General features: G+C 71.8%; 49 protein-coding genes and 3 pseudogenes (1 of these 52 only partly in view). 18 read left to right on the top strand and 34 right to left on the bottom strand.

Annotated elements, in window-relative coordinates; translation table 11 throughout:
* The 9 genes from AB0937_RS06150 to AB0937_RS06110 form a co-directional block, all read right to left on the bottom strand.
* Positions 1-262 carry the beginning of a lysyl oxidase family protein gene (locus tag AB0937_RS06150; RefSeq protein WP_366709799.1) on the bottom strand. It extends 1,505 nt beyond the left edge of the window, so the window shows 262 of its 1,767 coding nt (coding positions 1-262); the start codon lies at positions 260-262; the stop codon falls past the left edge of the window.
* Positions 263-896: 634 nt separating this feature from the next.
* On the bottom strand, positions 897-2,318 hold the full coding sequence (locus AB0937_RS06145) for an NADH-quinone oxidoreductase subunit N (RefSeq protein WP_366710221.1): 1,422 nt from the start codon (positions 2,316-2,318) through the stop codon (positions 897-899).
* Positions 2,319-2,323: 5 nt separating this feature from the next.
* Positions 2,324-3,832, bottom strand: coding sequence for an NADH-quinone oxidoreductase subunit M (locus AB0937_RS06140; RefSeq protein WP_366709798.1), 1,509 nt, complete (start codon positions 3,830-3,832; stop codon positions 2,324-2,326).
* A 5-nt stretch (positions 3,833-3,837) separates the two neighbouring features.
* Positions 3,838-5,688: a proton-conducting transporter membrane subunit gene (locus AB0937_RS06135; protein WP_366709797.1), complete on the bottom strand. Its 1,851-nt coding sequence runs from the start codon at positions 5,686-5,688 to the stop codon at positions 3,838-3,840.
* Entirely contained in the window at positions 5,685-5,990 is a 306-nt protein-coding gene (nuoK, locus tag AB0937_RS06130; RefSeq protein WP_366709796.1) for an NADH-quinone oxidoreductase subunit NuoK, read from the bottom strand. Before nuoK ends, AB0937_RS06135 begins: the two co-directional genes overlap by 4 nt.
* On the bottom strand, positions 5,987-6,550 hold the full coding sequence (locus AB0937_RS06125) for an NADH-quinone oxidoreductase subunit J (RefSeq protein WP_366709794.1): 564 nt from the start codon (positions 6,548-6,550) through the stop codon (positions 5,987-5,989). Before AB0937_RS06125 ends, nuoK begins: the two co-directional genes overlap by 4 nt.
* 18 nt (positions 6,551-6,568) lie before the next feature.
* A complete protein-coding gene (locus AB0937_RS06120; protein ID WP_366709792.1) occupies positions 6,569-7,513 on the bottom strand; it encodes a complex I subunit 1 family protein in 945 nt (314 codons plus the stop codon).
* Complete coding sequence (locus tag AB0937_RS06115) at positions 7,506-8,894, bottom strand: hypothetical protein (RefSeq protein WP_366709790.1); 1,389 nt, start codon at positions 8,892-8,894, stop codon at positions 7,506-7,508. The genes AB0937_RS06120 and AB0937_RS06115 overlap by 8 nt, the downstream gene beginning before the upstream one ends.
* Before the next feature lie 23 nt (positions 8,895-8,917).
* The gene (locus tag AB0937_RS06110; protein WP_366709788.1) at positions 8,918-9,268 is read right to left on the bottom strand and encodes an NADH-quinone oxidoreductase subunit A; all 351 of its coding nucleotides are present in this window, start codon (positions 9,266-9,268) and stop codon (positions 8,918-8,920) included.
* A gap of 80 nt (positions 9,269-9,348) precedes the next feature.
* Here AB0937_RS06110 and AB0937_RS06105 point away from each other — a divergent pair, with 80 nt between their 5' ends.
* Positions 9,349-9,966: a hypothetical protein gene (locus tag AB0937_RS06105; protein WP_366709787.1), complete on the top strand. Its 618-nt coding sequence runs from the start codon at positions 9,349-9,351 to the stop codon at positions 9,964-9,966.
* Positions 9,967-10,108: 142 nt separating this feature from the next.
* On the opposite strand, the gene AB0937_RS06100 is transcribed toward AB0937_RS06105, so the two are convergent.
* On the bottom strand, positions 10,109-10,495 hold the full coding sequence (locus AB0937_RS06100; protein WP_366709786.1) for a hypothetical protein: 387 nt from the start codon (positions 10,493-10,495) through the stop codon (positions 10,109-10,111).
* A gap of 74 nt (positions 10,496-10,569) precedes the next feature.
* Here AB0937_RS06100 and AB0937_RS06095 point away from each other — a divergent pair.
* Positions 10,570-11,082, top strand: a pseudogene (locus tag AB0937_RS06095) (IS5 family transposase); the annotation flags it as partial.
* Positions 11,083-11,104: 22 nt separating this feature from the next.
* On the opposite strand, the gene AB0937_RS06090 reads toward AB0937_RS06095, so the two are convergent.
* The 3 genes from AB0937_RS06090 to AB0937_RS06080 all read right to left on the bottom strand — a co-directional run bounded on the left by AB0937_RS06090 (position 11,105) and on the right by AB0937_RS06080 (position 14,791).
* Positions 11,105-11,374: a hypothetical protein gene (locus AB0937_RS06090; protein ID WP_366709785.1), complete on the bottom strand. Its 270-nt coding sequence runs from the start codon at positions 11,372-11,374 to the stop codon at positions 11,105-11,107.
* Positions 11,375-11,864: 490 nt separating this feature from the next.
* A complete protein-coding gene (locus AB0937_RS06085) occupies positions 11,865-13,301 on the bottom strand; it encodes an MFS transporter (RefSeq protein WP_366709784.1) in 1,437 nt (478 codons plus the stop codon).
* The gene (locus AB0937_RS06080; protein ID WP_366709783.1) at positions 13,298-14,791 is read right to left on the bottom strand and encodes a DHA2 family efflux MFS transporter permease subunit; all 1,494 of its coding nucleotides are present in this window, start codon (positions 14,789-14,791) and stop codon (positions 13,298-13,300) included. Before AB0937_RS06080 ends, AB0937_RS06085 begins: the two co-directional genes overlap by 4 nt.
* 194 nt (positions 14,792-14,985) lie before the next feature.
* Here AB0937_RS06080 and AB0937_RS06075 point away from each other — a divergent pair, with 194 nt between their 5' ends.
* On the top strand, positions 14,986-15,633 hold the full coding sequence (locus AB0937_RS06075) for a TetR/AcrR family transcriptional regulator (RefSeq protein ID WP_366709782.1): 648 nt from the start codon (positions 14,986-14,988) through the stop codon (positions 15,631-15,633).
* Positions 15,634-15,665: 32 nt separating this feature from the next.
* Here the strand turns inward: AB0937_RS06075 and AB0937_RS06070 are convergent, their stop codons facing one another.
* From AB0937_RS06070 to AB0937_RS06050, 5 genes and pseudogenes are all read right to left on the bottom strand, one after another.
* Positions 15,666-16,886 (bottom strand): DUF1015 domain-containing protein, encoded by a 1,221-nt coding sequence (locus AB0937_RS06070; protein ID WP_366709780.1) that lies wholly within the window; start codon positions 16,884-16,886, stop codon positions 15,666-15,668.
* An 84-nt stretch (positions 16,887-16,970) separates the two neighbouring features.
* The gene (locus tag AB0937_RS06065; RefSeq protein WP_366709779.1) at positions 16,971-18,272 is read right to left on the bottom strand and encodes an MFS transporter; all 1,302 of its coding nucleotides are present in this window, start codon (positions 18,270-18,272) and stop codon (positions 16,971-16,973) included.
* A complete protein-coding gene (locus tag AB0937_RS06060) occupies positions 18,269-19,396 on the bottom strand; it encodes a PLP-dependent cysteine synthase family protein (RefSeq protein WP_366709778.1) in 1,128 nt (375 codons plus the stop codon). Before AB0937_RS06060 ends, AB0937_RS06065 begins: the two co-directional genes overlap by 4 nt.
* Positions 19,397-20,762: 1,366 nt before the next feature.
* Positions 20,763-21,225, bottom strand: a pseudogene (locus AB0937_RS06055) (hypothetical protein); the annotation flags it as partial.
* Between the two features lie 339 nt (positions 21,226-21,564).
* Positions 21,565-23,009, bottom strand: a pseudogene (locus tag AB0937_RS06050) (MFS transporter).
* A 566-nt stretch (positions 23,010-23,575) separates the two neighbouring features.
* On the opposite strand from AB0937_RS06050, the gene AB0937_RS06045 reads away from it, so the two are divergent.
* Positions 23,576-24,964, top strand: a complete 1,389-nt coding sequence (locus AB0937_RS06045; RefSeq protein WP_366709776.1) for an MFS transporter — start codon at positions 23,576-23,578, stop codon at positions 24,962-24,964.
* A 72-nt stretch (positions 24,965-25,036) separates the two neighbouring features.
* Here AB0937_RS06045 and AB0937_RS06040 read toward each other — a convergent pair whose 3' ends face one another.
* From AB0937_RS06040 to lnt, 4 genes are all read right to left on the bottom strand, one after another.
* Positions 25,037-26,941, bottom strand: a complete 1,905-nt coding sequence (locus AB0937_RS06040; protein ID WP_366709774.1) for a GAF domain-containing protein — start codon at positions 26,939-26,941, stop codon at positions 25,037-25,039.
* Positions 26,942-27,016: 75 nt separating this feature from the next.
* Positions 27,017-27,817: a 3-hydroxybutyrate dehydrogenase gene (locus AB0937_RS06035; RefSeq protein WP_366709773.1), complete on the bottom strand. Its 801-nt coding sequence runs from the start codon at positions 27,815-27,817 to the stop codon at positions 27,017-27,019.
* Between the two features lie 54 nt (positions 27,818-27,871).
* On the bottom strand, positions 27,872-28,351 hold the full coding sequence (locus tag AB0937_RS06030; protein ID WP_366709771.1) for an NUDIX domain-containing protein: 480 nt from the start codon (positions 28,349-28,351) through the stop codon (positions 27,872-27,874).
* Between the two features lie 68 nt (positions 28,352-28,419).
* Positions 28,420-30,036, bottom strand: coding sequence for an apolipoprotein N-acyltransferase (lnt, locus tag AB0937_RS06025; protein WP_366709769.1), 1,617 nt, complete (start codon positions 30,034-30,036; stop codon positions 28,420-28,422).
* A 214-nt stretch (positions 30,037-30,250) separates the two neighbouring features.
* Here lnt and AB0937_RS06020 point away from each other — a divergent pair, with 214 nt between their 5' ends.
* Positions 30,251-31,324, top strand: coding sequence for an O-antigen ligase family protein (locus AB0937_RS06020; RefSeq protein ID WP_366709767.1), 1,074 nt, complete (start codon positions 30,251-30,253; stop codon positions 31,322-31,324).
* A gap of 71 nt (positions 31,325-31,395) precedes the next feature.
* Here the strand turns inward: AB0937_RS06020 and AB0937_RS06015 are convergent, their stop codons facing one another.
* Complete coding sequence (locus AB0937_RS06015; protein ID WP_366709766.1) at positions 31,396-31,950, bottom strand: hypothetical protein; 555 nt, start codon at positions 31,948-31,950, stop codon at positions 31,396-31,398.
* 115 nt (positions 31,951-32,065) lie between these two features.
* Positions 32,066-32,851: an aspartate/glutamate racemase family protein gene (locus tag AB0937_RS06010; RefSeq protein ID WP_366709765.1), complete on the bottom strand. Its 786-nt coding sequence runs from the start codon at positions 32,849-32,851 to the stop codon at positions 32,066-32,068.
* Positions 32,852-32,890: 39 nt separating this feature from the next.
* On the opposite strand from AB0937_RS06010, the gene AB0937_RS06005 reads away from it, so the two are divergent.
* On the top strand, positions 32,891-34,081 hold the full coding sequence (locus tag AB0937_RS06005; protein WP_366709764.1) for a glycosyltransferase: 1,191 nt from the start codon (positions 32,891-32,893) through the stop codon (positions 34,079-34,081).
* A gap of 16 nt (positions 34,082-34,097) precedes the next feature.
* On the opposite strand, the gene AB0937_RS06000 is transcribed toward AB0937_RS06005, so the two are convergent.
* Positions 34,098-35,429, bottom strand: a complete 1,332-nt coding sequence (locus tag AB0937_RS06000; protein WP_366710218.1) for a TerD family protein — start codon at positions 35,427-35,429, stop codon at positions 34,098-34,100.
* A gap of 298 nt (positions 35,430-35,727) precedes the next feature.
* Here AB0937_RS06000 and AB0937_RS05995 point away from each other — a divergent pair, with 298 nt between their 5' ends.
* The 4 genes from AB0937_RS05995 to AB0937_RS05980 all read left to right on the top strand — a co-directional run bounded on the left by AB0937_RS05995 (position 35,728) and on the right by AB0937_RS05980 (position 40,460).
* Positions 35,728-36,153: a DUF6643 family protein gene (locus tag AB0937_RS05995; RefSeq protein ID WP_366709762.1), complete on the top strand. Its 426-nt coding sequence runs from the start codon at positions 35,728-35,730 to the stop codon at positions 36,151-36,153.
* Positions 36,154-36,198: 45 nt separating this feature from the next.
* The gene (locus AB0937_RS05990; RefSeq protein ID WP_366709761.1) at positions 36,199-37,026 is read left to right on the top strand and encodes an MOSC N-terminal beta barrel domain-containing protein; all 828 of its coding nucleotides are present in this window, start codon (positions 36,199-36,201) and stop codon (positions 37,024-37,026) included.
* Positions 37,027-37,189: 163 nt separating this feature from the next.
* A complete protein-coding gene (locus AB0937_RS05985; protein ID WP_366709760.1) occupies positions 37,190-37,795 on the top strand; it encodes a hypothetical protein in 606 nt (201 codons plus the stop codon).
* 229 nt (positions 37,796-38,024) lie between these two features.
* Positions 38,025-40,460 carry a right-handed parallel beta-helix repeat-containing protein gene (locus tag AB0937_RS05980; protein ID WP_366709758.1) on the top strand — a complete coding sequence of 812 codons (2,436 nt, stop codon included), beginning with the start codon at positions 38,025-38,027 and terminating at the stop codon, positions 40,458-40,460.
* A 12-nt stretch (positions 40,461-40,472) separates the two neighbouring features.
* On the opposite strand, the gene AB0937_RS05975 is transcribed toward AB0937_RS05980, so the two are convergent.
* A complete protein-coding gene (locus tag AB0937_RS05975) occupies positions 40,473-42,734 on the bottom strand; it encodes a hypothetical protein (RefSeq protein WP_366710216.1) in 2,262 nt (753 codons plus the stop codon).
* Positions 42,735-43,159: 425 nt separating this feature from the next.
* Here AB0937_RS05975 and AB0937_RS05970 point away from each other — a divergent pair, with 425 nt between their 5' ends.
* Positions 43,160-43,990: a DeoR/GlpR family DNA-binding transcription regulator gene (locus AB0937_RS05970; RefSeq protein WP_366709757.1), complete on the top strand. Its 831-nt coding sequence runs from the start codon at positions 43,160-43,162 to the stop codon at positions 43,988-43,990.
* Between the two features lie 38 nt (positions 43,991-44,028).
* Here the strand turns inward: AB0937_RS05970 and AB0937_RS05965 are convergent, their stop codons facing one another.
* A complete protein-coding gene (locus AB0937_RS05965) occupies positions 44,029-45,153 on the bottom strand; it encodes a PLP-dependent cysteine synthase family protein (RefSeq protein ID WP_366709756.1) in 1,125 nt (374 codons plus the stop codon).
* A gap of 522 nt (positions 45,154-45,675) precedes the next feature.
* Here AB0937_RS05965 and AB0937_RS05960 point away from each other — a divergent pair.
* On the top strand, positions 45,676-45,999 hold the full coding sequence (locus tag AB0937_RS05960) for a hypothetical protein (protein WP_366709755.1): 324 nt from the start codon (positions 45,676-45,678) through the stop codon (positions 45,997-45,999).
* A 183-nt stretch (positions 46,000-46,182) separates the two neighbouring features.
* Positions 46,183-46,716 carry an ATP-binding protein gene (locus AB0937_RS05955; protein ID WP_366709754.1) on the top strand — a complete coding sequence of 178 codons (534 nt, stop codon included), beginning with the start codon at positions 46,183-46,185 and terminating at the stop codon, positions 46,714-46,716.
* Between the two features lie 163 nt (positions 46,717-46,879).
* On the opposite strand, the gene AB0937_RS05950 is transcribed toward AB0937_RS05955, so the two are convergent.
* Complete coding sequence (locus AB0937_RS05950) at positions 46,880-47,164, bottom strand: SHOCT domain-containing protein (protein ID WP_366710215.1); 285 nt, start codon at positions 47,162-47,164, stop codon at positions 46,880-46,882.
* 163 nt (positions 47,165-47,327) lie between these two features.
* Here AB0937_RS05950 and AB0937_RS05945 point away from each other — a divergent pair, with 163 nt between their 5' ends.
* The 3 genes from AB0937_RS05945 to AB0937_RS05935 are packed head-to-tail and all read left to right on the top strand — an operon-like array spanning position 47,328 to position 49,400.
* A complete protein-coding gene (locus AB0937_RS05945) occupies positions 47,328-47,906 on the top strand; it encodes a TetR/AcrR family transcriptional regulator (protein ID WP_366709753.1) in 579 nt (192 codons plus the stop codon).
* Between the two features lie 10 nt (positions 47,907-47,916).
* On the top strand, positions 47,917-48,495 hold the full coding sequence (locus AB0937_RS05940; RefSeq protein ID WP_366709752.1) for a DUF4865 family protein: 579 nt from the start codon (positions 47,917-47,919) through the stop codon (positions 48,493-48,495).
* Positions 48,492-49,400 (top strand): phosphotriesterase, encoded by a 909-nt coding sequence (locus AB0937_RS05935; protein WP_366709751.1) that lies wholly within the window; start codon positions 48,492-48,494, stop codon positions 49,398-49,400. Before AB0937_RS05940 ends, AB0937_RS05935 begins: the two co-directional genes overlap by 4 nt.
* A gap of 18 nt (positions 49,401-49,418) precedes the next feature.
* Here AB0937_RS05935 and AB0937_RS05930 read toward each other — a convergent pair whose 3' ends face one another.
* The 4 genes from AB0937_RS05930 to AB0937_RS05915 all read right to left on the bottom strand — a co-directional run bounded on the left by AB0937_RS05930 (position 49,419) and on the right by AB0937_RS05915 (position 52,863).
* Positions 49,419-49,841, bottom strand: coding sequence for a PPOX class F420-dependent oxidoreductase (locus AB0937_RS05930; protein WP_366709750.1), 423 nt, complete (start codon positions 49,839-49,841; stop codon positions 49,419-49,421).
* Positions 49,842-49,852: 11 nt separating this feature from the next.
* Positions 49,853-50,743 (bottom strand): NAD(P)-dependent oxidoreductase, encoded by an 891-nt coding sequence (locus AB0937_RS05925; RefSeq protein ID WP_366709749.1) that lies wholly within the window; start codon positions 50,741-50,743, stop codon positions 49,853-49,855.
* 141 nt (positions 50,744-50,884) lie between these two features.
* Positions 50,885-52,132, bottom strand: a complete 1,248-nt coding sequence (locus tag AB0937_RS05920; RefSeq protein WP_366709747.1) for an ROK family protein — start codon at positions 52,130-52,132, stop codon at positions 50,885-50,887.
* Entirely contained in the window at positions 52,129-52,863 is a 735-nt protein-coding gene (locus AB0937_RS05915) for an alpha-ketoglutarate-dependent dioxygenase AlkB (protein ID WP_366709746.1), read from the bottom strand. The genes AB0937_RS05920 and AB0937_RS05915 overlap by 4 nt, the downstream gene beginning before the upstream one ends.
* Before the next feature lie 67 nt (positions 52,864-52,930).
* On the opposite strand from AB0937_RS05915, the gene AB0937_RS05910 reads away from it, so the two are divergent.
* Entirely contained in the window at positions 52,931-54,061 is a 1,131-nt protein-coding gene (locus tag AB0937_RS05910; RefSeq protein WP_366710213.1) for a methyltransferase, read from the top strand.
* Here AB0937_RS05910 and AB0937_RS05905 read toward each other — a convergent pair.
* Complete coding sequence (locus AB0937_RS05905; protein WP_366709745.1) at positions 54,051-54,911, bottom strand: class II fructose-bisphosphate aldolase; 861 nt, start codon at positions 54,909-54,911, stop codon at positions 54,051-54,053. The two genes, AB0937_RS05910 and AB0937_RS05905, sit on opposite strands and share 11 nt — an antisense overlap.
* 13 nt (positions 54,912-54,924) lie before the next feature.
* Positions 54,925-55,806: an SIS domain-containing protein gene (locus AB0937_RS05900; RefSeq protein ID WP_366709743.1), complete on the bottom strand. Its 882-nt coding sequence runs from the start codon at positions 55,804-55,806 to the stop codon at positions 54,925-54,927.
* Between the two features lie 134 nt (positions 55,807-55,940).
* Between AB0937_RS05900 and AB0937_RS05895 the strand changes: the two genes are divergently transcribed.
* Positions 55,941-56,720, top strand: a complete 780-nt coding sequence (locus AB0937_RS05895) for a DeoR/GlpR family DNA-binding transcription regulator (RefSeq protein ID WP_366709741.1) — start codon at positions 55,941-55,943, stop codon at positions 56,718-56,720.
* Positions 56,721-57,219: the final 499 nt, after the last annotated feature.

Raw genomic sequence — 57,219 nt, 5'->3', positions numbered from 1 at the left:
ACTTCCGGGTCACCTTGAGCTCCAGCGGCGTCCCCTCGGCGATGAGGTAGGTGCCGAGGTCCAGGTACACGCCCGGCTCCTCCTTCCAGGAGGTGAGCGTCACCGAGTTGGTCGCCGCGACGATGCTCAACTCGGGGCCCTTCGCGGCCTTCGCGGGCTCCTGCGCCGCGGCCACGATGCCGGCCGTGACGGCCGTCACGGCGACGGCCGTGGTGCCGGCGAGCAGCGTACGCCGCAGCCGAACGGTGCGTCTTCTGGTCATGGTTGGCTCGTCCTCCGGTGCTGTGAGAAGGAAGCAGGCGGCACCGCGCGTCCGCGGGATACGGGCCGGGGCCGTCATGTGCGAGGCGTCTTGCTCCACCCGCGCTGTGAGAGGAACGGACCGGTCGCGCGGTTGTCCGGAGGCGGAAAGGGCACGGAGTGTTGGCCGAAATGCGTCGTAGTGGCCAGATCCTGCACGGCCCGACCTGCCACCGTGCAAGGCCTCGAGACGGCCCACGCACCACCCGCATAGGGGCTACACGCACACCCCGCCCCGAACTATGTAGTCTCACCACATTGACTTCGTAGAGCTAGGTCGCCTCGCCGTCGTGGAGGAGAAAGTCATGCCCGAGCCGGTCGTGGGCTGCGCGCCGGCCAGACTATGCATCCGCAGGCCTGACTTCCACGAATCCTCGGGGTCGACGCCTACTAAGCCGATCCCTGGAACGGCGTCCTGCCGATCACGCATCCGCCCCACACCGGCCCTCGCAGGCAGGAGGGCGCCTCAGGGGCCTCATGCTCGTCGGCCGTCTCTCCTGGGCGCGGTCTCCGTGCCTCGGTGATCCCACCCTCGACTGGTGCTCGGCGGCGCCGGCACGGCCATGCATCGGTAGGCCGACAGGCCACCTGATCCGTCACCGCGCGAGTGGTCCGCCCAGCACGTCCAGGACGGTCCCACCGAGTAGCCCGACTACGACAGATCCGATGGCTGTCCCGTAGGCGACAACGGCAGCTGATCTTGACATCACAACCGGATCACCCACGAGTCCGCGCGAGAGAAACGCCGGGGCGATCCAGCGCAGGTAGTAGAAGAGGGAAGCCACCGTGTTGACGGCCGCGACGACCGCTAGCCAAGCGTAGCCGCCGTCGAAGGCAGCGCTGAAGGCTTCCAGCTTGCCGAGGAAAACGGCGGTCGGGGGCGTGCCCACCAGGCCCAGCAGGCAGACGACAAGTGAGGCCAGCAGGGCCGGGTGCGCCCGTGCCAGGCCGCGATAGTCGTCGATGGTGTCGGCGCCGGGGAGTGCGCAGACGACGGCGAAGGCGCCGAGGTTCGTCAGCGCGTACCCGGCCAGGTAGTACAGCAGCGCCTCCTGGTCAAGGCCGGTGCGCCCGGCGACGGCCACTGGAAGCAGGAGATAGCCGACCTGGCTGATGGTGGAGTACGCGAGCAGCCGCTTGACGTCCTGCTGGAAGAAGGCCGCAAGGTTGCCCAACGTCATCGAGGCGACCGAGAGCACCGCCACCAGGTCGGCCCACGACAGGTCGGCGTCCACGAGGGGTACGGCGGCGAGGCGATAGAACGCCGCCAGCGCGCCGATCTTGGGGATCGTGGTGAGGAAGGCGGCGACTGGCGCCGAGCTGCCCTGAACCGCGTCCGGTACCCAGAAGTGGCCGGGAACGGCTCCGGCCTTGAACAGGACACCGGCGAGCAAGGCGAGCGTGCCGGTCGCGACCAGTCCCGGCGGTGCCTCGGTGAGTCCGGTGCGCAGCATCGGGTACGACGTGGCGCGCCCGGCGGCGAGGAGGACCGTGATGCCGGCGAGCATCACGACGCCGAGAAGGGCACCCACGACGTAGAACTTCAAGGCCGCCTCGGTGCCGGGGCCGTCCTTGCGGAACCCTGCGAGCGCGTAGGCGGGCACGCTGGCCAGCAGGTAACCGGCGGCGAGGAGGAGCAGGTCCTGGGCTCCAGCCATCATCAGGGCGCCTGCGGAGGCGAGCTGGAGCAGGACGAAGAACTCCGTCTCGCGCGGGTCGGCGTACAGGCGCGGCATGGCGAGCGCGAGGACCAGCAGCGTGGCGCCGAGGATGACGATCCGGCTGGTGGCAGTGAGCGTGTCCAGGGCGAAGGACTCGCCGAAAGCCGTCTCCACGGGACCGGCTGCGGCGATCCCGGCGGCCACGATCCCCACAGTGCAGGCCGCTACCGCCAGCGCGCCGGTCAGCCACTGCCGGCGGCGCGGAAGCCAGGCTCCGAGCAGGAGACCGAGCACGGCTGAGGCGGCGAGCAGGACCTCGGGCAGGAGGTCGAGGGGATTCTCGTTCATCCCGGTCATCTCGTTCATCGCGCCAGCAGCTCCAGCACGGTGCGCGAGGCGGGCTCGATGACGTCCAGGACGAACCGGGGAGCGAGGCCGAGAACGACGCCCAGAACCAGCAGCGGGACGATCGCGATCCCTTCGTGGAGCCGGATGTCCGGGAACGGCCGGTCGGTGCCGGGCGCGGCAACCGGTAGCCGCAGTGGCCCGAGGAAGACCTGCTGCAGGGCGCGGAGGAATAGGCCCGCGGTGAGCAGGATCCCGAGCACGGCCATGCCGGTGGCGACCGGCTCCGGCCCCAGGCTCCCGGTGAGGATCTGGAACTCGGCGATGAAGCCGGAGAAGCCCGGCAGCCCCAGCGAGGCGAAGGCGGCGACGCCGGTCAGCGCGGCGAAGACGGGCGCCCGCCCGGCCACGCCGGAGTATGCGGACATCTCGTACGTACGCCCCCGCTCGTACAGCACGCCGGACAACAGGAACAGCGCGCCGGTCAGCAGCCCGTGACTGACCATCTGGAAGACCGAGCCGGTGACGGCCAGACGCCGGGCCTCCTCCTGATTCACGCCGACGGCCCCAGCCGCGCCGATCGCCAGGATGATGTAGCCCATGTGGTTGACCGAGGTGTACGCGACCATCCGCTTGAAGTCGGTCTGAGCGAGGGCGACCAGAGCGCCGTAGAGCACGGAGACCACACCGACGACCACGAAGACAAGGGCGTACTCGCGCCAGGCGTCGGGCAGGACGGGCATGGCGATGCGCAGGAAGCCGTACGTCCCCATCTTCAGCAACACCCCGGCGAGGATCGCCGATCCGGCGGCCGGGGCGTCGGTGTGGGCGGGGGGCAGCCAGGTGTGGAAGGGCACGGTCGGGGTTTTCACCGCCAGTCCGACGGCGATGGCGAGGAGGACGAGGGTGCCGTACGTCGCGCGTCCGGCCAGTGAGTTGGCTGCGGTCAGTTCGACGATGTCGAAGGTGTGCGGGTCGGCTGCCAGGTAGAGGCCGATGAAGCCGAGCAGCAGGGCGAGGGAGCCGATGAAGGTGTAGAGGAAGAACTTCAGGGCAGCGCGGGCTGCGCCCTGGTGACCCCACCCGGCGATGATGAAGTACATCGCCACGATGGACAGGTCGAAGAAGACGAAGAACAGGATCAGGTCCAGGGCGACGAACAGGCCGAGGCACGTCGTCTGGAGGAAGAGGAACAGGGCCGCGAACTCCCGGGGCCGTCGGGTCTCGCGCCACGCGTACGCAGTGCAGGCGAGGAACAGCACGCAGGTGACGGCCACCAGAGGAAGGGACAGGCCGTCGACTCCGACGTGGTAGCTGATGCCGGCGCTGGGAATCCATCGGGCCTGCGTCTCGTACTGCATGCCGCCGTCGGCCTGGTACCCCGCCCAGACGATCACCGTCAGGAGCAGCTCCACGGCGGTGGTCACCGCCCAGGCCGTGAGGAACAGAGTGCGGGATGCGCTGCGCGGCACGCACAGCAGGAGGGCCGCCATGGCGGTCGGGAGCAGGACGATTGCCGTGAGCACGGCGGTCACCTCACGAGGACGAGGACGACGGCGAGGACGGTGAAGGCGGCGACCGCCTGGGCGAGGTACTGGTGCAGTTGCCCGGTCTGCGGCCGGCGCGCCAGGCGGCCGAGCGTGCGGGCACCGCCAGCCACGGCCTCCACAGCGCCGTCGACGAGCCGCTCCGCCTGAGCGTTGGTCCACTGGGCCAGCCGCACCGATCCGCGGGCGGTGTCCTCGACGGCGCGGTCCAGCACCCGGTCGTCGAAGGCCGCCAGTGCGTCGGCGAGGCGCAGCACCGGACGTACGAGGAGCGTGCGCGCGGCGGTCTCCAGACGAAACCATTCCAACGCCTGCACGGTGATCCGGCTGGGGAGGGTGAGGAGTTGAGGACCACGAAGCCAGATCACGGCCGAGACGGCAACCGCGAGCGCGCCGGACAGAGCGAACTCCCATGCATATGGGGTCGGTTGCTCCTCGCTGCCGAGCACCCGCTCCACCGCGTCGCGTACAGGCGGGAAGGACGTGACCGTCAGGGCGGCGCAGGCGACGGCCAGGGCCACCAGCGGCAGCCGGGTCACGTACGGCAGTGGCTCCTCATGGCCGTCCGCGACGGGAACGGGTTGCCAGACGAACCAGAGGGCCTTGGCGCTGTAGATGGCGGAGATCACCGCGCCGGCGAGCCCGACAAGGTACAGCGTCACGTTGTCCTCGAGGGCGCCGGCGAGGAGTACGTCCTTCGCCGCCCACAGCGCCAAGGGCGGGACGCCGGCCAGAGCCAGGGCCGCGACGCTGAAGGTGATCCCGGCCGTACGGTGCCGCCGGGCCGCGCCCCGCAGGGCGGGCAGCGCCTTGGTGCCGAGGGTGGTCAGCCAGGCGCCCGCGACGAGGAAAGCGAGGCTCTTCGCGGCGGCGTGCGCGATGAGTTGCAGGGTTCCGCCGGTGACCGCACCGGACCCGGCGGCGAGCACCATGAAGCCGATCTGTGCGCAGGTCGAGGCGGCGAGCAGCTGTTTGAGGTCGGTCTGCGCGACGGCGACCAGGCCGAGCGCCACCGCCGTCACCGCACCCGTCCACGCCACCACGGGCCCGCCCCATCCGGACTGCGCGAGCAGCGGCTCCAGCCGCAGCAGCAGATACGCGCCGGCCACCACCATGGTCGCCGAGTGCAGCAGCGCGGAGACCGGACTCGGGCCCTGCATGGCCCGAGACAGCCAGAAGCTGAACGGCAGTTGGGCCGACTTGCCGAACGTGGCCGCGATGACGCCGGCGGTGATGACCGCCGACCACGCGCCGGTCTCGTCCGGGAGCTCGTCAAGTGCGAGTGAGCCGACCTGCCCGCTCGCCAGCGCCGCCCCGGCGGCGAGGTAAAGGCCGAGGTCGGCGGCGCGGGTGGTGAGGAAGGCCGTGCTGGCGGCATCGGCGCGCTCGGGGTCGCGCCACCAGTAGCCGATCAGGGCCCAGGAGGTGGCGCCCATCACCTCCCACGCCATCAGCAGAACCGTCAGTGTGGTCGCGGTCACCGTCGTCAGCATCGCGCCGCTGAACAGCAGCATCAGCCCGAAGAAGCGGGCACGAGCCTCGCCCGGCCCGATGTCCGCGACGCTGAACAGAAGGACGGCCGCGGTCACCGCCGTGACGGTCACGACCATGAGGCCCGACAGCCCGTCGACCGCGAGTCCGGCGGGAAGCCCTTCGAGCAGCGGCGCCTCGACCCGAGGGTGCTCGAACGCCACCGTGACGGCGAGGCCGAGGGCGGCGGTCGTCGTGCCGACGGCGACAGCGGGAGCGTACCGGTCCGCCGGGCGGCCGAGGACCGCGAGCAGCGTCCCCGTGGTCAGCGGCAGGGCGACGAGCGCCCACAGCAGCGCGCTCACTCCTTCAACTCCGCCGCCATGTCGGTCATGTCGACCTCACGGGATCGGAACAGCGCGGTCACCACGGCGAACCCGATGGCCATCTCCACCGCCATGACCGTGACCGCCAGGACGACCAGGACCTGCCCGTCGGCGGCGGCCGGGGCGATGTAGTGCCAGACGGCCGCAGCGCCGACGATGATGCCGCCCAGCATCAGTTCCAGCCCCATCATCAGCATCACGATCGACTGCTGGGTGAGCGCGCCGAACAGGCCGATGCTGAACAGCGCAGCAGCAAGCAACAGGAACAGCTCAAGGCTCATCGGCCCACCCCTCCCCGTACCGCGTCGTCGGCGGTCCGCGCCTTCAGGTCGTCGCCGAAGCGGTCGTAGCGACCCCGACGAGTGGCCAGGACGACGGTCGCCACGATCGTGGCGAACAGGGCGAGGCCCAGAGTCATCATGGTGAGCATCTGAGGACCCATCAGCGACAGGCCGAGGTCCATGGTCGGATCGGGCGACGGTTTGCCGCGCCGGGACGGCCACGGGGCGAGCAGGATCCCGGCGACGAGGACGGTGAAGACGGCCGCGCAGATCGCGGCCGCGCCCTTCTTGTTGTGGACCATGGTCATCGGCATGAGTCCGGCCGGGTTCATCATGTACATCACCATGAACACGGCCATGATGGCCATCTCGATGGTCATCATCAGCACGATCACGACGCCGAGGTAGTCGAGCCCGAGCAACAGCACCTCGCCGCCTGCGCAGAGCAGCGAGGTCAGCAGCGCGTACGTCGCCCGGGCCATGGAGTCGAACCGGAACACCATGCCTCCGGCGGCCACGGCCAGCAGAGCCAGCACCCAGAAGATCACGTCATCGAGCATCGGCGGCGCAGCTCCCTCTCATCGGTTCAGTACGACGACAGCCACGAACAGCGCCTGAAGCAGCGTCAGCGGTACCAGCACCATCCAGGCCACCTCCATGTACCGCTCCATCCGCAGCACGGGCAGTGCCCGACGCCCGGCCACCAGCAGCGCCAGGACTGCGGCGGTCTTGATCAGCGTCCACGCCCAGCCGGGCAGCGACGGGCCGTGTCCGCCGCCGAGGAACAGCGGCACGCTGAATCCGGCGGTCACCACCAACAGCAGCCACCGTCCGCCCAGCAACACCAGCCGGTCCACGCCCGCGAGTTCGGCGGCCGCACCACCGGCCGCATCCCGCGACACCGGGTACTCGAACGGCCCCCAGAAGGCCATCGCGAGCGCACTCAGCAGATAGACGACGAACGCGGCCGGCATCCATACTGCGAACCACAGGCCGTCTTGTGCCGCGACCACGTCACCCACCCGCAGGGACTCAGCCCCAAGGGCCGCCGTGGTGATCGCGAACATGTGCGGCAGTTCGTACGCCAGGCCCTGGGCCAGGAACCGGTACCCACCGATCAGCGACAGCGCCGAGTTCGGTCCCCAGCCCGCCATCCACACCGCCGCCCAGGCCAGCGCCTCCATCGCGTTGAACCACACGATGCCGACGGACGGATCGCTCACGGCCCGGAAGCCCCAGGGCAATACGGCACCCGCGAGCACGGCCGCCACTGGGACGAAAAGCACGCCCAACCTTCCGAGCAGCCGGTCCGCGGCCGTCGTACGACGAGGCTGCTGGACGAGCAACCGCAGGGCTTCGCGTAAGGGGGCCAGCGCCCGCAGCCCGGCCTCCCGGACGCTCCCGACAGGCCCGCGTTCGGCTGACCCGGACAGGACCGCGTCGAAACCGGCCGCGACCGCGGCCGCCACGGCCAAAGCGACGGGAAGGACGACGGTCGCCCAGAGGGGCGCTGCATCAGGCACGGGCCGCTCCGGACACGGGCGCGAGGGAGAGTTCGTCGAGGTCGGGGTCCAGGCTGGCCACGATGATCCGAGCGCAGGCGAGCTCGGCGCCGGTCAGCAGTTCGGGGAGGACGTCGAGCAGCGCCCGCGACGGCGGCTGCGGCCTGTCCAGCCGGCCACGCGGGCCGGACCGGTCATCCGGCGTCAACGGCCGCGCGTCGTCAAGCTCTTCGAAGCCGCGCTCGATCTCGCTCAGCCACATCAGCAGACGGTCGTACGCGTCCCCGTCCGCAGCGAGCGCGGGTCCGGTCACTCCGGCCGCCCGCGCCCTGTCCGCCGGCAACTCCCCCAGTCCGGCGATCGACCAGCGCAGCGGCCGGGACCGCCCGATTCTGCGAACCGTACGGCGCAGATCGCCATCAATCCCCTCACGCGACGCCCCCGACAGCACCTCGTCCCGCATCCGACGGCACCGCGCCGCAACGTCGTCCCAGCCGACGACGGCAAGGAGCCGTCCCGCGCTGTCCAGATGCGCGGCACAGCGCCGCCGGGCCGCACTTCCCCGTGTGACCTCCTCACGCTGTGCTGCCCGCAACCACGGCTCGCCCCAGAAGGGCAGCCGATGGCCGGGCGGTAGTGGGAGGTGGTCCACCTCGACTACCTGCACGACGTCTCCCTGCAGGGTGAGACGGAGAATGAGCCCCGTCGGCCAGTCGCTCAGCGCGGGACCGATCGGTACATGCAGCTGGTCGAGCCTCAGCTCATCTCGGTCGTCGCCCCTCAAGGCCATCGGAAGACCTGCCACCTCGCCCATGGCGTGCATGTCGTGACCCATGTGATCCATATGGTCGCCATGGCCTTCGTGACCCATGTGATCCATATGGTCCATGCGCGCCCCGTGGTCAGCGGGTTGGTGGTGCCCATGCTCCTCGTGGCCGGGCTGAGCGGCATGGTCACTCCGGCCGTGGTCCATGCGGGGGTGGTCATGACTTTGATCGTCGGATGCTTCAGGCGGCCAGCTGTCGTGGTGCGTGCCGCGGCCGTGCCCGTCACCGTGGCCCTTTCGACCGCCGTGCCCACGAGCACCAGGCTCGTTCACCACGTCGGCCTCGCGTCGAGTCGCCGTCCTGACCATCAGGTCTTTCCGAGCCACGTCGAGCGCGGCGCCGATCCGCCCACGCTCACCTGCCACGAAGCGCTGGGCGGGCTCCGGCATCGACCGTTCGATGCCGTCCAACCACTCCGCATCCTCGGGCGCCGGGACGCCGCAGACGAGCAGCAGATTCGCGGCTGCGGGAGCATCTACGACGGGCCATCCCCGCCGACGTACCTCCGCCTCGGCCTCCAGCCGGAGCTCTGTCGCTCCGGGCAACGTCACCGCCAGCACCGCGGGGCGGTTCATCGCCGTACGCCGAAGAGCGCCTCTCAGGTCCACCTCAGAGCCCCCTCGCGCCAGGCGTATGCCACCGCCGCGAACAGGATGCCGAGAAAGAGGAACATCTCCACGACCGCCGGGGTGCCTACCTCCGAGACGACCTTTGACCACGGGTACATGAAGAGCATCTCCATGTCGAAGGCCAGGAAGATCATGGTGACGGGGTACCAGCGCACATGGAACCGCGACGCGGCGTGCTCCCCCGGCTTGAGACCCCCGGTGAAGGGACCGGTTTCGAGAGGAGCCCGCGCCGCCGCCAGCCAGAGGCTCAGCCCGTAGAGGGCAGCCAGACCGGCCCCGACCACGCCAAGAAGCACCAGCATCGGTTGCCATGCGTCCATCGCGCCCGACCTCCGTCCTCGTCTCCTCGCTATGGTGCGCGACCGGCTGGTTCCGGCCCGGGAGGCGGCGCCTAGAGTTCGTGGGGGCGGGTCTGATCAGCGGCGCCGTGGTCCACCATCCGCTCGACCCCGACCGGTACACGACAATCGCCCTGATCGGTGCCGGCGTCTTCCTTTTCGCGACCGTGCTGAACGAGTTCGTGCTCAAGCGGCAGCGGCCCAGCGCTTCGAAAGTGGTCGCGATCGTCCTGTCCTCGTTGGCGCTTTCCTTCGGTATCGGCATGCTGAGCGGCGGGCTGCAGCACTTCGAGGACTTCCCCGAACGGGCGGCGATGCTCATTCCGTTCGGATTGGCACTGTCCTTCGTGGCGTACGTGCTGCGTCACGACAGCACGCGCTGGCGCAGCATCGTCGGACCGACCGGGCTACTGGTGCTGGTCACCGCAGCGATGGCGTTCTTCGGGCTGCGAGGTACCGCCTCCGACATGGCCGCGGAGTCCGTGGGCGGCGGCCACAGTCACGGCGAGGAGAGCAGCAGCGAGCCGGAGACGGCGAAGACGGAGGAGAACCACACCGAAGAAGGCCACAGCGGGGGCGCCGGCACGAAGGCTCCCGATGCCTCACCCGGCATTCAAGGCACCGGAAGTGGAGCAGGAGGGGAGGAAGACAGTCACGCGGAAGACGGGCACACCCACTGAGTCGGAATTCTGTGGACGGGTGCCGTCTCGCACTGAGCCGTGGCGGCTCCCGGCACACCGAGGACCGTCCAGGGCTGGTCGCTCTTGTCGCGATCAGCCCCGGACAGCGCACATGCCGGCTAGTGGTTGTGATGGGCGTGGCTCAGGGTCGTATGAAGAGCGGCGGAGTCCCAAGCGCCTGGCGCAGTTCGTGGAGCTGCTGCGCCATGAGCAGGCCGTCGCCCACCGGCTGGAGGGTGTCGTACTGCGCCGGGTTGACGATGCTGGGGTGCCGGTAGTCCTTGATCAGCCGCTCACTCTCCGGTCGCACCCAGGGGCGCGTCCTCCCCGAGCCGTCCCAGGGCTGGAGCCTGCGCACGTACCACTCAGGGTTGCCGGGATCGTCCCCATATACCGTGGCGGGGTTGAGCCGGGCGGCCGGATCCTCGTACTGCCACATGACGAAGAGACGGTCCACGTTCGAGCGGATCAGGTAGACGAACGGGTCGCGGAAGGGGGTGTGGGGGTTGCCGATCCGAGACGCTCTCACCTCGGAAGGGATCGGCATCCGGGTCGTAGAAGCCGGCGCTCCGCCACGGCTCGCCCTCTTCCACTCCCTCACCAGGCGACCTCGACTGGTCCCGGTGCGCGATCGACTCGGTGAACATGCGGGCGATGAAAGGGGGGGCACTGACCGGTCCGAATCCCGTAGATCGCGGCAAGAAAGGGTCAAAGATCCACTTGATCACCGAGCGGTCCGGACTGCCCCTCTCCATTGGGATCTCCGCGGCGAATACCCACGACGGTCTGGGACTTGAGCCTCTGGTCCGATGCATACCGCCGATCCGATCCCGCCGCGGACCCCGGCGGCGCCGGCCCGCCAAGCTCCACGCCGACAAGGGCTACGACTACCTGCGGAAATGGCTTCGCACCCGCAACATCACACCCCGCATCGCCCGCCGGGGCATCGACTCCTCCTCCCGCCTGGGGCGGCACCGCTGGACTGTCGAGCGCACGGTGAGCTGGCTGGGCAGCTTTCGCCGCCTGCATCGCCGCTACGAGCGCAAGCCCGAGCACTTCCTCGCTTTCGCCGGCATCGCCGCAGCCCTCATCTGCTGCCGCCGACTCGCCAGGTAGCCGCACCGGCCGACGTTCCAGGTCAGCGCCACTCGGGCGGAATGTTGGCGAGCTGCTTCAGCAGATCCCAGCCGTCCGGCCGGAACTTCGGGTCATGCCACAGGGTCCCACTGGCGACCCAGTATCCGCGCAGCTCGCGGACCTGCGTCACGTTGTCGTCACCGATGCCGGACTCGTTGTAGCAACAAGGACAGATGACGTACTCCGGGACGCCGTACTCGTTGAACACTGCCTCGCCGTCGTCGTACCCGCAGATCCGGCAGGCGGTCTCGGTCTTGTCTTCCCCGCTCATCTCGGCTGCAGCCTACCGGCCAACACCAAATGCAACGATGTCCAAATGGCCGCTTGAAGCGTCTCAGGTCCGAGAATCTTGCTGCTCATCCTGGATTTGCAAGCCGTTGCAAGGAATCACGCGAGCACGACTCCTTGCGGCGGCACTCAGGCTCGGCGGCAAGGAAGGAGCGTTATCTTCGGCACCGATCCGCCATAGTCGGCACCCTAGGACTTGGTGACGCTTCAACAGACGTAGGACCTGTTTACTCAAGAAGGATCGATCCCATGCTCGCGTCGTCATATCTGCGGTAATACTGCAAAATTGAAGAAGTGACCTGCCGTCTTGCGTGACGTCCGGCAACGCCTTTCCGACCTACAGAGGAAAGAGTCTCAAGCATGCCCACTGAGTCGGAAGTCTGTGCCGGGAGCCGTCTCGCAGCTGGGCCGTGATGGCTCCCGGCACAACGAGGACCTTCAGCGCTGGTTGCTCTTGTCACGACCAGCTCTGGTCAGTGCACATGCGGGCCGCCGGTCGACTGCGGTTTGCCTGGCGGGACGAGCCCCAGGGACACGACGGCGCCGATCGCGGCCGCCACGGCGCACACCGTGAACGCGTCGCCGAAGCCTTCCACCGAGCCACGCTCGAAGCCCGAGGCTGCCACGGTCGAGACGACGGCGACGCCGACCGAGCCACCCACCTCGTGGAAGGTGTTGACGACTCCCGAGGCGAGCCCTGCCTCCCGGTGCCCGACCATGGCCAGAGCGGTCGTGGTGGCGGTGACGAAGACCGCGCCGAGGCCGAGGGAGGCGATGACGAAGCCTGGCAGAAGCCCGCCGTACACACCGCCGGCCTCGGACAGCCGGGTCAGTGGGATGGTGCCGACGGCCGCGACGGCCATCCCGGCGACGGCCGTCGGACGGCTGCCGACCCGGCCCACGAGCCGGGAGGCGAGGTGGGCGCCGATACCGGTGGCCACCGCGACGGGCAGGAAGGCCACGCCGGTCTTCAGTGCACTGAAGCCGCGGATGTGCTGGAGATAGATCGACCCGAGGAAGAAGTACGCGATCAGCAGGCCCGTGGCGATCAACATCAAGAACGCTCCCGCCAGCACCGGCCGCCGAGCAAACATCCGCAGGTCCATCAGAGGGGCGCGACTGGTCCGTTCGACCCCCGCGAAGGCCACGTATGCGACCGCCGCACCTGCCAGCGGCAGCAGGGTCGAGGCGTCCGCCCAGCCGGCGTCCCCCGCTTTCACCAGGCCGAAGATCAGGGCGGCCGTACCCGTGGTGACGAGGAGCGCACCAGGTACGTCGAGCCGCGCGTGCTGAGGGGCCCGGGCCGGCACGAGGGCGGGCAGGGCGACCAACAGGGCCAGTCCGACCGGCACATTGACGAAGAAGGCCCACTGCCAGCCGGGACCGTCGGCCAAAGCCCCGCCGAGGAGCACGCCGGCTGCCGAACCGGTGCCGCCGATCGCCGCCCAGACACCGAGGGCCTTGTTGCGTTCCGCACCGTGGAAAGTCGTGGTGACGATGGACAGCGCGGCCGGGGACAGCAAGGCCGCGCCGACGCCCTGGCCGATCCTGCCACCGAGCAGTGCCGGGGCGCTCTGGGCCAGACCAGTGGCCAGTGAGGCGGCGGTGAAGAGAGCGAGGCCGACGAGCAGGGTCCGGCGGGCGCCGAGAGCGTCGGCGAGTCGGCCGCCGAACAGCATCAACCCGCCGAAGCAGAGGGTGTAGGCGGTGACCACCCAGGTCAGCGTCTCCCGGCCGAGGCCGAGGTCGGCCGCCATGTCGGGCAGGGCGACGTTCACGACGGTGACGTCGAGGATCAGCATGAACTGGGCGAGGCAGATCAGTGCGAGGGCTGCCCAGCGGCGCGGGTCGGCGGGCGGAGGAGTGTCGTGTTCGGCCGTGTGCGGGGCACCGGCTGCGGAGTGGGTCATGACGAGTCCTTCTGGTGCGTTGTTCCGGTCGTGTCCGCGCCTCGGGACGGCGCGAGGAGAAGGGCAAGGAGCACACCTGCCGCCGTGACGCCGGCTCCGGCGAACATCGCTGGTCCCATGCCGTCGACGAAGGCACGACGGGCAGCTTCGGCGAACGAGGCTCCGGCCTCGCCGGGCAGGCGTTCGGTGAGTGCGAGCGCGGTGCCGAGGGAGTCCTTGGCGGATTCGAGGAGTTCCTCGGGAACAGGGACAGGGGTGGCTTCGAGTCCGCTGCGGTAGCGGTCGGAGAGCAGGCTGCCCATGACCGCGACTCCGGTCGCCGCTCCGAGTTGCAGGGCGGCGCTGTTGGTGGCCGAGCCCACGCCAAGGTCGGTTTCCGGCAGCGAACCGACAATGGCGTCGCTGGTGGCAGTGATGACGAACCCGGCGCCCGCTCCCAGCAGGAGCATCGCCACAAGCGCCCGGTCGTAGCCGTCCGTTGCCTCGATGGTGGCGAGCACCGCGGCGGAGGCGGAGAGCAGGGCGAGCCCTGCGGCCGACACCGTGCGCATGCCGAGGCGCGGCGCGAGGACACCCGCCAGCGGGCCGGCGGCCAGCAGGGCGAGCGCGGCGGGGCCGAGCCGCACCCCCGTCTGCCCGGCGCTGTACCCGAGTACGAACTGGAAGTGCTGTACGGCCACGAAGAGCGTGCCGATCAGCGTGAACGCTCCCAGCAGGACCAGCAAGTCACCAGCCGGGAGCGCATGGTGCCGGAAGATCCGAGGCGGCAGCATCGGAGAGGCGGACTTGCGCTGCCAGGCGACGAAGGCGGCCAGCAGGAGGGCGCCCGCCGCGAAGGCGGCCTGCACTGCGGTGCTCGTCCAGCCGCGGTCGGGCCCCTCGATGACTGCCCACAGCACACTCGCCACGGCCACGACGGACAGCAGGGCCCCGGCCGGGTCCAGCCGTCCGCTCTCGGGGGCGCGAGAGTCGGGCACCACGAGGGCGGCGGCGATCAGACCCGCGATACCTATGGGGAGGTTGATCAGGAACACCGAGCCCCACCAGTAGTGGCTCAGCAGCCAGCCACCCACCATCGGCCCGATCACCGTCCCGACACCGACGGCCGCCGACCAAATGCCGATCGCCTTGGTGCGGTCGGCGCCGCGCGGGAATACGTTCCCGATGACGGCGAGCGTGGCCGGCATGATCAATGCCTCGCCGACACCCATGGCTCCACGCGCTAGCACGAGGGTGGTGACCGAGCCGGCATAAGCGGCAACCACGGACGCCACCGTGAACAGCGCCAGCCCCGACATGAAGATCCACTTGCGGCCGAGCCGGTCCGCCAGACTGCCGCAGAACAGCACCAGGCTGCCGGACATCAGCGCATAGCTATCGACAATCCACTGCAGCTGGCTGGTGGAGGCGCCGAGCTCACCTACGAGGGTCGGCAGGGCGACGTTCAGCACGGTGGTGTCGAGCCCGACGACCAGCAGACTCACGCTCACGACGGCGAGGGTGAGCCATCGCCGGACCGGCGGGTCGCCAGTCTGTGGTGAAGCGGTCACCGGATGAGTCACAGAAGGCACGGGCTCCCCTTTCGCGCGCACGGCCTTGCTCGACCGGCGCTCCCAGCTGAACCGTACCGTTCAGTTCATATGAACTCAACAGTTCAGTTCAGCTGAGTGCTAGGGTCGAGGTCATGAGCGTGGACAGCGTCAAACGGCCCCCCAGCGGGCCCCGCGCAGAGCTCAAGCGGCAGGCCATCCTGCGGGCCGCCCGCGAGCTGTTCCTGCGGGAGGGCTTCGGCGTGGGTATGGACAGCATCGCCACCGAGGCAGGTGTCTCGAAGGTGACCGTCTACAACCACTTCGGCAGCAAGGAAGCCCTGTTCACCGCGGTGATCACGACCGCGCTCGACGAGCCGCTCGCCGGAGAGTCGTCGGCCGCGCTGGAGGGCCTGGCCGAAGCCGGGGACCTGCGGGCCGCCCTCGTCGAGGCGGCCCGCACCTGGGTCCACGCCGTCCGCACCAACCACGAGGTCACCGCCCTGCGCAACCTCGTCGCCGCCGAGCTCCACCGCTTCCCCGAGCTGGGCGAGGCCTGGAGACACCGCGGCACGGAAAGCCACCACCCCGCAGTCGCAGGCGCCCTGCGCACCCTTGCGGATCAAGGTCGACTCGTGATCCCCGACCTACAGGTGGCGATCATCCAGTTCTACGGGCTTCTGGTCTTTCCCCACATGGTCTTCAGCTCCTACGGCACACATATCGACGAGGACCTGACCGACCGTCTCATCACCAGCGGCGTCGACATGTTCCTGGGCCACTACAGCCCACAGAGCACATAGCGGCAGACCCCGTCGAGACCACCGAGACGGCGCTACGACAGGCCCAGCACGCGCATCGCCAGACCAGCCGTCGGCTTGGGCCCGAACGAGGTGGACTTCCGGGGCAACAGCACGCCGGCGCCGGCCAGTTCCCACACCGTGTCCTGACTGATCACGGGCAATAGGAGCGCGCTGCCACTGCCCGGAGCGGACACGGCAGCCGTGGCCTGGTGGATGTCGTGGAGGTACGTCACAGCACCGGGCAGGTCGGGCACCGACCAGGCGTGGCGGAGCAGCAGGTGGTCGCTTACGGCGGCGGGGAGGTGCGCCCACTGGCTGGGGTGATCCGCCAGGGCTTCTTGCAGAGCCCGGGGGTCAGGATTTGTGATGCTCCAGGCCTCTCCGCCGCCGGTCAGTATGAGTTCACCGGGCTCGGGTGGACGCGGCCCTTGCGGCATCGGGAGCACCCGAGCCACTTCGGCCGCGTTGCGTGCGGCCTTCTCCGGTTCCAGTGCCGGCAGAAGTCGATGGATCGCGGAGAACCGCAGGGGAAACGTCACGATATCGACCAAGAGAGCGAGACTGCTGGTCCACGGGCCTGCCGCGTCTCTGCTCAGCTGGAGGCAGGCGGCGTGGCGGTGGTGGCCATCAGCGATGAGCACCTGCCCGACGGACAGACCAGTGGCCAGACGGGCGAGTTCCGCAGGGTCGTCGCAAGCCCACAATGTGTGGGTGATCTGTCCGGTCCTGGCAACGGCGACCGGCGTACGGCGGGTGGCGCGGTCCACGAGCTGTGTGGTCGTCGACTCCGAGCCTCGGTGGGCCAGCAGCAGTGGCTCCAATTGGGCGCGTAGCCCTGACATATGGGCGGCGCGCTGCCTGACCACATGAGCCGACACGTCTTCGTGCGGCAGCAGTTGTCCCGCCTGGCGTGGCAGCAACAGGTCGCCGATAAGGCCGCGTTGGAGGATCCGAGCGCCACACTGTTGCTGGTAGACGTACAGTGCGGGCCGCTCGTCCCGGCGGAGTACGCCGCGTCGCAGCCAGCGCCCCAGTTCGCGGGCGGCGCCCTGCGGCGCGTCCGAGTACAGCAGTCGCGCCAGGTGGTGCGGGTGGCGTCGGAGCGCGCGGACCTGGGCTGGGTGAAGGTCGTCGTAGGGCGAGGCGAGGAGCTCAGACGGGTCGCCGACACGGTCCGCGTCGTAGCGCACTGCCCGGAAGGGGCGGAGCTGCAACGGGGTCGGCTCGGGGAAGGACACCGCAGGAGTGGGCATGAAGGGACTCCCTGGAAGAGGGCAGGGCCCAGTAGGGGCGGGGCACCGTGCGGTGCCCCGCCCCTGGGCCGGAGGGCCGGTGGGTCAGACGGTCGCGGCGAGCGGCTCGGAGGCCGGCGGTGCCGCCAGTCGGCCGGTGCGGTGCAGGCCGTACAGGGCGGCCGCGCAGGCCAGGCCGAGCGCGCACAACGTGATCCAGGGCAGTGCGGGCATCCCGGCCGCGCGAGCGGCGTCGAGCGCGGCGCCCGTGCCGAGGTTCCCGACGGTGATGCCGATGCCGCAGATCGTGTTGTACAGCCCGTAGTGGGTGCCGACGAGGCGGTCACCGGAGAGGCGGACGATGGTGTCCATCTCGAACGGGTAGGCGATCATCGTGCCGATGGCCAGCAGCAGCGCGGTGAGCGTCGGCGGAACCGCCGCGAGCAGCCACAGCCCGATCCCGGACTCCGGTACCGGCACGGCGGTGGCGGAGAGCAGGGGCACGAAGGCCAGCCCCATCGCTGCCAGGCCGCGCACAAGTGCCTGCCCTGGCTCGTACCGCGTCTTGCACCACGCCGTCACTCGCGTCTGCCCGAGGATCGTGGTCAGCCCGGAGACGGCGAAGAGCACCGCCACCGCCGCCGTGCCGAACTCCCCGTCGCCGCCGAGCCGGCGCACCTCCAGCGGCAGCGCCAGGTAGACCTGGAAGGACAGGACGTACGAACCGATCATGGCGATGGAGAAGAGCAGGAACGGCCGGTTGGCGAGGATGCCGCGCCACTGGGCGAGCACCCCTTGGGCGGCGTCGCCGTCCTGCTGCTTGACGTCCTGTGACCTCCTGGCGGGCAGCGCGCGGATCTGTACGACGCTCAGCAGGGCGAAGATCCCGGCGGAGACCAGGCAGGTGATGCGGAAGTCCACGCCGGTCAGCACCATGCCGGCCAATGGGCCGAGCAGGATGCCTGCCTGGTAGAACACGTTGAACAGGGCGAACGCCTCGACCCTGCGCTCCCCCGCATCGGCCGCGAGGTAAGCCCGCACGGCCGGGTTGAACAGCGCCCCGGCCAGCCCGGTGGCCGCCGAGGCGGCGAGCAGGGCAGGCAGGGAATCGACCAGTCCGAGCGTCGCGAAGCCGAGGGTGCGCAGCACGCATCCGGCGATGATCAGCGGCTTGTAGCCGAGCCGGTCGGCGAGTGTGCCCCCGACCAGGAACATGCCCTGCTGGCTGAAGTTGCGTACGCCGAGGACGAGTCCGACGATCCAGCCGGCCAGCCCGAGCGTTCCGGAGAGGTGGGCGGCCAGATAGGGCATCAGCATGTAGAAGCCGAGGTTGATGGTGAACTGGTTGACCATCAACAGCTGGACGCTGCCTTCGTACGACCGGACCTGGGTGTACAGCCCCTTCACCGGTCCTCCTCCGAAGCGTCGGACTCGACGTCCGATGCGCCCTGAGCGTCTTGCAGGGTGAGGGGATCGACGACGGTGGTGCACCGGGTCCAGCGGGTGACCTCCTTCTCGTCCAGGCGGCCGAGCAGCTCCGGTTCGGGTGCCGGTGGCGATTCCAGCAGGCCGTGGGCGGCGCAGTAGTCGTCGTCGTAGACCGTCCCCAGGTATCGCTGCGGACCGTCGGGGAAGATCGCGACGATCCGTGCGTCCGCCGGCATCGTGCGGGCCAGCCAACCGGCCACCAGCGCGACCGCGCCGACGCTCCAGCCGCCGGTGGCGTAGTGGGACGATGCCAGTTGGCGGCAGGTCCACACGGCCTCGTGCGGGGCGACCCAGTGCACCTCGGAGAAGTTCTCGTAGGCGACGTTGCGGGGGTAGATGCTGGAGCCGAGGCCGCGCATCAGGCGGGGCCGGGCGGGCTGGCCGAAGATCGTGGAGCCGGTGGTGTCCACTCCGACGACGGTCAGTTCGGGGTAGAGCTGGCGCAGGACGCGGGAGACGCCGGCGGAGTGGCCGCCGGTGCCGACGCTGCACACCAGCACGTCGATGTGGCCCATCTCGGAAGCGAGTTCGAGGGCCAGCGGGGTGTAGGCGGCGACGTTGTCGGGGTTGCTGTACTGGTCCGGGCACCAGGAGCCGGGGTGCTGCTCCAGCAGCCGCTGCACGCGGTCGCGGCGGGCCTGCTGCCAGCCTCCGGTGGGGTGCGGCTCGGAGACGACGTTGACCTGGGCGCCGTAGGCGGTCAGCAGCCGGGTCATGGACAACTCCAGCCCCGGATCGGTGACCAGGGTGACCGGATGGCCGTACACCATTCCGGCGAGGGCCAGCCCCAGTCCCAGGGTCCCGCTGGTGGACTCGATGATCCGCCCGCCGGGCCGCAGGTCGCCCCGGGCACGGGCCCGCTCAACCATGTGCAGCCCCGGACGGTCCTTGATGCCGCCGGGGTTGAAGCCTTCGAGCTTCGCCCAAAAGCCACGCCCGGTCGGGGTCAGCGGCTCCGACACCCGCAGCAGCGGGGTGTTGCCCACCAGCCCGGACAGGGCGGACTGGCCGGAGGGCGTCGCGGCCTTGGTCAATGACTGCATGTCTTTGTGTTCACTCTCGCTCGATGAAATCCGGTGCGGTTCATCTCGCGCGTCCTGGTCATGGGCGGACGATGCGTCCGCGCTCAGGCCATGGGCACGCGGCAGCCGTGAAGTCGGTCGGCTGCGAGCGAGTGGTCTAGATCCGCCACCGCGACGTACGAGCGAGCGCCAGGCGGCCGGTGCGTGCGCTGCGACGTCTACGGCGGTCACGTCGCAGGAGAGGCCTCCCGGCCACCACGGACACGGCAAGAAGTACGACGGCCATCGCGCCGAGGGCAAGTTCCTCGGCGGGCTGGGCCGCGGTACGCACGATCACGTCCGCTGCACACTCCTCGGCCCCGTGTGGAGCGTGGGGCCCATGAGGGTCCTTGTCCGCTGCCGTCACCGAGAAGGCTGCAGGCACGGACACCGGCTCGTGCGTCTCCTCTGGCACACCGTGCAGGACGGCGCAGAGCACGAGCACCATCATGAGTGCGCCGCGGATCACCGGGACGAATCGGCGGGACAGCGGTGAGCCGCATGGGAACCATAGGGGGTGCGCGGGCATAGGGGAGTGGGTCGACACAGGTCCTCCGAGCTGCTGCCACGTCTCCGGCAAGGACGGAGTGAGGCGCAGACATGGGTGGGGGCAGGACGGCTTCGACGAACGTGACGCCCCATCATGAGCACGGGAAAGGACGCTCGTCGCGCGGTACCAGCCGAACCGGTGACATCCGGCGGGCCGGTTGGAGGAACTGCGTACCTCTAGACCTGCTGCACCACGGAGGCTGCTCTGAGAGCCACCGGAGATTCAACGTCCGTGGGGTCACCAGCGGTCGGCCCTCGGACGGTTGAGGCGTCGTAGGAACTGATCGATTCGCGAACCGACGCTGCAAAGCAGGGCGATGCCAGGGCAGAAGCCTGCTGAGGCTGTCCGGATGCGCAGTGCTCGCCAGGATGTGACGGCCCATGGCTCCCATGGTGATCATCGGTATCCGCGGCGGACAGTGTCGGCTCGGCGCCTGCATGGCGAACGCCGCCGTCCGACGGTGCGGTGAAGGCCGTTGCGCTGGTGGAGAGATGTCCCTGGACGCTTTCCACGTGCACGCCGTGCGTCACGAGGACGCCGAACAGGAGCACGGCCATGGCCAGCACGCGCAGCAGCGGACCCGCACCAGAGCGGGTCCTGACGATGCGCCAGGACGACCAAGCCGTAACCATGCCGTGATCCTAGCGGCTCTCTGGAAGTGATCGACCACCAGTGCCGAAACACTGGGTCAACTCGTCAGATGAATGGCTTGTTTGCTGCGGCGAGCGCTCAGGCGACCTGATCCGGTCGCCGCATTCGGGAGCGGCCCGCACCGGAACTGGGTGAGGGCTGCGCGCCTCAGTGTGTGTGCCCCGGCCTTTTCTCGGCCGACTCTGCCTGTGCGGGCTGCTCGGACTCGGCCACCACGCCGCCCGCATGCACCGTGAAGGCTGCCGTACGGACCTTGCCCTCGCGCCGGAAGTCCAGGAACAGGCGGTACGCGCCGGCGCTGGGCACCGTCGCCGTGCAGGAGACCTCGGGGCCGGACTCGGTATTGCCGTCGCCGGGCTCGCCGTTCGGGTGGACGTGCAGGGAGGCGAGGCCGCCGGACCGCAGGGCGACGAGGTGGCCGAATGCACCCAGGTAGGGCTGAAGGTTGCGGACCGGCTTGCCGTCCTTCGTCACCGTCAGCGTCAGGTCACTGGCCCTGCCCGGGATCAGGCCGCCGTCGAGTGTCACCTCGTACTCGTCAATCCTCGCCATCGTGTTTGCGCCCGGGTAGTGCGGCGGGCTGGTAGGACCCGGACGTCGCAGGATCCGCTACACAAGCACGATCACCACTCTGGACCTGGACGGAGCCGGCGCCCGGCTTCCGCAGAAGTGAGCCGTGGCTGCCGTGATCACCACGCGGGCCGGAGGTGCTGATCCTGGCGGGCATCGCCTACGACATCACTCGCAGCAAATGACTTGGCTTCGGCGGCGCACGTGGACCAGAACATCTTGACGAAGCAGGAACGGGCAAGTGCCCCAAAAGGAGAAGCCGTCCGATACCGGTCCCCCGGCATCGGACGGCCCTTCGATGGCTCTCTGGCCCTGTTGTTCAGGTGGTCTGCGACCTACACAGCCATACATCCGCTTGCTTCAGCAGGGTCCGTCGACGTCAGACGCCGGCCCGCTCGCCCCGCGTGTCCGGAGCGGCGGCCCGCTGCGCGGCGGCCGCGGCCGCCTTGTCGCTTCGCATCACCAGCAGGGTGACCAGCCCGCCCACCGCAGCGATCGCGGCGGCCCAGATGAACGCGGCGCTGAAGCCGTCCGTCATCGCGGACAGGTTGCCCAGCCGGCCCGCTCCCTGCGAGGTGGCCACCGCGGTCAGCGCCGCGAGACCCAGCGCGGAGCCCACCTGGTAGGTGGTGTTGACGATGCCGGACGCCAGGCCCGCCTGCTCCTGCGGAGCGCCCGACATGGCGGCCATCCTGGCCGGGATGTAGGCGAGCGACATGCCGAACGCGGCGACCAGGGAGGCGGGCAGAACGTCGACCACGAAGGTGCCGGTGGGCTCGACGGCGGACAGCCACAGCAGACCGGCCGCGAGGATCAGCAGACCACCGCCGATCAGTGGCTTGGCACCGAACCTCGCCAACAGCCTGGCGGTGATCGCCGTCATGAAGATCATCAACAGGCCGGTCATGGGCAGCAATACGGCACCCGACGCGAACGCCCTGTAGCCGAGCACATGCTGGAGGTACAGGTTGAGGAAGTACCACATCGGGATCCATGCGGCACCGAGCAGCGCCATGGCCAGGTTGGCCGAGCCGAGCCGCGGGACGCGCCAGATGCCGAGCGGCATCAGCGGCTCACGCACTGTCTTCTGGATCACGAAGAAGAGCACGAGCAGGGCGGCGGCGCCCACCAGCTGGAGCACGGTGCCGGTGGAGGTCCAGCCGACCTCCGGCGCACGGACGATGGCAAAGACGGCGAGCGCCAGACCAGCGGTGACCGCGGACGCTCCGAGCACGTCGACGGAGCCACGACGGCTGCCGACAGCGGGCAGCAGCTTGGTGGCCGCCAGGGTGGCGAAGCCGATCGGGATGTAGATGATGAAGATCCACGGCCAGCTCAGCCACTCGGTGAACACCCCGCCGAGGAACACACCGGCCGTGCCGCCCGCCGGAGCGGCGGCGCCGTAGAGCGCCATGGCCTTGCCGAGCTCCTTCGGGTCGTGCGCGAAGAGCATCATCAGCAGCGTCATCGCCGCGGGAGCGATCAGCGCACCGCCCACGCCCTGAACGGCACGGCCGAGGACCTCCACCCAGGCCGTCTGTGCGGCGGCCGCGACGACCGAGCCGGCGATCAGCACGACCCAGCCGGTGTTGAAGATCTTGCGCGCACCGAGCAGGTCGGACAGGCGTCCGCCGAGCAGCAACAGCCCACAAAGGCGATGACGTATGCGTTGAAGACCCACTGCAACTCACCCTGTGAGAAGCCGAGGTCTCTCTGCATCTCGGGGAGCGCCACCCCGATGATCGACGTGTCCATGATGACCATGAACTGGGCGGCAGCGAGTACGACCAGCGCCCACCAGCGCCGGGGATTGACGACAGGCATGGGTTCACCCCCTGCGACCGCCTCCCCATCCCGCACGGCGGGCAAGCTGATGTCTTCCGCGCGACCCACAAGCCGACCGGGGTAACAGTTGCCCTGAAACAACTGCGAGGCAGGCCTCCCGCTGAGCGGCAGATCGCGCGAATGCGCCGTGAAATCGTGGTCGGCCACCACCTCGATGGTCACCCGCACGCCATGCCCGTGCTGGACGCCGACCCGAACCACAGATGGTTCGTCATGCCCTACGCCGAGACCACAGCAGAGCACTGCCGTCCGGAACTCTCCGAACTTCCCGCTCTGCGTGCCTTGCTGGATGCGCTTTGCTCAGCACCAAACCAGCACGGGAGTCAGCACGGCATCTCCAAATCGTGTCCGAACAGGGCAAGTCAGACAGCGTCCTTGGCGGCCTCATTGCGGCCATCAACGACACCCCGTAAGCGCCTCCATGGTGTGCACGGGCACTCCAACGCTCAGAACTATGGTGCCTCACCACATACGCCTCTGACCTGCACGTTCCTAAGGTATGGCGACACACAAACGTCCCCGCCGAACAGCAGGAAGTGGTGCCGATGTCTTCCCCCGCGACCGCTCCCCCACCCCCCGCCAGCCTCAAGCGCATCGTCGCCGCCAGCCTCATCGGCACCACCATCGAGTGGTACGACTTCTTCCTCTACGGGTCCGCCGCGGCCCTCGTGTTCAACAAGCTGTTCTTCCCGGACTCCGACCCGCTCGTCGGCACCCTGCTGTCGTTCCTGACGTACGCGGTCGGGTTCGCCGCCCGGCCTCTGGGCGCGCTGGTGTTCGGGCACTACGGGGACCGGCTCGGGCGCAAGAAGCTGCTGGTGCTGAGTCTGCTGCTGATGGGCGGGGCGACCTTCGCGATCGGGCTGCTGCCGACGCACGCCTCCATCGGGACGGCGGCGCCGGTGCTGCTCACCGTGCTCCGGCTGGTCCAGGGATTCGCACTGGGCGGCGAGTGGGGCGGGGCCGTCCTGCTGGTGTCGGAGCACGGCGACGCGCGGCGCCGCGGTTTCTGGGCGTCGTGGCCGCAGACCGGCGCGCCGGCGGGGCAGCTCCTCGCCACCGGTGTGCTGTCCCTGCTCACGGCCCTGCTGTCGGACGCCGCGTTCGGCAGCTGGGGCTGGCGGGTGCCGTTCCTGCTCTCCGGGGTGCTGGTGATCGTCGGTTTGTGGATTCGTCTGTCTGTCGATGAATCACCCGTTTTCCAGCAGGCGCTGGCGCAGGCCGAGGCCCGCAAGGCGGACGTGGCGGCGGACGCCGAGAAACTGCCGCTCGTCTCGGTGCTGCGGCACCACTGGCGTGACGTCCTGGTCGCGATGGGGGCGCGGATGGCGGAGAACATCAGCTACTACGTGATCACGGCGTTCATCCTCGTCTACGCCACCACCTCGGCCGGCGTCTCCAAGCAGACCGCGCTGAACGCGGTGCTGATCGCCTCGGCCGTGCACTTCGCCGTCATCCCGGCGTGGGGCGCCCTGTCCGACCGGATCGGCCGGCGGCCCGTGTATCTGGTGGGCGCGGCCGGTGTCGGGCTGTGGATGTTCCCGTTCTTCTCGCTGATCGACACCGGGGGCTTCGGCAACCTGCTCCTCGCCGTCACCGTCGGCCTGGTCCTGCACGGGGCGATGTACGCGCCCCAGGCCGCGTTCTTCTCCGAGATGTTCGCGACGCGGATGCGCTACTCCGGCGCGTCGATCGGCGCCCAGTTCGCCTCTGTCGCGGCGGGCGCGCCCGCGCCGCTGATCGCCACCGCGCTGCTGTCCGACTACGGCAGCTCCACACCGATCGCCCTGTACGTGATCGCGGCCGCCGTGCTCACGGTCATCGCGGTGGCGGCGGCCGAGGAGACCCGCCACCGCGACCTGGCCGACGTCGCTGTTCCCGCCGGGCAGGAGGCGGGCCGGGCGGCGGCCGTGGAGGACGCCCGGACCGTCTGAGCCACCAGGAATCCACGGCCGCGCCGCGGCCGGCGACCCCCGTGCGTCCCGCGTGCGGGGGTCCGTGGGGGGTCAGTGCCGCGTCGGCGCCGACAACCGGTGCAGGCGCAGAGCGAGTTGGATCTCCAGGGCCCGGGCCGGGTTCTGCCAGTCGTCGCCGAGGAGGCGCCCGATGCGCTCCAGGCGCTGGGCGACCGTGTTCACATGGACGTGCAGTTCGTCCTTGGTGCGCACCGGGCTCATGCCGCAGGTGAAGTAGGCGTCGAGGGTGCGCAGCAGTTCCGTGCCGCGTCGCCGGTCGTAGGCGACGACCTCTCCGATGGTGCGGTCGACGAAGCCCGGGATGTCCCGGTCACCGGCCAGGAGCAGTCCCAGGAACCCGAAGTCCTCGGCGGCCGCCCCGTCCCCGCGGCGGCCGAGGACGCGCAGGGCTTCGAGGCAGCGGCGGGCCTCCGCGTAGGCCGTGGCCACGGCCCCGGGGCGGGTGGCGAGGTCCTCGGCGGGTGCGGAGGCGCCGACCGTGACCGTTGCGTGGACCGCTGTGCCCAGGTCCCGGGCCGCGCGGCGGGCCAGATCGGTCGGCGTGTCGCCGGGGCCGAGCGGCAGCAGCAGGACGGTGCCCCCGTCGCGGGCTGCGGCCAGGCCGTGCCGGGTCGCGGCCAGGTGGGACGCCGCCGCTGCCAGACGCCTGCGGGCGTCCGCCTCCTGGTCGGCATCGGTGGGCTCGCCCTCCAGTCGCGCGGCCAGCACCACGTGGAGGGCGTCGAGGTCGGCGTGGAGCCGGGCCGCGCGCTCCCTCAGCAGACGCGTGTCACGGGCCCGGGCGTCGAGCAGGTCGTCCAGCAGCTCACCGCGCACGCGCTGTTCGGCCTCTGCGGCGGATCTGCGGGCCAGGAGCAGCAGGGAGGTGACCATGGCGGCACGCTCCAGAGTGCGCTGGTCGACGGGGTCGAGCCCCGGGTGCCCGCGCAGCACCAGTGCGCCGAGCAGTTCGCCGCCGGCGGCGACGGCGGCGATCCAGTCGTCCTCGTGGAGCACGGCGTGTCCCTGCGCGCCGGACTTCTCCAGGGCCGCGGAGGGTGCGGCGGCGGCCTCGGCGAACTCGACGGTCCCGTCGAGGATCTCGGAGACGGCCGCGGCCACGTCGTGCACTCCGCCGCCGCGCAGGACGAGTTCGGCGAGCCGGTCGTGCACGTCGGAGGCGCGCTCGATGACGCCGCTGCGGTCCCGGATGATCTCGTTCGCCCGCTCCAGGCCCGCGAGCGCCGAGCGGGTCTCGGCGAGCAGGTTGGCGGTGTCGATGGCGGCCGCGGCGAGGGCGGCGAACGATCCGAGCAGGGCGATCTGCTCCCGCTCGAAGACGCGGGCACGCCGGTCGGCGGCGAACAGCACGCCGATGACGTGGTGCCCGAGCGTCAGCGGCACGCCGAGGATGGCCACCAGTCCCTCGTCCCGCACGCCCGCGTCGATGGTGAGGGTGTGCTGGAAGCGGTCGTCCTTGAAGTAGTCGTCGGTGACGTAGGGGCGGGCCGTCTGTGCGACCAGACCGCCGAGACCCTCCCCCATGCCGAGCCGCAGCTGCTGGAACCGGGCCGCGACCGAGCCCTCGGTGACCCGCATGTAGGTGTCGCCGCGCTCCGTGTCGTTCAGGCTGAGGTAGGCGACGTCCGTGCCCAGCAGCGAGCGGGCGCGCTGCACGATCGCCTGGAGCACCGCGTCGAGGTCGCGCAGCCCGGCGAGGTCGTGCGCGGTCTCGAACAGTGCGGACAGCTCGGCCTCGCGCCGGCGCCGCCCCTCCAGCTCGGCGCGGACGCGCAGGGCGAGCGGCTTGGCCTGCCGGAGCAGGGCGACCCACTCCGCCGGGCGCCCTTCGGCCCGCGCGAGCAGTTCCGGCTGCTCATAGGCGTCGGCCGATGCGCCCCTGGCCAGCAGCTCGAGGAACGGCACTTCGGCGGACTGCACGTGATCGCTGGACATGCTCACAGGATTCCCCATGACCGGGCCGGCCCGTCAGCCCTGTGGACAACTCCGCGGGCCGACGGGAGCGGCCGCTCAGTGGGCGGTCCAGCCACCGTCGAGCACGAGCGAGGCGCCGGTCACGAAGGACGCCTGCGGACTGCAGAGATACGCCACGGCCTCGGCGACCTCCTCCGGTTCGATGAGCCGTTTGACGGCGCTGTCCTGCAGCAGCACCTCGGACAGGACGCGTTCCTCGGGGATGCCGTGCGCCTGTGCCTGGTCGGCGAGCTGCTTCTCCACCAGTGGGGTGCGCACATAGGCGGGGTTCACACAGTTCGAGGTGACACCGTGGGGCGCGCCTTCGAGGGCGGTGGTCTTGGACAGGCCCTCCAGCCCGTGTTTGGCCGCCACATAGGCCGACTTGTAGGCCGAGGCGCGCAGCCCGTGCACGGAGGACACGTTCACCACACGGCCCCACCCCTGCCCGTACATGTGGGGCAGGGCGCCGCGGATGAGCCGGAACGGTGCCTCCAGCATCACGGTGAGCACCGTGTGGAAGACCTCGGGCGGGAACTCCTCGATGGGGCGGACCAGTTGGAGCCCGGCGTTGTTGACGAGGACGTCGGTGCCCGCGGCGGCGAGCTCGGCGGCGTCCAGGTCGGTGAGGTCGAGGACGTGCGGCTCCACCGTTCCAGCGAGGCCGTGGGCCTGGCCGGCCAGGGCCTCCAGACCCGCCGCGTCCCGGTCGACGGCTCTCACCTTGGCCCCGGCCGCCGCGAGCCGCAGCGCGCAGGCACGGCCGATGCCGCCGGCGGCGCCGGTGACGAGCGCGGTGCGGCCACCCAGGTCGAGCGGGGAGGCGTGGGGGGCGGGGAGGGCACGGTGCGCGGTCATGGTTCGACCCTAGGCAGCGCCCGCGCCCCACCCCATGTGGTCATGCCCCATAGTTCAGCTGGAGGCAGTGGGGTCGAACCATGTGGGGGCACCCGACAGGGCTTGCTTGATCCGGTGCAGGCCGAACTCGTTCAGTTCGGGCAGCGCGTCGATGTCGAACCAGGCCACGTCCAGCGACTCGTCGTCGTTGACCCGTGCCTCTCCGCCGACGGCCCGGCAGCGGAAGGTGATGTCCATGTACTGGCAGATGTCGCCGTTCTCGTAGGTGACGGGGGCCAGGGCCTGGACGACGACGACCCGTTCGGCGACGCAGCGTACGGCCGTCTCCTCGTAGACCTCACGCACCGCGCAGGCGGCGGGCTGCTCCCCCGGGTCGGGGATGCCACCGAGCACGGACCACTTGCCGGTGTCGGCACGGCGGTTGAGCAGCACTCTCCCCTTGTCGTCGAAGACGAGGGCGGTGACTCCGGGGAGCCAGAGCAACTGCTGACCGGCCGAGGCGCGGAGGGTGCGGATGAAGTCGGGAGTAGCCATGCCGTCGACCCTAACGGGCCGCTCACGGCGTCCTGGCGCGCTTCAAACGGCGTGCGACGGGCGTACGGCTACACGCCACCGGCGCGTCGCCCGCGCAGCCCGGCGCCGACGGCCCATCCGAGGCCGCCGGCCGCGACCAGGACGAGGGCGATCTCCGGCAGGGTGCCGAGCCGCGTGGCGGGGGTCTGGGACGACCGCAGCGGCACCTTCTGCACCAGGGAGTCGGCCACGAACATGCCGGTCCTCTGCGTGATGTTGCCGTCCGGCATGATGATCGCGCTGACACCGCTGGTCACGGGCACCGTCACGGTGCGGCTGTGCTCGACCGCGCGGACCCGGGACATGGCGAGTTGCTGGTAGGTCATCTCGCTGCGGTCGAAGGTGGCGTTGTTGCTGGGCACGGAGATCATCTGGGCGCCGTCGGTGACCTCGGAGCGCACGGTCCAGTCGAAGGCCGCTTCGTAGCAGGTGACGAGGCCGACCTTGGCGCCGTCCATGGTGAAGACGCCCGGCTCGGTGCCCCGGCTGAAGTCCTGGCGGACCATCGACGCCCAGTTCTTGTTGACGGCGCCGATGAGCGAACGCAGCGGCAGGTACTCGCCGAAGGGCTGGATCTGGCGCTTGTCGTAGGTGTTCACGGGCCCCTTGGCCGGGTCCCAGAGGATCTGCTCGTTGTAGAGCCTGCCGTCCCGCTCGACGACGCCGCCGACCGAGACGGGCACGCCGATGGACTTGGCGGCCCTGTCGATGACGGCGCGGGCGTCGGGGTTGGCGAAGGGGTCGATGTCGGAGGAATTCTCCGGCCAGAGCACGAAGTCGGGTCGCGCGACCTTGCCCGCCTCGACCTCGGCGGCCAGCCGTTCGGTCTCGCGCGCGTGGTAGTCGAGTACGGCCCGCCGCTGGGAGTTGAAGTCGAGGCCGGCGCGCGGCACGTTGCCCTGGATCACGGCGACGGTGGCAGTGCCGTCCTCGGCCGTGTCGCTGACGAGCGGCCGGGCCGCGACGGCGCCCACCACGGGGACGGCCAGGCTCAGCAGGCCCACGGCCGCCGCGCCACGCCGCACCGCACCGGTCCTCCGCCATCGCACGGCCAGCCGGACCACGTCGTACAGCCCGAAGCCGCACAGGACGACGGCAAAGCCCAGCACGGGGGTGCCGCCCACCGCGGCGAGCGGCAGGAACACGCCGTCGGCCTGGCCGAAGGCGATCTTCCCCCAGGGGAAGCCGTTGAAGGGCGCACGCGCGCGTGCCGCCTCGCCGGCGATCCACACGGCCGCCGCCCACACCGGCCAGCCGGGCAGCTTCGAGACGGCCGCGATCCCGGCGCCGACCGCGGCGACGAAGAGCGCCTCGATCGCCACCAGGGCGAGCCAGGGGCCCGGGCCCACCTCCACTCCGGTCCACACCAGCAGCGGCAGCAGGAAGCCGAGGCCGAAGAGGTAGCCGAGGCCGAGTGCCGCCTTCCAGCCGCGGCCGCGCAGCAGCCAGCCGAGGACGCCGAAGGCCGGCAGGGCCAGCCACCACAGCGTGCGGGGAGGGAAGGAGACGTAGAGGAGCAGGCCGGAGAGCGCGGCTGCGGCGGCCGGGACGAGACGCACGAGCCGCTGGGCCCACGTCCGCGCCCCGGGCGTGGTGCGCGGCTCCAGCTGGTCCGACTCGCCGACGGAGGTTGCGGTGACGGTCACTCCCGGAGTCTAAGGCGCGTGACCTGGGAGCCGACAGCGCGGTACGCGCGACGGACTTCCTGTTCAGTTCGTCACGACACATCCCCAAACCGTCCACCAGCCGTTACGGTGTGCCAAGCCTCGCTCGTACGGCCCTACGGCCGGTGCGACCGGGGTCTTCACGAGTCGGGGGCGACGGTGCGCCGGGGGGGCGGGCGGGGTGGGTTCCAGCGGGATGACGTCCGCGTCCGGACCGGACGCGGACGGTGACAGACGAATCGTTTCCGACGCGGCGGGCGTCGCGGTGCTGGGCGCCTGTGCCGCCTGGTCCTTGATCACGGCGGCCGTGCACGACGGCAGGCCCGAGGGGGTGCTCCTGGCGGTGCTCGCCGTGGCCGCCGGGTACGCCGCCGGGCGGATCAGCGGGGCGCTGCTCCCGGTCGGTGCGCCCTTCGCCGGAGCACTGGCCGGCATGGCGCTGACGGTGGCCGTTCCCCATCTCGCCCCGGGCCCGCAGATCGCGGCGCCCCTGGGGCACGCGGGGGCCACCGCCGCCGTACTGACCCTGTCGGCCGGTGCCGCGTGCTGCGCGGCCTGGGCCTCGCCGGTTCCGGCCGTTCGGTTCACCCTGCGGCTGCTGGCCGCCGGGACCGTGGTGCTGGCCGTCGTGCTCGGCTCCACCAGCGGCTCGGTGACCTGTCTCGCGGTGCTGCTGTGCTCGCTGGCCGCCGGCCGTACGCGTCACCGGGGCGCCGGGATGGCCGTGCTGGCCGCGGTCGCCGTCCTGGTGACCGGTCTGGTCTGGGCGATTGCCGCGCGGGCCGTACCGGGCGGCTTCGTGGCGGCCGCGGAGGGACGGCTGACGCCGCACCGCGTGCGGCTGTGGCAGGACGCGTGGCATCTGCTGGGGGACGACGCCCTGGCCGGGGCCGGCCCGGGCCGCTTCGGGGAACTGAGCACGGCGACCGCGCAGTCCTTGCTGTCCGACGACAAGCCGCACTCGGCGCCCCTGCAGCAGGCCGCGGAACAGGGGATCGTCGGGGCGGCCCTGCTCGCGGCGGTGTTCGGCTGGGTGCTGTACGCCCTGTGGCGCGGCCCGCGCCCGACCCCGGTGGCGCTCACCGCGGGCGCCGCCCTGACGGCGCTCGCCGCGATCGCCGCCCTCGGCAACGCCCTGAGCTTCACGGCGGTGTCCGTCGGTGCGGGCCTGCTGGCGGGCATGGCCACGGCGCGGCCCCTCGCCGACGAGTCGTCGAGCCGTACGGCGGGAATCCCGGCGCGCGGAGCGGGACGCACCCCCGCGCGGTGATGGGCGGACACCTGGCGTCCGGCACCGCGGGCCGGTGATCACAGCCGTGACCGTCCCCTCGGGCCGGCGGCTCAGTGCGCGGGAGCGCCCGGCTTGCCGGGCCGCAGCCGAGCCTCGATCACCCGTACGGCCGCCTCCGCGTCGTCGACGGTGATCGTGAAGGTGTGCCCGTCCCACAGCTCCAGTTCGACGCCCTCACCGCGTCGTACGACCACCGCGGTGCCCTTCTCGGGCCGCCACCGGTAACCCCAGCCGCCCCAGTGGCGGGGGGTGACATGGGAGATGTACGTGGCGCCGACCACGCTGGAGAGCGGGATACGGCGACGGGGGACGCCGATGTGGCCGCAGCGCACCTCGAGGTTTTCCTGGTCGACCCGCAGGGCGACGTGCACGAAGGCGAGCGTTCCGAAGAGGACCAGCAGCCCGGCGGCGATGCACCCGACGACGGCCATCACCAGCGGGGCGACGCCGGACGTCCACGCCGAGTCGACGGCCAGCTCGATGCCGAGTGCCATGCAGGCGGCGCCCACGAGCGCCAGCAGCCACTGCACCCGGTTGGTGGCACGGCCGGTCCAGACGTCCGTGTGCGGCTGGGGAGCGTTCTCGCCGTGGCGGTGGTCCCTCATGCTTTGAGGGTACTCAGGTTTCGCTCCGCTGGTACCTCGTGGCGGAGCGTGACTGCGCCGGGTGGGCGCCGCGCGGTACGGGTCGGCCGGTGACCGCCGGCGACCGCGGCTCCGGTCAGCCGGCGGGCGTGACCGCCTGCAGCAGACGCCCCTCCGCGTACGCCAGCGCCGGGGCGGGCAGGGTGCCCTCGCGTCCGCTGAGCAGCACGGTGAGAGTGCCGTGGGGGGCGGCTCCGGGCGCGGGCTGCCGGCCGAGGCGGCGCAGGGCCTGGGCGGCCACGGCCCCGGCGGAGCCGTGGAGCACGAGAGGCGGGCGGCCGGGGCGCTGGACGGCGGCCCGGATGCGCTCGGCCACCAGCTCGTAGTGGGTGCAGCCGAGGACGACGGTGGTCACCTCGGCCGGGGTGAGGGCGGCGGCCGCGGCCACGGCCGCGTCGATCGCCTCCTCGTCCGCGTGCTCCACCGCCTCGGCGAGGCCCCAGCAGGGCACCTCGGTGACGGGCACGCCGCCGGCGAAGTCCTCGATCAGGTTCTGCTGGTACGGACTGCCCGTGGTGGCCGGGGTGGCCCAGATGGCGAGGTGCCCGCCGCCTGCCGCGGCCGGCTTGATGGCCGGGACGGTGCCGATGACCGGGAGCTCCGGCTCGAGCCGGGCGCGCAGGGCGGTGAGCGCGTGCACGGTCGCGGTGTTGCAGCCGACGATCAGGGCCTCGGGGCCGCGTGCCGCGGCGGCCTCCGCGACGGCCAGGGCACGCTCGGTCAGGTCCTCGGGCGTGCGCGGCCCCCAGGGCATGCCGTCGGGGTCCAGGGAGAGCACGAGATCGGCGTCGGGGCGCAGCCGCCGTACCGCGGCGGTGGCCGCCAGCAGACCGATTCCGGAGTCCATGAGCGCGATCTTCACCCGATCACGATAGACGATGAGCGGTACGGGACAGGTCCGGTGGGGCAGACTGCGGCCGTGAGCGCCGTTGTGTGGACCGCCGCCGGATCACTCCTCGCCTGGTTGTGGCTGCTGCTCGGCCAGGGCTTCTTCTGGCGCACCGATGTGCGCCTGCCGTCGCGTGCGGAGCCGGACGCGTGGCCGTCGGTGTGCGTCGTCGTCCCCGCCCGCGACGAGGCGGCCGTGCTGCCCGCCGCGCTGCCGTCGTTGCTCTCGCAGGACTATCCGGGGCGGGCGGAGATCTTCCTCGTCGACGACGGCAGCTCGGACGGCACCGGAGAGCTGGCGCGTGAGCTGGCGCGCCGGCACGGCGGGCTGCCGCTGACGGTGGGCTCGCCGGGCGAGCCCCCGGCGGGCTGGACCGGCAAGCTGTGGGCGGTGCGCCACGGCATCGGGCTGGCACGCGCGCGTGATCCCGAGTACCTGCTGCTGACGGACGCCGACATCGCGCACGCTCCGGACAGTCTGCGGGAGCTGGTCGCGGCGGCCCGTTCCGGTGGGTTCGACGTCGTCTCGCAGATGGCCCGGCTCCGGGTGGAGAGCGTGTGGGAACGGCTCGTGGTGCCGGCGTTCGTCTATTTCTTCGCACAGCTCTACCCCTTCCGCCGGATCGCCGCGGCGGGCCGGACCGCGGCCGCCGCCGGGGGCTGCGTCCTGCTGCGGGCGAGGACCGCGGAGCGGGCACGGATCCCGGACGCGATCCGGCACGCCGTGATCGACGACGTGGCGCTCGCGCGGGCCGTCAAGCGCGGCGGCGGCCGCGTCTGGCTGGGGCTCGCCGAGCGGGTGGACAGCGTGCGTCCGTATCCGCGGCTGCACGACCTGTGGCGCATGGTCTCGCGCAGCGCGTACGCCCAGCTGCGGCACGACCCGCTGCTGCTCGCCGGGACGGTCGCCGGGCTGGCGCTGGTGTATCTGGTGCCGCCGGTGGCGGTCCTGGCAGGTCTCGCCGCCGGCCGTACGGCGGCGCCGGTCCTCGGAGGTCTCGCGTGGCTGGTCATGGCGGGGACGTACGTCCCCATGCTCCGCTACTACCGTCAGCCGCTGTGGCTCGCCCCCCTGCTGCCGTTCACGGCGTTCCTCTATCTCCTCATGACCGTCGACTCGGCGGTGCAGCACTACCGGGGGCGGGGCGCGGCCTGGAAGGGCCGCACCTACGCGCGCCCGGACGCCGTGCCCGAGGAGGGGTGACGGCCCGGCGCAGGGGTCACTTGCGGCCGGGGGTCCAGTTCATGCCCCACCCGTAGGCGTGGTCGACGGTCCGCTGCGGGCTCACCCCGCGCTCGGGGACCAGGTAACGCGCCTCCCGCTGGACGACCAGGTCGCCGCCGGTGTTGGTGATCAGGGCGAGCGCGCACACGAGTGAGGGGACCGTGCACTCGTCGAGGGAGAACTCGATCGGCGCTCCGTGCTCGGGCCTGAGCGTGACCGAGGCGTGCAGATCGGCGAAGGAGCGGGCGCCTTCGTAGATGGTGACGAAGACGAGGATGCGCCGGAAGGCGTTCTTGTGGTCGAGATTGACGGTGAGGTTCTCACCCGTGGACACGGCCCCGGTGCGGTCGTCGCCGTCGAGGTGGATGTAGGGCGGCCGGTGCAGCGCTCCGAAGGCGTTGCCGAGGGCCTGTACGACGCCCTTGCTGCCGTCGTCGAGTTCGTAGAGCGCGCACAGGTCGAGGTCGAGGTCGGAGTGCATCGCCGTCGGGCGCCCGAACTTGCTGCTCCAGCCCGAGAACTGCTTGCGCACTTCCCAGTTGAGGTTGACGTGCAGCGCTCCGGAGGTGCCGCCCTGCTTGGTGAGGGAGACGGAAGGGGCCGCCTTGGTGAGTGTCACCTTGGTGAGGCGCACGGGCGTGGGAGGCGCGGCGGGCGGGGGCGGAGCGGTGGGCCGCGCCGTCGGCGGGGGCGGGTACGCGGCGGGCGGCGTGGCGGCGGGAGGCGCAGGCGCCATGGCCGGTGCCGGTGCCGGTGCCGGTGCCGGTGCCGGTGCCATGGCCGGTGCCGGTGCCGGTGCCGCATGCTGCGGCTCGTCCACCGTGATGCCGTAGTCCGTGGCGAGCCCTTCGAGTCCGCTGCTGTAGCCCTGGCCGACGGCACGGAACTTCCAGGCGCCCTGGCGACGGTAGAACTCGCCCAGCACGAAAGCGGTTTCAGTGGTGGCACCGGGGTTGTCGAAGCGGGCCACCAGGTTTCCCTGAGCGGCGTCCTGGACCTCGATGTACAGGCCGGGGACCTGCCCGAAGGCGCCGCCGTCGGCGGAGGCGGCGAGAACGACCGTCTCGATCGCGGGCTCCACGCGCGCGAGGTCGACGAGGAGCGTGTCGGTCACCCGCCCGTCGGTGGTGCGCTTGCCCTCGTGCCGGATCGCCCCGGACGAGTGCCGGGGCTGGTTGTAGAAGACGAAGTCCGCGTCCGAGCGGACCCTGCCGCTTGCCAGCAGCAAAGCGGACGCGTCGGCGTCGGGCACGCCCGCTCCGGCCCGCCACCCCAATTCCACCCGCAACGCGGCGGTCGGCACCGGAGTATTTGAACCTTTCAGCATTTGCATGTCCGCCCCCATTGCGTCGCACCGCGCCGGGCCCGTCCCGGCCGTCCGTCGAGTTCCGTGCGCACAACCTATTCCTTGGCGCGGCGAAGTCCCATGCGTGAGCACCCGGAAGAGCCGTCGGCCAACCGCCGGTAACCCGCCCGGAACTCGGCCTATACACGATCAGGACCCCGCTGTGCGCCCCTTTTTGGCGAGTTCGCTCGCATTGGGGGTCCCGGGTCACCGTGGACACGGAAAACAACCCTCTTATCGGTCTCCCCAATCAGCACATCGTTGGCTTAACTTATGTGCCATGACCTCCCCCCGCTCCACCTATGGCGGCGGCTACTACTCCGCCTCCTTCCCGGACACCCCGATCTACGACAAGCTCGTCGCCGAGCGGGGCACCCCGCAGATCGCGCCGATCCGGGTCCCCGCCCAGTACGACATGCCGGGCAGCAGCCTGCCCGCGCTCCCGTCGGCGCTGCCCGCTCTTCCGGCAGCCCCCTCCCAGTCCGCCTACGGCTATCCGCAGGCGCAGCAGCCCTCCCCGCTGCAGCAGGCGCCCGCGGCGTACATCCCGCAGCAGGCCACCGCTCCGCGCGGCTACCCCGGCCCGCAGCAACAGCCGCGTCCGGCGGCGCCCGCGGGCTACGAGGCGATGCGCCCCGCGGCTCCCCGGCCGGCCCCGGCTCCCTACCAGGACCCGTACAACAGCCAGCAGTACCGCGGGTACTGAGCCGCCCTACCGGGGGCCGTCGGCGCCGGCTGGCACGATGGCCCCATGGGGAACGCTCACCTGCACTCGATCCACGTCCATCCGGTCAAGGCGGTCCGGGGCCTGGCGCCCCGGGAGGCCGTCGTGGAGCCCTGGGGGCTGGCCGGAGACCGGCGCTGGGTGCTGATCGACCACGGGGGAAGGGTCGTCACACAGCGCCGTCATCCGCGACTCACGCGCGCCGCCGCCGGGCTTCTGCCCGGTGGTGGCGTCCGGCTGTCCGCGCCCGGCATGCCGGCGTTGTCGGTGCCCGTTCCCCGGTGCTCCGCCGCCGTGCCGGTGGAGATCTTCCGCGACAAGGTCGAGGCGATCCCCGCCGAGGGCGACGCCGCGCACGACTGGTGCAGTTCCTACCTGGGCGTCGACGCACGCCTGGTGTACCTGGACGAACCGGCCACGCGCCGCCCTCTCGACCCTGAGTACGCGCACCCCGGCGAGACCGTCTCCTTCGCCGACGCCTTCCCCCTGCTGCTCACCACGACGGCTTCGCTCGACGCCCTCAACTCCCTGATCGCACAAGGCGAGTACGCCGCCGAGGGCCCGCTGCCCATGAACCGCTTCCGGCCGAGCGTGGTCGTGGCCGGCACCCCCGCGTGGGCCGAGGACGACTGGTCGCGCATCGCCATCGGGGACGTGGTGTTCCGTGTCGCCGGGCCGTGCGGCCGGTGCGTGGTGACCACCACCGACCAGGGCACCGGCGAGCGGGGCCACGAGCCCCTGTTCAGTCTGGGACGGCACCGCCGGCTCGACGGCAAGCTGATCTTCGGACAGAACCTGGTACCGCTGTCGGGCGGCACGATCCGGCTCGGCGACCCGCTCAGGATCCTCGAGTAGCTCTTCGAGCGGAGCGGGAACCGTGACGCCGGACCGGGCGTTGAGCTTGTGTGAGAAATTCATGAGAGACCCTGGGGAGAGGTGACTTCGCTCTCTCTTCGACGGGTCCGTGCGTGGACGGCTCCGCCGGGGAGTATCACGGAGCGGGAAGGGGGTGCAGGCGGTGCGAGCGATCAGCGGACTCTGGCGCTGGCGGCGCAATCCGCTCTGCCGCGCGACCGACCTGGCCGAGGCCTGGGTGGCACTGGCCGCCCTGCTGCTGATCCTGCTGGCGGCGCCGGTCGTCGGCTCACTCGTCGGGGAATCGACTCAGGACGCGCTGCAGCGCTCCGTGCGGGCGCAGCACGAGGCGCGGCATCTGGTGACCGCCACCGTGGTCCGCAAGCTGGACCGCTCCCCGCTGGACGCCGATCCGGAGACCTCCTCGGGCCGGGATCTGCGCACCCGCGTCCTCGCCGACTGGACCGCGCCGGACGGCACGGCGCACCAGGGACCGGTGCTGTCGAGCCTCAAGGACCCGCAACAGGGCGATGTGTTCCGGATATGGACCGACCGGCACGGCCGGATGGTTCCCCGCCCGCTCGACTCCGCGACCGCCTCCACGCACGCGGTCCTCGCGGGCTTCGGCGCGGCCCTGGCGGCGGGCGGTCTCGTCGAAGGCGGCAGACGGCTGATCGTCTGGCGCATGGTCCGCCGCCGGTACGCCCATTGGGACCAGGCATGGGACAAGGCGGGCCCGGACTGGGGCAGGACGGGCGCCGGCAGCTGACAGCCTTCCGGCTCTGGTCAACCCACCAGCCGCGCGCACGCTACGGTGGTCCGGCCGAACCGTTCGGCAACAACCCGCGCGCGAGCGAGCCTCGAGGACGCGCCGGTGTCGATGCCGCGTGCGCGCCCAGGCCCCGAGGTCCGGGCTCGGTCGCGGTCGCGACCCCGGCCGAAGCGCCCCGCAGGCGGACGAGCCATCCGTACGACCGAGGTGGGGGCACAGCTACACCATGGCACAGGGCACGGTCCAGGTGACGCACACCGGCACGTCGCGGTGGCGGCGCCGCACGGGTGAGTACGCATCGCTCGCAGCCGCCCTGGAGGCCGCGACCGACGGCGACGTCCTCACCGTCGCGCCCGGCACCTACCGGGAGAACCTCGTCCTGCAGCGCGCGGTGACCCTGCGCGGCCCCGACGGCTCTCCCGGCTCGGTGCGGATCGCGCCCGTGGACGGCGTGCCGCTGACCGTGCGCGCTTCGGCGGTGGTGCAGGACCTGCACGTGGAGGGCCAGGACGCGGCCGCCCCGGCCGTGCTCGTGGAGGAAGGCACCCCGGAGCTGCGGGACGTGCGGGTCGTGACGCGGTCGGCGGCCGGCATCGAGGTGCGCGGCAGCGCCCGGCCCACGGTGCGGCGTTGTGCCGTCGACAATCCGGCGGGCGTCGGCATCGCCGTACTCGACGGCGCGGGCGGGGTGTTCGAGGAATGCGAGGTCGTCGCGGCCGGCCAGGCGGGGGTGGCGGTGAGCGGCGGGGCCCACCCGCGACTGGAGCGCTGCCGGGTGCACCACACCGCGGGCTCGGGCCTGTCGGCGACCGGGGAGAACTCGGCGCTGGAAGCCGTGGGCTGCGAGGTGTACGAAGTCCGGGGCAGCGGTGTGCAGATCACCGGCCGGGCCACCGCACACCTCACCGACTGCGATGTGCACCGCACGACCTCCGACGGCGTCACGCTCGACACGGACGCGGTGCTGACGCTCGCCGACTGCCGCATCCACGACGTCCCGGAGAACGCCGTCGACCTGCGCTCCCGTTCCGTTCTCACACTGACCCGCACCACCGTGCGGCAGTTCGGGCGCAACGGCCTGTCGGTGTGGGACCCGGGCACGCGGGTGGACGCCAACCAGTGCGAGATCTTCGACAGCACGGGCGACTACCCGGCGGTGTGGGTCAGCGACGGCGCCACCGCCGTACTGGACTCCTGCCGGGTGCACGACGTGCCGGACGCACTGTTCGTCCTCGACCGCGGCTCGCGCGCGGACGTCGTCGACACCGACCTGTCGCAGGTGCGCAACACGGCCGTGTCGGTGAGCGACGGGGCGACGGCGCAGCTCGACGACTGCCGGATCCGCGACGCGGCGACGGGCGCCTGGTTCCGTGACCACGGCAGCGGCGGCACGCTCAGCGGCTGCACGGTGGACGGCACCCAGACCGGCGTGATCGTCACCAAGGGCGCCGACCCCACGGTGGAGCGCTGCACGATCGACTCCCCCGCCGAGGCCGGTGTCTACGTCTCGGCCGGCGGCCGCGGAAGTTTCCTGAACTGCCGGGTGACGGGCAGCGGCGGCTACGGCTTCCACGTCATCGACGGCAGCCGGACGACGCTGCGCAAGTGCCGCACGGAGCGGTGCGCGCGCGGGGGGTACGAGTTCGCGGACAGCGGCGCCGACGCGACGTCCGGGGCGGGTCCGCTCGTCGAGGACTGCACGAGCGACGAGAGCGCGGGGCTGCGGGCGTCCGCGGCGCGGGAGACGGCCGTGCAGACGGTGAGCCACTCGGCGGGCCTGCTGGGCGCGGTCCCGGGACAGCGCACGGAACCGGAGCCCCCGGCACCGGTCTCCGAGCCCGAGTCACCGGCCCGCTCCTCCAAGGATGTCCTCGGTGAACTGGACGCGCTGGTGGGCCTGGAGAGCGTCAAACGCGAGGTGCGCGCCCTCACCGACATGATCGAGGTCGGCCGGCGCCGTCAGCAGGCCGGCCTGAAGGCCGCCTCGGTCAAGCGGCACCTGGTCTTCACCGGTTCCCCCGGCACCGGCAAGACGACGGTGGCGCGGCTCTACGGCGAGATCCTCGCCTCTCTCGGTGTGCTGGAGAAGGGCCACCTGGTCGAGGTGTCGCGGGTGGACCTGGTCGGCGAGCACATCGGCTCGACAGCGATCCGCACCCAGGAGGCTTTCGAGAAGGCGCGCGGGGGCGTGCTGTTCATCGACGAGGCGTACGCGCTCTCCCCGGAGGACGCGGGCCGCGACTTCGGCAAGGAGGCCATCGACACGCTCGTGAAGCTGATGGAGGACCACCGGGACGCGGTCGTGGTGATCGTCGCGGGCTACACGGCCGAGATGGAGCGGTTCCTGTCCGTCAACCCGGGTGTGGCGTCCCGCTTCTCACGGACCATCACCTTCAGCGACTACGGGCCCGAGGACCTGCTGCGGATCGTGGAGCAGCAGGCGGAGGAGCACGAGTACCGGCTCGCGCCGGGCACCGCGGAGGCGCTGGGGAAGTACTTCACCGTGCTCCCGAAGGGCCCGGCGTTCGGCAACGGCCGCACCGCGCGGCAGACGTTCGAGGCCATGGTCGAGCGGCACGCGAGCCGGGTCGCCCAGCTCCCGGAGCCGAGCAAGGACGACCTGACGCTGCTCTACGCCGAGGATCTGCCCGAGTTGCTCTGAGGACGCGCCCGCCTATGCGGCGGGCGGCTCGGGCTCGTGCCGTGGCGAAGGCACGTCCGGCGCCTCCGGTCGCTGCGAAGCCTCCCCTCCGGGGACGTCCGGGGCCGTCGGCCGCAGTCGGGCCAGCAGGGTGCGGCGTTCCTCGGCGAAGACCGGGTCGGCCTGGTAGTCGGAGTGGCCGAGGATCGGCGCGGGCAGTGGCAGGAGCGCGGTACGGCCATAGGCGAGGGGGTCCGTCAAAGGGGCGTGGTCGACCTGCGCGCCGGGCAGTCGCATCGGGCCGCCGATGGGGTCGGTGAGCCGGTACAGGTTGCGCCAGCAGTCGACGTCCCGGTGCAGGGAGCTGAGCGCCGCGGGCCCGAAGTGCGCCGGGAACCAGCGGCCGTAGAGGCGCTCCAGCGGGGAGCCGTAGGTCAGGAGCGCGACGCGTTTGCGTGCGGAGGGGGCGAGTTGCCAGGCCGCGGCGGCGGCGAGCACGCTGCCCTGCGAGTGCCCGGAAATGACCAGCCGTCCGCCGGTGGTCCCGGTCCACGTCGCCATCCGCCAGGTCAGGTCCGGCACCGCGCGCTCGGCGTAGCAGGGCGGGGCGAAGGGGTGGGAGGCGCGTGGCCAGAACGTGCCGACGTCCCACAGGATGCCGATCGTGCGGCGGGCAGCGGCGTCCTTGTAGGCGCGCCGGCCCCAGGTGACGAAGAGTATGAAGCCGAGGCCGATCAGCCAGGAGCCGAGGGCCTGGGCGGTCTCGGCGGCGCCGTGGACGACGGGGTAGGTGCCCTGCGCGGCCTCGCCGGGGGTCTCGTCGGTGGCGAGGGCGCCCACGAGGGCTGCGGCGCCGAGCAGCAGGGTGACACCGGAGGTGACGGCGACGATGCGGGGTCCGCGGTCGGTGAGCGAGGCCATCGCCCGGGTGTAGGCGATGCGGCGGGTCCTGGCGCGGTCCTGGGCCTCGTCCGGGTAGTCGCGTGCCACCGTGACGCGCTCGGCGCGGGCGAGCTGCCAGGCGCGGTGGGCCAGCCAGCCGATCAGCCCGAGCAGCACGACCAGCAGCGGCGGGATCACCGACGCCTGCCAGGTCAGCAGCACCGGCGGGCCCTCGATCGACGCCCCGGTGCCGTCCAGCCAGTCGGACACGCGCTGGGAGACGCCGCCGGACATCACCCCGCCGAGCGCGCAGGCCAGCATCGCCACCGCGGGTCCGCCCAGGCCCCGCAGCACGGCCCGCCGGTCGGGATCGGTGCGGTGCAGGACATGGGCGACGACCCCGAGGACGATCACGAGCAGGCCCTGGACCAGGGCGATCCCGCCGAAGGTCGTGTCACCCGGCAGCCGGCCCTCCGACCTCCACCCGGGGCGCTCCCACCCGGCGTACACCACGGCGAGGGCGAGCAGGACGAGCGCGGCGAGCGGCAGGCGCCGTACGAAGCGCTCGTCGAGTGTGCGGTCCAGCCGTCTCTCGCTGCGGCCGCGGCGGCACACCACCCACACCACGGCGACCGCGCAGGCCGCGAGGGCCGCTTCCAGAACCAGTCCCAGGGTGTCGAGTACGGCGGGGCCGCCGGGGCGGCGGTCGTGGCGGGCGGCGGCGCTGCCCACGGCGGCGGCGACCGTGATCAGGCCGGCGGCGGTGTGCGCGGCGCGCAGCCGGGCCACGAGCCGGCGCCCGTACCAGAACCCGGGCCGGCCGAGGGCGGTCGCGCCGCCGTCACCCTCGGGCTCCGGCGCCCGTTCGATGGGCTGCTGGGACTCGTAGTCGCTCCACGTGCGCCGGGACAGGTACCACAGCAGGACGGTCAGGGCGGTGGGGACGACGGAGGCGAGGGCGAGCCGGCGGCCGGGGGCGCTCCACCAGCCGCCGTCCGAGACGGTGGGTGAGAGGAAGCCCAGCCAGGAGTGGCGGTCGGCGCACGGGGCCGTGCCCGCGCACTGCCAGGCCGCGAGGTCGAGGGCGACTTCGCAGGCGGCCGCGACGAGCAGCACCGTCAGGGTGAGTCCCGCGAGCCGCACCAGGAGGCCGTACAGGCGCACGGTGCGGCGGCGGCCGTGGGCGGTGGGGCGCATCCAGTGGGCGAGGTTGACGACCATGAACGGCAGCAGCAACAGCCACAGGGCACGGGTCCCGTTGCCGGAAGTGAGGTTGCACCACACGTAGGCCTCGGGCACCGGTCGGTCGCGGCGGCGGTCGGGGCTGTGCTCGGCGTCGACGTCGTCGGCGCGCCGGAAGACGGCCGCGATGTGGTCGCCGGTGATCCGCACCGTCCGCGGATCGTTGAGCATCTCCTGCGGCGTGGTGCCGCCCACGCCGTGGACGAGGAGTTCCAGGGCGGTTCCGCTCTCGCCGCGCCCCGCGGCGGGACCGTCCGGTCCCCCGGTCGACTCGTATTCGTGCGCGTGTTCCTGCGCGTGTTCCACTGCTTCGCACTTCCCCCATGACACGCCGTCGGCTCTGCCCGTGCGGGCACAAGGATCTCCGGTTCCACCGCGCCGCACACCCCCTGTCACGGAATCTCCCCGATCTGTGATGAAACCGGAGCGTGGAGACGAACGCCGGGTGGCGGGAGTGCGACGAGCGGGCGGTGGCGCTGTCCGGCCCTCGACATGCGAGGATGGGGCGTCCTCGCATCGCGGCCGGGAAGAATGTCCCGTAGGAGCCGGTGTGCGGGGTGTGTCGACGGCACTGAGGCGAAAGGACCGGAGCGTACGTGAGCGAGAATCAGAACCTCCTCGCGGAGCAGCGGCGATCCCTGATCCTCGACGAGGTCCGCCGCCGGGGCGGTGTCCGGGTCAACGAGCTGACCCGCAAGCTCGGCGTGTCGGACATGACGGTCCGCCGCGACCTCGACGCGCTCGCCCGCCAAGGCGTGCTGGAGAAGGTGCACGGCGGCGCGGTCCCCGTTGTCGAGGCGAGTACGCACGAACCCGGCTTCGAGGCCAAGTCCGGTCTGGAGCTGACAGCCAAGGAGGACATCGCACGCGCCGCCGCCAAGCTGGTCGCGCCGGGCTCGGCGATCGCGCTGTCGGGTGGTACGACGACGTTCGCGCTGGCGCATCAGCTGCAGGACGTGCCGGACCTGACGGTGGTCACCAACTCGGTGCGGGTCGCCGATGTGTTCCACGCGGCGCAGCGCACGTCCGGCCCGCGGCAGGGCGCGGCCACGGTGGTGCTGACGGGCGGGGTGCGCACGCCCTCCGACTCGCTGGTGGGGCCGGTCGCCGACCAGGCGATCGCGGCGCTCCACTTCGACCTGCTGTTCCTCGGGGTGCACGGCATATCGGTCGAGGCCGGCCTGTCGACACCGAATCTCGCGGAGGCGGAGACGAACCGGCGGCTCGTGCAGTCGGCGCGCCGGGTGGTCGTGGTCGCGGACCACACCAAGTGGGGCAAGGTGGGCCTGAGTTCGTTCGCCACGCTGGAGCACGTGGACACGCTCGTGACGGATGCCGGCCTGCCGGAGGAGGCGCGTGGCGTGGTCGCGGAGCATCTGCGGCGCCTGGTGGTGGCCGGGGAGCCCGAGGACGACGCGGACGCCTGACCGCGCCGGACCGGCCGTCGAGAGCCCGGGGGCCGGGCTCAGTCGGGCCAGACGCCCGTCTCCAGGAGCGAGTCGATGGCGGCCGTGTAGGGCTCGATGTCCAGACCCTGGGCGGCCAGCCAGGCGTCCGAGTAGTACTTGTCGAGGTACCGGTCCCCCGGGTCGCACAGCAGCGTCACGACGCTGCCCTGCCGGCCCTCGGACACCATCTCGGCGACGATCTTCAGCGCGCTCCACAGCCCGGTGCCGGTCGATCCGCCGGCCTTGCGGCCGATGGCGCGCTCCAGGGCCCGTACGGCGGCGACGCTGGCCGCGTCGGGCACCTTCATCATCCGGTCGATCGCGCCGGGCACGAAGCTGGGTTCCATACGGGGCCGGCCGATGCCCTCGATACGGGAGCCGCAGTCGCAGGTGACGTCCGGATCGCCGGTGGTCCAGCCCTCGAAGAAGCACGAGTTCTCGGGGTCGGCCACGCAGACGCGGGTGTCGTACTGCATGTAGTGGACGTAGCGCGCGAGGGTCGCGGAAGTGCCGCCGGTGCCCGCCGTGGCGACGATCCACGCCGGCTCGGGGAACCGCTCCAGCCGCAGCTGGCGGAAGATGGACTCGGCGATGTTGTTGTTCCCGCGCCAGTCCGTGGCCCGTTCGGCGTAGGTGAACTGGTCCATGTAGTGGCCGCCGGTCTCGGCCGCGAGGCGGGCGGACTCCTCGTACATCGTGCGGGGGTCGTCCACGAAGTGACATCGGCCGGAGTGGAACTCGATGAGGCGGATCTTCTCGGCGCTCGTCGTACGCGGCATGACGGCGATGAAGGGCACGCCGATCAGCTTCGCGAAGTACGCCTCGGAGACGGCCGTCGAGCCGCTGGAGGCCTCGATGACCGGCCGGTCCGGCCGGATCCAGCCGTTGCAGAGGCCGTAGAGGAAGAGGGAACGGGCGAGGCGGTGCTTGAGGCTGCCGGTGGGGTGGGTCGACTCGTCCTTCAGATACAGGTCGATGCCCCACCGCTGGGGCAACGGGAACTGCAGTAGGTGGGTGTCGGCCGAGCGATTGGCATCGGCCTGGACTCTGCGGACGGCTTCTTTGAGCCAGGTCCGATAGGCGGCGTCGCTGTGGTCGACGTCGAGGGTCACACCGGTGCGGATCTGCGGGGAAGTACTCACGGAGGGCTCCTATCGCTGCGCGCCGACGACGCGTCGCGCGGCCGACACCCCCGATCATAAGCACCTTGGGCACGCTTCTCACCTGCATAAACGCATCTTTGAGCCCCCCAAAGCGCCCCCAGGAGCAGAGCCGGGGCAAGGGGGCGCGTGGTCCCGGGGGCGCTTTCCCCGGCGTGCTGCGGGCGCCCCCCGGCAACGGGCTCGCGGACCCTGGTGCCGGGCGCCGGGCGGGGGCAGACTGCACGGCGGGACCAAGGCCCCGGACGGGTGCCCGCAGACCACGACAGACAGCGGCAGACCACGACCGTCAGCAGGATCCGGCTTCCGGGTACGAGCATCACGTTCCGGGACGGCGGGCCGGCGGGCGGGCCGGGGGTTCGGACCGGGGGTTCGGACCGGGCGGGGCACCGTCCCGGAGCGGACCACGCCTCCGGACGGGGCACACTGGATCGGGACACGAGCCCGTACCGGGCATCGCGCGAGCGGGGCCGGTACACCGACGCGCACTAGGGGGCGGGTGGCATGGGAGAGCCGGAGTTCAGGGCCACGGGCGTGCGGATCGGGAAGCGGCTGCGTTCGCTCACCCGGGCCGGCCAGGTGAGGATCAGCGACGGCCGGCTCGAGCTCCTGACCAGCTACGGCAGTGAGATCGACAGCGCGCCGGTACAGGCCGTGCGCGCGTCCCGGCCCTGGTTCGGCCCCGATGACCGGGCCACGGCGGATCTCAACGGCAAGCGGTACCTGCTCACTCTGGGCGAGCACGACCCCGCCCCGGGAGAGCCGGGTCCGCCGGCCGCGCGGCGCTTCATCGAGGCCGTGCGCAGGGCAGCGGGGCGTGGCGACTGAGATGACCGCGAGTTGCGGTACCTCACCCCCTGCGCCACTCTGGTCTCACGTCACTCTGGGTTTACCGGCGATAACGCTGCGAACCAGCCCGCCGGCCACGACAGCAGGCGGCAGTGTCACGCAGGCGCCCTGCTGGATCCGAATCCCGTGTTCTTCCGGACCTCACGTCGGGGAGTCGCAGCCGTGATCAGCTACCCAAGCAGGCACTGCACGGTGGAGCTCCAAGCCCTGCCGTCGCGGATCGGCCAGGTCCGCAGAATCGTATCTGCGCAATTGCGCTACTGGCATCTGGATCCCCTCATCGACCGGGCCTCGCTCGGCGTGACGGAGCTGTTGTCCAACGTCCACCGGCACGCCCAGCCCGACAAGACGTGCACGGTCGAGATAGAGCTGCTGCTCGACCGGCTCACGGTCTCGGTGCGCGACGGCGACCCGCGGATGCCCGTGGTCGACGACGCCGAGCCGCTGGCGACCTGCGGGCGCGGACTCGCCATGGTCGCCGCCGTGAGCGAGAGCTGGGGCGTCCGGCCGGACGGCGAGTCCGGCAAGGTCGTGTGGTTCACCCTGCCGACGTCCACCCCCCTGGTGACGGCACCGCCCCTTCGGTCGCGGCGCACGGTCCAGGAGAAGCCCGCGCGCAGGTTCGCCGAGGTCGGGGCGTCCGCCGAGGCGCTCCGGACCGACCATGCTCCCGCCCGGTCCGCCGTTGCCGGTTGACCGGGCGGTGACCACCGTCCCCTCGCGAACCTCAGGGCCGCACGCCTTCGGGTGTGCTCCCGAGGCGTACTCTGCTGTCACCCCGGCGGGACGGCGCGCGGCACATTCGCGCGTGCCGCGCGCCGGGCCGGTCGCGGACCTGCGAGGTGCCGGCCGCGCGTGATCACGCCGTGCCTCCCTTGCGGCCGAACTCCTCGTTCAGCACGGACAGCCGGCGCCAGTACTCGTCCTCGTCGATCTCTCCGGAGGCGAAGCGGTGGCCGAGTACGGCGATGGGCGAGTCACCCTCGGCCGTGGGCCGCCCCCAGGGGCCGCCACGCCGTCCGCGCCACACCGTGCGGCGCAGCAGCGCGATGCCGCCACCGATCGCGCATGCCCAGATCAGCGGGAAGAGCAGGATCCACGGGCCGGGCCCGCCGCCGTCGCCGAAGTTCGCCAGGGTCTGCATGTCGTCCAACTCCTCGGTCACGTCAGGTCCTGTGTCGCTTTCGAGCGTCGCGCCGCGAAAGCCCCGGGTCGTCGTACGGCCGGCGGCAGTCGGCCTGCTCCGCGGGGAGCAGGCATCCGGTTCGCGGACGTCGCGCGCGGCCTCGACTTCTGTAACTACTGGTATGTACAGTGACGGCATGAGCACCCCGGAACGGCTGATCGAGTCCACCCGCGAGCTGCTGTGGGAGCGCGGCTACGTGGGCACCAGCCCCAAGGCGATCCTGGAGCGCGCGGACGCCGGGCAGGGCAGCATGTACCACCACTTCAAGGGCAAGCCCGACCTCGCCCTGACCGCGATCCGGCGGACCGCCGAGGAGATGCGGGCCACCGCGGCGGCGGTACTCGACGGGCCGGGCACGCCGTACGAGCGGATCGAGGCGTATCTGCGGCGCGAGCGGGACGTGCTGCGGGGCTGCCCGGTCGGCCGGCTGACGATGGACCCCGACGTGATCGCGAGCGCCGAACTGCGCGCGCCGGTCGACGAGACGCTCGACTGGCTGCGCGGACGGATCGCCGGGATCGTCGAAGAGGGCAAGGCACAGGGCCAGTTCGCAGCCGGCCTCGACGCCGGGGAGATCGCGGCGGCGGTCGTCGCCACCGTCCAGGGCGGCTACGTCCTCGCCCGCGCCTCCGGCTCCCCCACCGCGTTCGACGCCGGGGTCCGGGGCCTGCTCTCCCTGCTGGCACCACGGACCGCGTGAGGAGACCTCCATGCACGCCATGCAGTACGAACTCACCCTGCCCGCCGACTACGACATGGACATCATCCGCGACCGCGTCGCCCGCCGGGGGCATCTGCTCGACGACTGGCAGGGTCTCGGCCTCAAGGCCTACCTGATACGCGAGCGCGGCCTGCGCGGCTCGCCGGTCAACCAGTACGCGCCTTTCTACCTCTGGAACACCGTCGACGGCATGAACGCCTTCCTGTGGGGCGGCGGGTTCCAGGGAGTCGGTGACGACTTCGGGCGGCCGCCGGCACACCAGTGGACGGGCCTCGCGTACGAGGAAGGGAGCGGCTCCCACGCGCGGTTCGCCGTGCGGCGGCGTCAACCAGTGCCCGAGGAAGGGCTGTTGGCCGACGCCGTGGCGGACGCGGTGCGCGAGGCCGGGCGGCTGGCGGCAGCGGACGGTGCCCTGTTCGCCGCCGCGGCCGTCGACACCAGCCGCTGGGAGTCGGTGCACTTCTCCCTCTGGGAGCACGACAATCCCGAGGCGGACGGCGAGCTCTTCCAGGTACTGCACCTGTCCGCGCCGGGCCGGCACCGGCTGCCCCGGGGACGCCAGTGGTGAGCGCGATCCGCACGGTGCTGGGGGACGTGAGCCCCGCGGACCTGGGAGTGTGCGACGCCCACGACCACCTGTTCTTCGGCAGTCCCCGGCTGCCCGGGCAGGAGTTGCTCAGCGTGACGGCGGCGCGGGCCGAGCTGGCCGCGTTCCGGGAGCAGGGCGGAGGAACCGTCGTGCAGTGGACGCCGTACGGGCTCGGGCGGCGGGCCGCCGATCTGCCTCCGCTGTCCCGGGAGACCGGCGTGCACGTGGTCGCGGCGACCGGGCTGCACCAGGCCGTGCACTACGACGAGGACACGCTGGCCGGGTTGCGGGGCCGGCTCGCCGAGGTCTTCGTCTCCGAACTCACCGAGGGCATCGGGACGTCGGGGGTGCGGGCGGGGCTGATCAAGGTCGCGGGCGGGTTCCACGCACTGGACGCGCACGCCCGCTGGACCATGACGGCGGCGGCCGAGGCGCATCACGCCACGGGCGCGACGATCACCGTGCACCTGGAGATGGGCACCGGCGCGCTGGACGTACTGGACCTGCTGTGCGCGGAGTTGGGGGTGCCACCGCACCGGGTGGTGCTCGGGCACCTCAACCGCTCCCCCGATCTCGTGGTGCACCGGCAGGCGGCGGAGTACGGCTGCTACCTGGCCTTCGACGGGCCGTCCCTCGCCCATCACGCCACGGACTGGCGGATGCCGGAGGCCGTACGGGCCCTCGCCGAGGCCGGGTTCGGGGACCGGGTGCTGCTGGGCGCGGACACCACCACGGCCGCCGCCCGCTCGGTGGACGGCGGCCCCGGCATGCCGTACCTGCTGCGCCGGGTGCGGCCCCGGCTCGCGCACGCCGTGGGCGAGGAGCTGGTGGGGCGTATCCTCACCGAGAACCCGGGCCGGGCCTTCGGCACCGAGTGGCACTGACCGGCGCGGACAGCGGCCTCAGCCGCCGGCCTGGTCGCTGTCCTTCATCGCACCCCAGCCGTGCCAGCGGTCGACCTCGATCCAGGCGCTGACCCGGGGGCGGACGCGGTCCGGGTAGGGCTTGCCGGTGTAGTGCCGGGCGAGCAGGTCGATGTCGGCCAGGTCCTCGTCGTCGTACATCTCGGTGACGCGGCCGATGAGGGTGACATGGGTGTACCAGTCGTCCCCGGCGAGGACGGTGAGGGTGACCCGGGGGTCGCGGCGCAGGTGTTTCAGGCGCACCCGGCCCCCGTCGAGGTTGACCAGGACACGGCCGTCCTTCCACGCGTACCAGGTGGCCGTGGAGACGGGGGCCCCGTCGGAGCGCAGGGTGGCCATGACACACGGGTTGGGCCGGCTCAGCAGGGCCTCGGCCCCGGGCGGCAGCGGCGGCTTGGACATGGGGGGACCTCCTAGGTGTCGGACTTCTCGTCGAAGCTGGCGAAGTAGGCCGCGACCATGTCCTCGTCGGCGTGGCCCTGGGCGGCGGCACGCTCCATGCGGGCGGCGGCCGCTTCGGCGACGTCCAGGCGGACACCGTTGTCCAGGCCGGCCCGGACGATGAGCCGGGCGTCCTTGGCGGCGGTACCCACCGCGAACTGGGGCGGTGTGAGCCTGTCCTCGAGGACGAGTTCGGACTTGGCTCGCAGATAGCCCATGTCGAGCGGGCCGCCGGCGACGAGGTCGAAGAAGCCCCGGGGGTCGACGCCGAGGGCCTTGGACAGGGCGAGGGCCTCGCCGGCGGCGGCGGTGACGGCCAGCACCCAGCTGTTGGCCACGAGCTTCAGCCGGGTGGCGCCGCCCAGCGCCCCGTCCTCGCCGTTCCATACGGTCCGGGCGCCGACGGCGTCGAAGACCGGCGTGACCCTGTCCCGGCCCTCGGTGGGGCCTGCCGCGAGCACGGTCAGCTTCCCGGCCTCGGCGGGCCGGCGGGTGCCGAGGACGGGGGCGTCGTAGAAGACCAGGCCGTGTTCGTTTGCGAAGGCGGCCAGTTCTGCGACGTCCTCGATGCCCGCCGTGGTCGACTGGACCCAGGCGGTGCCGGGCCGCAGGGCGACGGCTGCCTCGCGCATCGTGTCCAGGGTGGCGGGGCCGTCGTAGAGCATGGTCAGGACGACGTCTGCGTCCTGCACCGCCTGCGCCGGACTGCCGGCGATCCGTACCCCGTCGGTGGCCAGCGCCTCGGCCTTGGACCGGGTGCGGTTCCAGGCCCGGACGGTGTGTCCGGCCCGGGCGAGGTTGCGGGCCATCGCGGCGCCCATGATGCCGGTGCCCAGGACGCTCACGGTGAGCTTGTCGGTCATTGCGTCAACTTCCTCGGTGGTGCGGTGCGGGCGGACTGCCCCGAACCAGCCTGCCCGCTCAGCGGGTCGCCTTCCCGCGCGCGACGCGGACAAGCCTGATACCGGTGGGGTCGGTCTCGCGGCCGCATGCCCGAGGACCGCTCACGCCCTCGGGGCGAGCGCCCCCAGCGGGTCGTCCAGCACCGGCTGCCAGGCCAGTTCCGCGGCGCCGACCAGGCTGTTGTGGTCGAGGCTGCAGGGCAGGATGGGGACGCCGCCGCTCTGGCCCCACAGACTGCGGTCGGCCACGACCGCGCGCAGACGTCCGGGGTCGGCGTCGAGGAGCGTGCGGTGCAGGCCGCCGAGGACGATGCGGTCCGGGTTGAGGATGTTGACCAGGCCCGCGAGGCCGAGACCGAGGCGGTCGATAAGTGCCTCGGTGGCGGTGCGGACGCCCGGGTCGTCGTAGTGGTGGCGGATCAGGTCGATGGACTGCTGGAGCAGGGACACCTCGGGGCCCGGTTCGCGTCCGGCCTCCGTGAGGAAGGCCAGCGGGTCGGTCTCCACGTCGAGGCAGCCGCGGCTGCCGCAGTGGCAGGGGCGGCCCTCGGGGTGCACGGTGAGGTGCCCGACCTCCAGGGCCAGGCCCGAACTGCCCCGGTGCAGGCGGCCGTCGAGGACGAGCGCGCCGCCGACTCCGCGGTGGCCGGTGGCGACGCACAGCAGGTCGCGGGCGCCCCGGCCGGCGCCGTGCCGGTGCTCGGCGAGCGCGGCGAGGTTGACGTCGTTCGCCGCGAACGCGGGTCCGTCGATGCCGGCCGCGCGCACCTGCTCGGCGAAGATGTCCCGCACGGGCGCGCCCGCGGGCCAGGCCAGGTGGAGCGGGTTCAGTGCCAGTCCCTCGGGTTCGGCGACGGCGGACGGCACGGCGAGGCCCGCGCCCACACACCGCAGCCCCGTCGTGCGCAGCAGTTCGGCGCCGGCGGTGACGACCGAGGCCAGCACCTTGGCGGGGTCGGCGTCGACGATCTCGCAGCCGGGCGCGGTGGCGACGATCCGGCCGCCGAGTCCGACCAGTGCCGCCCGGAACCCGTCGGCGTGCACCTGCGCGGCCAGCGCGACGGGCCCGTCGTCGGCGACGGCCAGTTTGTGGGAGGGCCTGCCCTGCGAGCCGGCGGCCGCGCCGGGCCGGGCGTCGACCCGGATGAGCCCGAGTGCCTCCAGTTCGACGGCGACCGCACCGGCGGTCGCCCGCGTCACCCCGAGTTCGGCGGTGAGCACGGCCCGGGTCGGGGCTCGCCCGGTGTGCACGAGTTCCAGTGCGGGTCCGAGCGCTGCGCGCCCCCGGTCCAGCCGTGCCCTCGAAGTGCTCCCGTTCCCCGCCTGCCGGGGGTCCGCCTTCCCGCTCATGAGGGCGAGTCTCCCATGATCCGCCGGGTTGGTGGCCGAGCGTGCCCGCCGGGCGCCGCCGGGCCGCCGGGGTCGCCGGCCGGCGGGGGCTTCAGGCCGCTGACCCGGAGCGTGATGTTGAGCCGGCCGGTCAGCCCCAGCGCGGGCGGTGCCGTGTCCGCGTGGACGCGTGGGACGCCGTGGTAGGCGAACCGGGAGGGGCCGCCGAAGACGAACAAGTCACCGCTGCGCAGCTCGACGTCGGTGTAGGGCCGGGTGCGCGTCGCGGTGTTGCCGAAGCGGAACACGCAGGTGTCGCCGAGGCTGAGCGACACCACCGGCGCGTCGGACTTCTCGTCGCTGTCGCGATGCATGCCCATGCGGGCTTCGGCATCGTAGAAGTTGATCAGCGCGATGTCGTAGTCCGGCGGGGGTCCGCCGAGGGTGTCGTGGACCGCCCGGCGGCCGAGTTCGCCCAGCCACCGCGGGAACGGCTTGACGGGCGCGCCGTCGCCGTCGGCGACCGTGGGGGCGTAGGCGTAGGGGTACCAGTGCCAGCCGAGGCAGACCTGCCGGGCGGTCATGGTGCCGCCGCCGGGGGTGCGGACCGTGCGCAGGCCCGCGGGCGGCCGGGCCCACGTGCGGCAGGCGTCGAGCAGCGCCGACTGGCGCTCCGCGTCCAGCCAGCCGGGCAGGTGCACGGCGCCGGGCGCGACCTGCGTACGGGCCCTGGGGAACAGCTCGCCGTCCATGCCTCCATGGTGCCCGACACGCCCTGAGCTGCGGCTCGGCTAGCCTGGTCGCACGATGGACGACCGTATGACGACGCCGTGGGGCGAGCCGGCGCTGACCCGTTTCCCCGAGGACCCGCGCGACCGGCTGCGCGCCTGGGACGCCTCCGACGAGTACCTGCTGAGGTACCTGGCCGAGGAGCGGGTGCCGCTGGACGGCACGGTCGTGGTGCTCGGTGACCGCTGGGGGGCGCTGGTCACGGCGCTCGCGGCGCACCGTCCGGTGCAGATCACCGACTCCCACCTCGCGCAGGAGGCGACCCGCGCCAACCTCGCCCGAGCCGGGGCCGAGGTGGGCGCGGTGCGGCTGCTGACCACGCAGGACCCGCCGCCCGAGCGGATCGACGTGCTGCTGGTGCGGGTGCCGAAGAGCCTGGCGCTGCTGGAGGACCAGTTGCTGCGTCTGGCGCCGGCGGTGCACGCGGGGACGGTGGTCGTCGGTACGGGCATGGTGAAGGAGATCCACACCTCGACACTGACGTTGTTCGAGCGGATCCTCGGTCCGACCCGCACCTCCCTCGCCGAGAAGAAGGCCCGGCTGGTCTTCTGCACTCCGGACCCCGCCCTGGAACGGCCCGCCAACCCGTGGCCGTACGTGTACACGCTGCCGGACGGCATCGGTCCCGCCGCGCACGGCACCGTCGTCAACCACGCCGGGGTCTTCTGCGCCGACCGGCTGGACATCGGGACGCGGTTCTTCCTCCGGCACCTGCCCGCGGGGCGGGGTGGCCGGGTGGTGGATCTGGGGTGCGGCAACGGCGTGGTGGGTACGTCGGTGGCGCTGGCCGACCCGGGCGCCGAGGTGCTGTTCGTGGACGAGTCGTTCCAGGCCGTGGCCTCGGCGGAGGCGACGTACAGGGCGAACGGCGTGCCGGGGCAGGCGGAGTTCCGGGTCGGGGACGGGCTGGCGGGCGTGCCGTCCGGCAGTGTCGACCTGGTCCTGAACAACCCGCCGTTCCACTCCCACCAGGCGACGACGGACGCCACGGCCTGGCGGATGTTCACCGGGGCGCGCCGGGCTTTGCGGCCCGGCGGGGAGCTGTGGGTGGTCGGCAACCGGCACCTGGGCTACCACGTCAAGCTGCGCAAGCTGTTCGGCAACAGCCGGCTCGTGGCGAGCGACCCGAAGTTCGTGGTGCTGAAGGCCGTCAAGAGGTAGGGGCGCCGAGGGTCTTCAGGGTCCTCGCCACCGCTTGTGTCATCGCGTCCCGCGCGAGGGTCAGATACTCGCGCGGATCGACTGCCTCGGGCCGCTCGGCGAGGAACTCCCGCACGGCTCCCGTCAGTGCGATGTTGAGGGCCGTCCCGACGTTGACCTTGGTGATGCCGCCCGCCACGGCCGCCGTGAGTTCGTCGTCCGGGACACCGGAGGAGCCGTGCAGGACGAGCGGGACGTCCAGTGCGGCCGACAGGCGGGTGAGCAGGTCGTGGTCGAGGACGGCGGTTCGGGTCGTCATGGCGTGGGAGCTGCCGATGGCGACGGCGAGGGCGTCCACACCCGAGTCGGCGACGAACGCCCGGGCCTCGTCGGGGTCGGTGCGGGCGCCGGGGGCGTGCGCGTCCAGCGGCGGTCTGCCGTTCTTGCCGCCGATCTGGCCCAGCTCCGCCTCGATCCAGAGGCCTCGCGCGTGCGCCCAGTCGACCGCCGCCCGGGTCGCGGCGAGGTTCTGTGCGTAGGGCAGCCGGGCCGCGTCGTACATCACGGAGCTGAAGCCGGCGTCCGCGGCCTGGTGGAGCAGGGTGTCGCTCCGCACGTGGTCGAGGTGCAACGCGACGGGTACGGCGGCGCGTTCGGCCGCGGTGACGGCCGCGCGGGCGAGCGGGAGGAGCTGCCCGCCGCGGAACTTCACCGCGTTCTCGCTGACTTGCAGCACGACGGGGGCGCCCACCGACCCGGCGCCTGCGATGACGGCCTCGACGTGCTCCAGCGTGATGACGTTGAAGGAGGCGACGGCCGAGCCCGCCGCGGCGGCTCGGGTGACGAGGTCGCCTGTGGTGGTGAGGGACACGGGGTCTCCAGGGTCAGGGCGCGAGGATCACCGAACGGGTGAGGTGGCGGGGACTGTCGGGGTCCAGCCCGCGGGACGTGGCGACGGCGACCGCGAGGCGCTGGACGCGGATCAGTTCGGCGAGCGGGTCGAGCCGCCCCGCGATCCACAGCGCGCCCGTGCCGCGTACCTCCTCGGCGAGGCCGTCCGGCGCGTCGCCGAGCATCCAGGTCGCCGTGCCCGTGGTGCTGACGCTGATCGGGCCGTGCCGGTACTCCATCGCCGGGTAGGCCTCCGTCCAGGCCAGCGCGGCCTCGCGCATCTTCAGCCCGGCCTCGTTGGCCAGGCCGACGGTCCAGCCGCGTCCGAGGAACGTGAACTGCCCGCACGTCACCAGTCCTTCGGGCAGCGGCTCCGCCAGGGCGGTGCGCGCGTCGGTGACGGCGGTTCCCGGGTGCAGGCCGAGGTGGGCGCGGAGCAGGGTGAGGGTGGTGGTCGCGAACCGGGTCTGGACGACGGAGCGTTCGTCCGCGAAGTCCAGGACGACGAGGTCGTCGGCGGCCGTCATCACGGGCGTGTCGGGGTCGCCGGTGACCGCCGTGGTGCGGGTGCCGCCCTTCAACCGGTCCAGCAGGTCCAGGACTTCCGTCGTGGTGCCGGAACGGGTGAGCGCGAGGACCCGGTCGTAGCGGCGGCCGTGGGGGAACTCCGAGGCGGCGAACGCGTCGGTCTCGCCCTGGCCCGCGCCCTCGCGCAGGGCCGCGGCGGCCTGCGCCATGAAGTACGAGGTGCCGCAGCCGACGATTGCGACCCGCTCCCCCGGTGCCGGCAGCGCCTTCGCGTGCCGGTCCGCTTCCGACGCGGCGCGTTCCCAGCACTCGGGTTGGCTCGTCAGTTCGTCCTCGACATGCGTCATCCCGCACCCTCCGCTCCACTGCCCAACCGATCTGCTTGTTCATGCAAGATATAGCCAGCTTTCGAGCATCATCAAGCATTCTGCTCAGGACGGGGTGCGTTAGGGTCGCCGGAGATCGAGACGTGGAGGTGCGGATGTCGCGCGACGCGCGCTGGAAGGCGCTGCTGGAGCTGCTCGTGGAGCGCGGCCGGCTGGACGTCGAGGACGCCGCGGCCGAGCTCGGGGTGTCTGCGGCCACGATCCGCCGTGACTTCGACGGGCTCGCCGAGCAGCAGATGCTGGTGCGCACCCGGGGTGGCGCGGTCGTGCACGGGGTGTCGTACGAGCTGCCGTTGCGCTACAAGACGGCCCGTCACGCCTCCGAGAAGCAGCGCATCGCCACGGCGGTGGCGGATCTGGTGGCGCCGGGCGAGGCGGTCGGGCTGACCGGGGGGACCACCACGACCGAGGTGGCGCGGGCCCTGGCCGTGCGGGGGGACCTGGCGTCCGGGTCGCCGGCGCTGACCGTGGTGACGAACGCGCTGAACATCGCCAACGAGCTGGTCGTGCGGCCCCAGTTCAAGATCGTGCTGACCGGCGGGGTGGCGCGGGCCCAGTCGTACGAGCTGGTCGGGCCGCTCGCGGACGGGGTGCTCGGGCAGATCACCGTCGATGTGGCGGTGCTCGGTGTCGTCGCCTTCGACGTGACACACGGCGCGGCGGCGCACGACGAGGCGGAGGCGGCGGTCAACCGGCTGCTGTGCGAGCGGGCGGAGCGGGTGGTGGTCGCCGCCGACTCCAGCAAGCTCGGGCAGCGGGCGTTCGCCCGGATCTGCGCGGCGGAGGCGGTGGACACCCTGGTCACGGACACGGCGGCCGACCCGGAGACGGTGCGGCGCTTCGAGGAGGCCGGGCTGCGGGTCGTCACGGTCTGACGGCGGCGGTCTCACGGTGCCGGTCCGGCAACGGCGACGGTCCGGCCGTTCAGTGGTCCGAGGCGGCGGTCCGGCGGTTGGCGGTCCGACGGCGGCGTCCGGCCGTTCAGTGGTCCAAGACAGCGGTCCGGTGGTTTCGCGGTCCGACGGCGGACGGTCCGGCCGTTCAGTGGTCCGAGGAGGCGGTCCGGTGGTTTCGCGGTCCGACGGCGGACGGTCCGGCCGTTCAGTGGTCCGAGGAGGCGGTCCGGTGGTTCAGCGGTCCGCGACGGCGGCGGTCCGATGGTTTAGCGGTCCGCGACGGCGGCGGTACGGCGGTTCAACGGTCCGCGACGGCGGCGGTCCGGCGGCGCGGCCTTCCCTCGGCGGTTCTAGTGCCGCGGCAGGCCACGTTTGCCCGTGAAGGAGCGGCGTCCGGTGCGTGCTCTCGGCGTGCCGGCCGGAAGCCCTCGTACGGGGCGTACTCGGGCTTTCGGCCGGTGCGGCGAGAGGGCGTGCC

Origin of the sequence: Streptomyces sp. NPDC047880 (assembly GCF_040706515.1) — a bacterium.
In the GTDB taxonomy this organism is placed as follows: domain Bacteria; phylum Actinomycetota; class Actinomycetes; order Streptomycetales; family Streptomycetaceae; genus Streptomyces.
The sequence above is the reverse complement of the archived record's forward strand: the minus strand, read 5'-3'. Positions and strand labels throughout refer to the sequence as shown.

Coding starts and splice junctions, on each gene's coding strand:
- AB0937_RS06145 (WP_366710221.1), bottom strand. CDS start 2,318: ATGACCGGGATGAACGAGAATCCCCTCGACCTCCTGCCCGAGGTCCTG.
- nuoK (WP_366709796.1), bottom strand. CDS start 5,990: ATGAGCCTTGAGCTGTTCCTGTTGCTTGCTGCTGCGCTGTTCAGCATC.
- AB0937_RS06125 (WP_366709794.1), bottom strand. CDS start 6,550: ATGCTCGATGACGTGATCTTCTGGGTGCTGGCTCTGCTGGCCGTGGCC.
- AB0937_RS06115 (WP_366709790.1), bottom strand. CDS start 8,894: ATGAACCGCCCCGCGGTGCTGGCGGTGACGTTGCCCGGAGCGACAGAG.
- AB0937_RS06110 (WP_366709788.1), bottom strand. CDS start 9,268: ATGGACGCATGGCAACCGATGCTGGTGCTTCTTGGCGTGGTCGGGGCC.
- AB0937_RS06090 (WP_366709785.1), bottom strand. CDS start 11,374: ATGAGCGGGGAAGACAAGACCGAGACCGCCTGCCGGATCTGCGGGTAC.
- AB0937_RS06085 (WP_366709784.1), bottom strand. CDS start 13,301: ATGACCCACTCCGCAGCCGGTGCCCCGCACACGGCCGAACACGACACT.
- AB0937_RS06075 (WP_366709782.1), top strand. CDS start 14,986: ATGAGCGTGGACAGCGTCAAACGGCCCCCCAGCGGGCCCCGCGCAGAG.
- AB0937_RS06070 (WP_366709780.1), bottom strand. CDS start 16,886: ATGCCCACTCCTGCGGTGTCCTTCCCCGAGCCGACCCCGTTGCAGCTC.
- AB0937_RS06060 (WP_366709778.1), bottom strand. CDS start 19,396: ATGCAGTCATTGACCAAGGCCGCGACGCCCTCCGGCCAGTCCGCCCTG.
- AB0937_RS06045 (WP_366709776.1), top strand. CDS start 23,576: ATGTCTTCCCCCGCGACCGCTCCCCCACCCCCCGCCAGCCTCAAGCGC.
- AB0937_RS06040 (WP_366709774.1), bottom strand. CDS start 26,941: ATGTCCAGCGATCACGTGCAGTCCGCCGAAGTGCCGTTCCTCGAGCTG.
- AB0937_RS06035 (WP_366709773.1), bottom strand. CDS start 27,817: ATGACCGCGCACCGTGCCCTCCCCGCCCCCCACGCCTCCCCGCTCGAC.
- AB0937_RS06030 (WP_366709771.1), bottom strand. CDS start 28,351: ATGGCTACTCCCGACTTCATCCGCACCCTCCGCGCCTCGGCCGGTCAG.
- AB0937_RS06020 (WP_366709767.1), top strand. CDS start 30,251: ATGACGTCCGCGTCCGGACCGGACGCGGACGGTGACAGACGAATCGTT.
- AB0937_RS06015 (WP_366709766.1), bottom strand. CDS start 31,950: ATGAGGGACCACCGCCACGGCGAGAACGCTCCCCAGCCGCACACGGAC.
- AB0937_RS06000 (WP_366710218.1), bottom strand. CDS start 35,429: ATGCTGAAAGGTTCAAATACTCCGGTGCCGACCGCCGCGTTGCGGGTG.
- AB0937_RS05995 (WP_366709762.1), top strand. CDS start 35,728: ATGACCTCCCCCCGCTCCACCTATGGCGGCGGCTACTACTCCGCCTCC.
- AB0937_RS05990 (WP_366709761.1), top strand. CDS start 36,199: ATGGGGAACGCTCACCTGCACTCGATCCACGTCCATCCGGTCAAGGCG.
- AB0937_RS05980 (WP_366709758.1), top strand. CDS start 38,025: ATGGCACAGGGCACGGTCCAGGTGACGCACACCGGCACGTCGCGGTGG.
- AB0937_RS05975 (WP_366710216.1), bottom strand. CDS start 42,734: ATGCTCAACGATCCGCGGACGGTGCGGATCACCGGCGACCACATCGCG.
- AB0937_RS05960 (WP_366709755.1), top strand. CDS start 45,676: ATGGGAGAGCCGGAGTTCAGGGCCACGGGCGTGCGGATCGGGAAGCGG.
- AB0937_RS05950 (WP_366710215.1), bottom strand. CDS start 47,164: ATGCAGACCCTGGCGAACTTCGGCGACGGCGGCGGGCCCGGCCCGTGG.
- AB0937_RS05945 (WP_366709753.1), top strand. CDS start 47,328: ATGTACAGTGACGGCATGAGCACCCCGGAACGGCTGATCGAGTCCACC.
- AB0937_RS05940 (WP_366709752.1), top strand. CDS start 47,917: ATGCACGCCATGCAGTACGAACTCACCCTGCCCGCCGACTACGACATG.
- AB0937_RS05930 (WP_366709750.1), bottom strand. CDS start 49,841: ATGTCCAAGCCGCCGCTGCCGCCCGGGGCCGAGGCCCTGCTGAGCCGG.
- AB0937_RS05925 (WP_366709749.1), bottom strand. CDS start 50,743: ATGACCGACAAGCTCACCGTGAGCGTCCTGGGCACCGGCATCATGGGC.
- AB0937_RS05920 (WP_366709747.1), bottom strand. CDS start 52,132: ATGAGCGGGAAGGCGGACCCCCGGCAGGCGGGGAACGGGAGCACTTCG.
- AB0937_RS05915 (WP_366709746.1), bottom strand. CDS start 52,863: ATGGACGGCGAGCTGTTCCCCAGGGCCCGTACGCAGGTCGCGCCCGGC.
- AB0937_RS05910 (WP_366710213.1), top strand. CDS start 52,931: ATGACGACGCCGTGGGGCGAGCCGGCGCTGACCCGTTTCCCCGAGGAC.
- AB0937_RS05900 (WP_366709743.1), bottom strand. CDS start 55,806: ATGACGCATGTCGAGGACGAACTGACGAGCCAACCCGAGTGCTGGGAA.
- AB0937_RS05895 (WP_366709741.1), top strand. CDS start 55,941: ATGTCGCGCGACGCGCGCTGGAAGGCGCTGCTGGAGCTGCTCGTGGAG.